50 protein-coding genes and 1 pseudogene (2 of these 51 only partly in view) are annotated in these 57,671 nt (G+C 41.5%); 10 read left to right on the forward strand and 41 right to left on the reverse strand.

The features are described from left to right. The 3 genes in view from neuC to neuB are tightly spaced (at most 20 nt apart) and all read left to right on the forward strand, a layout consistent with a single transcriptional unit that may run on beyond the window. On the forward strand, positions 1-958 hold the 3' portion of the coding sequence (gene neuC, locus IX83_RS06630) for a UDP-N-acetylglucosamine 2-epimerase (protein ID WP_038500570.1). The gene continues 155 nt to the left of window position 1, outside the view; the window shows 958 of its 1,113 coding nt (coding positions 156-1,113); the start codon falls outside the window, past its left edge; the stop codon is at positions 956-958. Between the two features lie 6 nt (positions 959-964). Further along, entirely contained in the window at positions 965-1,669 is a 705-nt protein-coding gene (locus tag IX83_RS06635; RefSeq protein WP_038500573.1) for an acylneuraminate cytidylyltransferase family protein, read from the forward strand. Between the two features lie 20 nt (positions 1,670-1,689). Then, positions 1,690-2,742, forward strand: a complete 1,053-nt coding sequence (gene neuB, locus IX83_RS06640; protein ID WP_316242959.1) for an N-acetylneuraminate synthase — start codon at positions 1,690-1,692, stop codon at positions 2,740-2,742. Between the two features lie 336 nt (positions 2,743-3,078). Here neuB and IX83_RS06645 read toward each other — a convergent pair whose 3' ends face one another. The 5 genes from IX83_RS06645 to IX83_RS06665 form a co-directional block, all read right to left on the reverse strand. Then, positions 3,079-4,089 (reverse strand): adenosine deaminase, encoded by a 1,011-nt coding sequence (locus tag IX83_RS06645; RefSeq protein WP_038500578.1) that lies wholly within the window; start codon positions 4,087-4,089, stop codon positions 3,079-3,081. Between the two features lie 45 nt (positions 4,090-4,134). Next, positions 4,135-6,105: a TRAP transporter permease gene (locus IX83_RS06650; protein ID WP_038500581.1), complete on the reverse strand. Its 1,971-nt coding sequence runs from the start codon at positions 6,103-6,105 to the stop codon at positions 4,135-4,137. Beyond that, positions 6,098-6,538 (reverse strand): DUF1850 domain-containing protein, encoded by a 441-nt coding sequence (locus tag IX83_RS06655; protein WP_051919465.1) that lies wholly within the window; start codon positions 6,536-6,538, stop codon positions 6,098-6,100. Before IX83_RS06655 ends, IX83_RS06650 begins: the two co-directional genes overlap by 8 nt. A gap of 31 nt (positions 6,539-6,569) precedes the next feature. Beyond that, positions 6,570-7,574, reverse strand: a complete 1,005-nt coding sequence (locus IX83_RS06660; RefSeq protein ID WP_038500584.1) for a TAXI family TRAP transporter solute-binding subunit — start codon at positions 7,572-7,574, stop codon at positions 6,570-6,572. An 87-nt stretch (positions 7,575-7,661) separates the two neighbouring features. Then, positions 7,662-8,570, reverse strand: a complete 909-nt coding sequence (locus IX83_RS06665; protein WP_236620604.1) for a cytochrome c oxidase assembly protein — start codon at positions 8,568-8,570, stop codon at positions 7,662-7,664. A gap of 68 nt (positions 8,571-8,638) precedes the next feature. Between IX83_RS06665 and IX83_RS06670 the strand changes: the two genes are divergently transcribed. Then, positions 8,639-9,808: an FAD-dependent monooxygenase gene (locus tag IX83_RS06670; RefSeq protein WP_038500590.1), complete on the forward strand. Its 1,170-nt coding sequence runs from the start codon at positions 8,639-8,641 to the stop codon at positions 9,806-9,808. A gap of 123 nt (positions 9,809-9,931) precedes the next feature. Here IX83_RS06670 and ruvC read toward each other — a convergent pair whose 3' ends face one another. The 10 genes from ruvC to IX83_RS06720 are packed head-to-tail and all read right to left on the reverse strand — an operon-like array spanning position 9,932 to position 18,965. Then, the gene (gene ruvC, locus IX83_RS06675; RefSeq protein WP_038500594.1) at positions 9,932-10,456 is read right to left on the reverse strand and encodes a crossover junction endodeoxyribonuclease RuvC; all 525 of its coding nucleotides are present in this window, start codon (positions 10,454-10,456) and stop codon (positions 9,932-9,934) included. Position 10,457: 1 nt separating this feature from the next. Beyond that, positions 10,458-12,047 (reverse strand): bifunctional phosphoribosylaminoimidazolecarboxamide formyltransferase/IMP cyclohydrolase, encoded by a 1,590-nt coding sequence (gene purH / locus IX83_RS06680; RefSeq protein WP_143244844.1) that lies wholly within the window; start codon positions 12,045-12,047, stop codon positions 10,458-10,460. Beyond that, positions 12,037-12,318 (reverse strand): helix-turn-helix domain-containing protein, encoded by a 282-nt coding sequence (locus IX83_RS06685; protein WP_236620605.1) that lies wholly within the window; start codon positions 12,316-12,318, stop codon positions 12,037-12,039. Before IX83_RS06685 ends, purH begins: the two co-directional genes overlap by 11 nt. After that, complete coding sequence (dusB, locus tag IX83_RS06690; RefSeq protein WP_392387045.1) at positions 12,318-13,295, reverse strand: tRNA dihydrouridine synthase DusB; 978 nt, start codon at positions 13,293-13,295, stop codon at positions 12,318-12,320. Before dusB ends, IX83_RS06685 begins: the two co-directional genes overlap by 1 nt. A gap of 15 nt (positions 13,296-13,310) precedes the next feature. Next, positions 13,311-14,393 (reverse strand): Holliday junction branch migration DNA helicase RuvB, encoded by a 1,083-nt coding sequence (gene ruvB, locus IX83_RS06695; RefSeq protein WP_038500600.1) that lies wholly within the window; start codon positions 14,391-14,393, stop codon positions 13,311-13,313. A 20-nt stretch (positions 14,394-14,413) separates the two neighbouring features. After that, positions 14,414-14,986: a Holliday junction branch migration protein RuvA gene (ruvA, locus tag IX83_RS06700; protein ID WP_038500603.1), complete on the reverse strand. Its 573-nt coding sequence runs from the start codon at positions 14,984-14,986 to the stop codon at positions 14,414-14,416. 33 nt (positions 14,987-15,019) lie between these two features. Next, positions 15,020-16,891 (reverse strand): DNA helicase RecQ, encoded by a 1,872-nt coding sequence (gene recQ / locus IX83_RS06705; RefSeq protein ID WP_038501742.1) that lies wholly within the window; start codon positions 16,889-16,891, stop codon positions 15,020-15,022. Between the two features lie 9 nt (positions 16,892-16,900). Beyond that, positions 16,901-17,686, reverse strand: coding sequence for a thiazole synthase (locus IX83_RS06710; protein ID WP_038500606.1), 786 nt, complete (start codon positions 17,684-17,686; stop codon positions 16,901-16,903). A gap of 4 nt (positions 17,687-17,690) precedes the next feature. Beyond that, positions 17,691-17,906, reverse strand: a complete 216-nt coding sequence (thiS, locus tag IX83_RS06715; protein ID WP_038500608.1) for a sulfur carrier protein ThiS — start codon at positions 17,904-17,906, stop codon at positions 17,691-17,693. 15 nt (positions 17,907-17,921) lie between these two features. After that, a complete protein-coding gene (locus IX83_RS06720; protein ID WP_038500612.1) occupies positions 17,922-18,965 on the reverse strand; it encodes an FAD-dependent oxidoreductase in 1,044 nt (347 codons plus the stop codon). A 47-nt stretch (positions 18,966-19,012) separates the two neighbouring features. Between IX83_RS06720 and mfd the strand changes: the two genes are divergently transcribed. The 4 genes from mfd (at position 19,013) to IX83_RS06740 (ending at position 25,557) form a co-directional block, all read left to right on the forward strand. Then, positions 19,013-22,438, forward strand: a complete 3,426-nt coding sequence (mfd, locus tag IX83_RS06725) for a transcription-repair coupling factor (protein WP_038500615.1) — start codon at positions 19,013-19,015, stop codon at positions 22,436-22,438. A 234-nt stretch (positions 22,439-22,672) separates the two neighbouring features. Further along, positions 22,673-23,884, forward strand: a complete 1,212-nt coding sequence (locus IX83_RS06730; protein ID WP_038500618.1) for a sugar transporter — start codon at positions 22,673-22,675, stop codon at positions 23,882-23,884. A 21-nt stretch (positions 23,885-23,905) separates the two neighbouring features. After that, positions 23,906-24,184: an ACT domain-containing protein gene (locus IX83_RS06735; protein WP_038500621.1), complete on the forward strand. Its 279-nt coding sequence runs from the start codon at positions 23,906-23,908 to the stop codon at positions 24,182-24,184. Between the two features lie 11 nt (positions 24,185-24,195). Then, positions 24,196-25,557 (forward strand): PFL family protein, encoded by a 1,362-nt coding sequence (locus IX83_RS06740; protein ID WP_038500623.1) that lies wholly within the window; start codon positions 24,196-24,198, stop codon positions 25,555-25,557. A gap of 382 nt (positions 25,558-25,939) precedes the next feature. On the opposite strand, the gene IX83_RS06745 is transcribed toward IX83_RS06740, so the two are convergent. Beyond that, on the reverse strand, positions 25,940-27,769 hold the full coding sequence (locus IX83_RS06745) for a MuF-C-terminal domain-containing protein (RefSeq protein WP_148304542.1): 1,830 nt from the start codon (positions 27,767-27,769) through the stop codon (positions 25,940-25,942). A gap of 44 nt (positions 27,770-27,813) precedes the next feature. Beyond that, complete coding sequence (locus IX83_RS06750) at positions 27,814-28,020, reverse strand: hypothetical protein (RefSeq protein WP_038500627.1); 207 nt, start codon at positions 28,018-28,020, stop codon at positions 27,814-27,816. Between the two features lie 657 nt (positions 28,021-28,677). On the opposite strand from IX83_RS06750, the gene IX83_RS06755 reads away from it, so the two are divergent. Further along, the gene (locus IX83_RS06755; RefSeq protein WP_051919470.1) at positions 28,678-29,943 is read left to right on the forward strand and encodes a lysine N(6)-hydroxylase/L-ornithine N(5)-oxygenase family protein; all 1,266 of its coding nucleotides are present in this window, start codon (positions 28,678-28,680) and stop codon (positions 29,941-29,943) included. 1 nt (position 29,944) lies between these two features. Then, a complete protein-coding gene (locus IX83_RS06760; protein WP_038500630.1) occupies positions 29,945-30,799 on the forward strand; it encodes a DMT family transporter in 855 nt (284 codons plus the stop codon). A gap of 81 nt (positions 30,800-30,880) precedes the next feature. Here the strand turns inward: IX83_RS06760 and IX83_RS06765 are convergent, their stop codons facing one another. From IX83_RS06765 to IX83_RS06885, 24 genes and pseudogenes are all read right to left on the reverse strand, one after another. Continuing rightward, the gene (locus tag IX83_RS06765; protein ID WP_201770273.1) at positions 30,881-31,186 is read right to left on the reverse strand and encodes a HigA family addiction module antitoxin; all 306 of its coding nucleotides are present in this window, start codon (positions 31,184-31,186) and stop codon (positions 30,881-30,883) included. A 6-nt stretch (positions 31,187-31,192) separates the two neighbouring features. After that, positions 31,193-31,273 (reverse strand): annotated as a pseudogene (locus IX83_RS09120) (type II toxin-antitoxin system RelE/ParE family toxin); the annotation flags it as partial. 391 nt (positions 31,274-31,664) lie between these two features. Further along, positions 31,665-31,916, reverse strand: a complete 252-nt coding sequence (gene lysC, locus IX83_RS09190) for an Rz1-like lysis system protein LysC (protein ID WP_449237014.1) — start codon at positions 31,914-31,916, stop codon at positions 31,665-31,667. Positions 31,917-32,167: 251 nt separating this feature from the next. Beyond that, positions 32,168-32,665: a TIGR02594 family protein gene (locus IX83_RS06780; protein ID WP_051919473.1), complete on the reverse strand. Its 498-nt coding sequence runs from the start codon at positions 32,663-32,665 to the stop codon at positions 32,168-32,170. Continuing rightward, positions 32,658-32,993, reverse strand: a complete 336-nt coding sequence (locus IX83_RS06785) for a hypothetical protein (protein WP_038500643.1) — start codon at positions 32,991-32,993, stop codon at positions 32,658-32,660. Before IX83_RS06785 ends, IX83_RS06780 begins: the two co-directional genes overlap by 8 nt. After that, entirely contained in the window at positions 32,993-33,424 is a 432-nt protein-coding gene (locus IX83_RS06790; RefSeq protein ID WP_143244833.1) for a hypothetical protein, read from the reverse strand. Before IX83_RS06790 ends, IX83_RS06785 begins: the two co-directional genes overlap by 1 nt. 11 nt (positions 33,425-33,435) lie before the next feature. After that, positions 33,436-33,897 carry a hypothetical protein gene (locus IX83_RS06795; RefSeq protein WP_038500649.1) on the reverse strand — a complete coding sequence of 154 codons (462 nt, stop codon included), beginning with the start codon at positions 33,895-33,897 and terminating at the stop codon, positions 33,436-33,438. Next, positions 33,894-34,451 (reverse strand): hypothetical protein, encoded by a 558-nt coding sequence (locus tag IX83_RS06800; RefSeq protein WP_038500652.1) that lies wholly within the window; start codon positions 34,449-34,451, stop codon positions 33,894-33,896. Before IX83_RS06800 ends, IX83_RS06795 begins: the two co-directional genes overlap by 4 nt. A gap of 3 nt (positions 34,452-34,454) precedes the next feature. Next, a complete protein-coding gene (locus IX83_RS06805; RefSeq protein WP_038500655.1) occupies positions 34,455-36,953 on the reverse strand; it encodes a tail fiber protein in 2,499 nt (832 codons plus the stop codon). Positions 36,954-37,029: 76 nt separating this feature from the next. Then, positions 37,030-44,619, reverse strand: a complete 7,590-nt coding sequence (locus IX83_RS08645; protein ID WP_051919476.1) for a MuF-C-terminal domain-containing protein — start codon at positions 44,617-44,619, stop codon at positions 37,030-37,032. A gap of 14 nt (positions 44,620-44,633) precedes the next feature. Next, positions 44,634-46,784 carry a transglycosylase SLT domain-containing protein gene (locus IX83_RS06815; RefSeq protein WP_038500658.1) on the reverse strand — a complete coding sequence of 717 codons (2,151 nt, stop codon included), beginning with the start codon at positions 46,782-46,784 and terminating at the stop codon, positions 44,634-44,636. A gap of 3 nt (positions 46,785-46,787) precedes the next feature. After that, the gene (locus IX83_RS06820) at positions 46,788-47,429 is read right to left on the reverse strand and encodes a hypothetical protein (protein ID WP_174407400.1); all 642 of its coding nucleotides are present in this window, start codon (positions 47,427-47,429) and stop codon (positions 46,788-46,790) included. Positions 47,430-47,508: 79 nt separating this feature from the next. Continuing rightward, the gene (locus tag IX83_RS09095) at positions 47,509-50,010 is read right to left on the reverse strand and encodes a hypothetical protein (protein ID WP_051919478.1); all 2,502 of its coding nucleotides are present in this window, start codon (positions 50,008-50,010) and stop codon (positions 47,509-47,511) included. Between the two features lie 12 nt (positions 50,011-50,022). Further along, positions 50,023-50,631: a hypothetical protein gene (locus IX83_RS06835; RefSeq protein ID WP_038500661.1), complete on the reverse strand. Its 609-nt coding sequence runs from the start codon at positions 50,629-50,631 to the stop codon at positions 50,023-50,025. A gap of 56 nt (positions 50,632-50,687) precedes the next feature. Next, positions 50,688-50,873, reverse strand: coding sequence for a hypothetical protein (locus IX83_RS06840; RefSeq protein WP_038500664.1), 186 nt, complete (start codon positions 50,871-50,873; stop codon positions 50,688-50,690). Positions 50,874-50,885: 12 nt separating this feature from the next. Further along, positions 50,886-51,266, reverse strand: coding sequence for a Bbp16 family capsid cement protein (locus IX83_RS06845; protein ID WP_038500667.1), 381 nt, complete (start codon positions 51,264-51,266; stop codon positions 50,886-50,888). A gap of 10 nt (positions 51,267-51,276) precedes the next feature. Then, positions 51,277-52,278, reverse strand: a complete 1,002-nt coding sequence (locus IX83_RS06850) for a major capsid protein (protein WP_038500669.1) — start codon at positions 52,276-52,278, stop codon at positions 51,277-51,279. A gap of 15 nt (positions 52,279-52,293) precedes the next feature. Further along, a complete protein-coding gene (locus IX83_RS06855) occupies positions 52,294-52,896 on the reverse strand; it encodes a hypothetical protein (protein ID WP_051919481.1) in 603 nt (200 codons plus the stop codon). Further along, positions 52,868-53,170, reverse strand: coding sequence for a Bbp19 family protein (locus IX83_RS06860; RefSeq protein ID WP_051919483.1), 303 nt, complete (start codon positions 53,168-53,170; stop codon positions 52,868-52,870). Before IX83_RS06860 ends, IX83_RS06855 begins: the two co-directional genes overlap by 29 nt. A gap of 15 nt (positions 53,171-53,185) precedes the next feature. After that, on the reverse strand, positions 53,186-54,853 hold the full coding sequence (locus IX83_RS06865) for a portal protein (RefSeq protein WP_038500672.1): 1,668 nt from the start codon (positions 54,851-54,853) through the stop codon (positions 53,186-53,188). A 3-nt stretch (positions 54,854-54,856) separates the two neighbouring features. Next, positions 54,857-55,210 carry a hypothetical protein gene (locus tag IX83_RS06870; protein WP_038500675.1) on the reverse strand — a complete coding sequence of 118 codons (354 nt, stop codon included), beginning with the start codon at positions 55,208-55,210 and terminating at the stop codon, positions 54,857-54,859. Positions 55,211-55,212: 2 nt separating this feature from the next. Then, complete coding sequence (locus IX83_RS06875) at positions 55,213-55,665, reverse strand: hypothetical protein (RefSeq protein ID WP_038500678.1); 453 nt, start codon at positions 55,663-55,665, stop codon at positions 55,213-55,215. Continuing rightward, positions 55,665-56,111 (reverse strand): GNAT family N-acetyltransferase, encoded by a 447-nt coding sequence (locus IX83_RS06880; protein ID WP_038500681.1) that lies wholly within the window; start codon positions 56,109-56,111, stop codon positions 55,665-55,667. Before IX83_RS06880 ends, IX83_RS06875 begins: the two co-directional genes overlap by 1 nt. Positions 56,112-56,173: 62 nt before the next feature. Then, on the reverse strand, positions 56,174-57,671 hold the 3' portion of the coding sequence (locus IX83_RS06885; RefSeq protein ID WP_201770238.1) for a terminase. 116 nt of this gene lie beyond the right edge of the window; the window shows 1,498 of its 1,614 coding nt (coding positions 117-1,614); its start codon lies off the right edge, out of view; its stop codon occupies positions 56,174-56,176.

Genomic DNA, 57,671 nt, shown 5'->3' on the forward strand with positions numbered 1-57,671 from the left:
AGAACGTTACAAAAACATCTACCTTATTCCTAACCAAACTGACTCGGAACCGATGTCTAGCGTGATAGCCAACACGATAAACATTCTCAACCGTCAAATTGATTTTATCAAACCAGATATGATCATCATTCACGGCGATCGCGTAGAAGCCTTAGCAGGAGCCATCGCTGGTTCACTGAATAATACGCTTGTTTGCCATATTGAAGGGGGCGAATTATCAGGCACTATCGATGATTCCATCAGACATGCCATTAGCAAATTGTCTCAGATACACATGGTGTGCAACGAAAAAGCCAAAGAACGTTTAATAAAAATGGGCGAAAATCCTCAGGCTATTTTCACTATTGGATCTCCCGATATTGACATCATGTTAAACACGCATCTTCCCAGTATCGAGGAAACCAAAAAACATTACGATATTACGTTTAACGATTACGCCATATCGTTATTTCATCCCGTCACAACTGAATACGAAGATCTAGCCAAATATGCAAAACAGTATTTTGCAGCATTAGCACAAAGTGGTAAAAACTATATTGTGGTGTATCCCAACAATGATCTGGGTAGTGATTTTATTATTTCCGAAATCAAATCTTTGTCCACACCAAACTTTAAATGCTTCCCATCTATTCGTTTTGAATATTTTTTAACCTTGCTGAAACACGCAAATTTCATCATTGGCAACTCTAGTGCAGGCGTGAGAGAAGCACCTATTTATCGCGTGCCAGCCATCAATGTAGGAACCCGACAAAATAAGCGTTCACATATGACTGGCATTAAAAACTGCGGTTATAACACCCAAGAAATCATAGATGCGATTCAAACTATTCACGATCTATCTCTTCCCTCTTACACCCATTTTGAATTTGGTACAGGAGATAGTGCGAGCCTATTTAAACAATACATCGAATCACCCGAACTTTGGAGTATTCCTATCCAAAAAACTTTTTATCAATAAATCATTATGACTCAAAAAATTGCCATTATTCTCGCTCGTTCAGGTTCTAAAGGGATTCCCAAGAAGAACCTAACCAAAATCAAAGAACACAGCTTATTAGGATATGCCATCTTATCAGCTTTGGGAAGTGAAGTATTTGATCGTGTTATTGTCTCGACTGATGGACAAGAAATCGCTCAAGAAGCCCAAAAATACGGTGCTGAAGTCATTATGCGTCCTGTTGATCTAGCCAGTGATAACGCTAGTTCTATCAGCGGAGTGGTACATGCCTTAGATAATCTAAATATCGAAAAAGGTACCGTGTGTTTATTACAAGCGACCAGTCCGCTAAGAACAGCTAAACACATCCAAGAGGCCTATAAAATGTGGTCTATTCAGAATCAAGGTTGCGTGGTATCTGCTTGTGAAAGCGAACACCATCCTTATAAATTCCTTATTGAAACCAATAACGAATATTTACCGATTCATGACTTGAGGGATTTAGAAAGTCCACGTCAAAAACTATCTAAGGCCTATCGACCCAATGGGGCCATATACTTTAATCGTATTGAAGAAATCATGGAAAAACAACGCTTCTTTATTTCTCCGATTAACTTATACATCATGAGTGAAGAAGATTCTGTCGATATTGACACCATGAATGACATCCAACGAGCTGAACAGATTTTGGAAAAAAGAATGAGTCATCAAGACTCCAGCGTATCTGTCTAATATTTTTATAAGGATCTATCTTGAACACACCTGAATTTGAAATTGCTGGTAGAAAAATTGGCGCCCATTACGATCCGCTCATTATTTGTGAAATTGGCATTAACCACGAAGGTAGTTTAAAAACTGCCAAAGAGATGGTCGATGCCGCTCATTTAGCAGGTGCAGAAATCATCAAACATCAAACACATGTCTGCGAAGATGAGATGTCTGATGAAGCAAAACAAGTGATTCCAGGCAATGCCGATGTATCCATTTATGAAATTATGGAACGTTGTGCATTAAGTGAAGCAGATGAAATAGCATTGAAAGAATACGTCGAATCCAAAGGCATGATTTTTATCAGCACTCCGTTTTCTCGAGCCGCGGCCTTACGTTTACAACGAATGAACATTCCTGCTTATAAGATTGGATCAGGTGAGTGCAATAACTATCCACTTATCAAACTTATCGCTAGCTTTGGCAAACCCATTATTCTTTCAACTGGGATGAACACCATTGCCAGCATCCAAAAATCGGTCAATATCATCCGTGAAGCAGGCGTACCTTATGCCCTACTTCATTGTACGAACGTTTATCCAACTGCTTACGAAGACGTGCGTTTAGGAGCAATGGTTGAACTTCAAGAAGCCTTTCCTGATGCGGTAATTGGATTATCTGATCACACCTTAAATAATTTTGCTTGTTTAGGTGCAGTAGCGTTAGGTGCATCGATTTTGGAAAGACATTTCACCGATCACAAAACCCGTCCAGGACCCGATATTGTCTGTTCAATGGACCCTTATGAATATCAGGAACTATCAGAAGGCTCAAAAGCACTGAAAAGAATGCGAGGCGGTCACAAAGATAGCGTAGTAAGTAGTGAAAAACCTACGAAAGACTTTGCATTTGCTTCCGTCGTTGCTGACCAAGATATTCATGCAGGTGAATTATTAAGCGAACAAAATATCTGGGTTAAACGCCCTGGTACAGGTGATTTCAGTGCTGATGATTATGAGAAACTTATCGGTAAGAAAGCCTTAACCGACATCAAAAAAGGGGCTCAACTCAAAAAAACGGATATTGAATCTCTTTAACAAACAGGCTATCAGGATGTCTGTACCTTCATTCTGATAGCCATCTATATTTTTATTTTGCGACAACTAATCTAAACCACCAACAGTCAAGAAGCTGTTTAAACCTTAGTTTCGTGACGACTAACTTAAGCTACTCATCATCACAACTGTCAAGACGCATCAGATCTCAGTTTCGTGCCGACTAATTTAAACTAGCGATCATCAATCCTCATCAGTTCTCAGTTTCGTATCGACTAATTTAACCCAGCGATCATCAGGTCTAGAGATACTTTAGTTTCGCGTCACTCAATCCGTAAACAGGCCTATAATGAATAAGGCCAATCATTACATGATTTCTTAGTCATGCTGAGAAACGGCTTCAATTCTTTCGTACCAGTATGTTTTCTCTTCTTGGCTTAAACTCGAGGCTTTAAATGAATTTAAACATAATTGTTTTACATCATCTTTGCTGAGATTTAATGCATGGGTAATCTGATAAAAATTCGCATTCATATACCCACCAAAATAAGCAGGATCATCTGAATTTATCGTAACGCAAACACCTTTGTCTAACATTTTCTTTAAATTGTGATGTTTGAGATGATTGACGACTTTCAAGGCCAAATTACTCAACGGACAAACAGTTAATGGTATTTGTTCGTCCACCAATCTTTGCATTAACACATCGTCTTCTTGAGAACGAACGCCGTGATCAATTCTACTTACATCCAAAGCGTCCAATGCTCCCCAAACGTAGGAAGCTGGCCCCTCTTCGCCCGCATGAGCAACACGCATCAATCCTAATTCTTTGGCTTGTTGAAAGACATCTGAAAATAATTCTGGCGGAAAACCTAATTCTGACGAATCCAAGCCCACCCCTTTAATAAGAGATAAAAAAGGTTTGGCTTGTTCTAAGGTTTTGATCGCATCATCCTGTGGCAAATGACGCAAAAAACACATGATCAATTCACTACTGATACCGTATTGTTTTTTCGCATCTTGACACGCTTTTGACAAACCATTAATCACCACACCAAAACTCACCCCTCGATGTGTATGCGTTTGGGGATCAAAAAATATTTCCGTGTGCACGACATTATCTTCATAACAACGCTGAAAATAAGCCATCGCGAGATCATAGAAATCTTGTTCATGTAATAGAACGCTCGCCCCTGCATAATAAATATCTAGAAACGACTGCAAATTATGAAACTGATAAGCCTGTTTAACTTCTTCCACACTTGCATAGGGAATCGATACCTGATTACGTTGTGCCATTTCAAACATCAATTCAGGTTCGAATGTTCCTTCGATATGAAGATGTAATTCTGCTTTGGGTAAAGCGTCTATATACTGTTCTATTGTCATCGATCGTCGCCATAATAAAAGATGGCGTTATTTTACAGTAAAACATCATGCATTTTTAACTGAGCATGATTTCTTGTAATTTATCAGCAAACATATCGCAACGAGACACATCCCCAACATATCGGTAACGGCTTCGGGTGCAATTAACATGATGCCACCAACGGCTAATAGCACTCTTTCAAACCAAGATAACGCAACGCTAAAATACCCCTCAACCGCACTGGATAAGCTGATCACACCAATCACTGATGTCACGATAACAAAAACGATTTGATGCCAAGCGGGAAGTGAAAAGGCTTTTGCAGTCATCTCAACGCCCGTAATATCAATCATCAACATCTGAGGGTTATATACAAACATGAAAGGAATAATAAAACCTGCCAAGGCCAATTTCAAAGAATAAAAACCTGTTTTCATCGGGTCACCACCAGAAATACCCGCACCCGCAAAGGCAGCTAAAGCAACTGGTGGCGTAATATTAGCAAAGATGCCAAAATAAAAAACAAACATATGAGCGACTAAAATCGGCACATCAAACTGAGCCAAAGCAGGTGCCGCCATCGTTGCCGTAATAATATAAGCAGGAATAGACGGTAAGCCCATCCCCAATACAATTGATGCGACCATCGTTAACAATAAAGTAATGAATAAAGAACCCGCCCCCAAACTAATGATGGACGAAATCAGAACCGTACCAAAACTGGTTAAATTCACCACACCAATCACTATCCCAACCACTGCACAAGCTGCGGTAACTGACAAAGAATTTTTTGCACCACTGATTAATGCTTCTAAAATCGCCTTAGGCCCCATTCGCGTTTCTTTTTTGAACCAACTCACCACAATCGTAAACAAAATGGTGTAACAAGCACAATACCCCACTGGAATAGCATTAGCCAAGCACACTACTAAAAAGATAATGGGTAAGAGCATATGCCCTCTAAGTTTTAAAACCTTTTTCAGTTCAGGCAACTGATCTTTTGAAAGCCCTTTTAGATTGAATCGTCCAGCACGAAAATGCACTTGTGCAATCACGCCCAAGTAGTACAAAAGAGCAGGTAACAAAGCGGCTAATGCAATCGTGCCATAACTGACTCCCGTTGTTTCGGACATGATAAAGGCACTGGCTCCCATAATCGGTGGAAGAATTTGCCCTCCAACTGATGCAGAAGCTTCGACAGCACCTGCAAAATTTTTGTCATAACCAATTTTTTTCATCAATGGAATCGTGAATGCACCTGTACCAACCACATTGGCAACCGCAGCACCATTGATACTCCCCATAAACCCACTTGAAATCACCGCCACTTTCGCAGGTCCACCTTGTTTATTCCCCGCTAAAGCAAGGGCCAAATCATTAAATAATTTCCCCATTCCAGAACGTTCTAAAAACGCACCAAACAAAATAAACAGAAAAACAAACGAAACAGACGCTCCAATGGCCGTTGAAAAGATACCCTCTGTTTTTAAATACAACTGTCCAAAAATATCTCCTAAATCATAAGGTCTGGTCAACAAACTATCAGGCATAAATGACAAGTGGCTGATAAAAGGGTATAACAGGCAAACACCCGCAAATATAGGCAGTATCCAGCCTGTAATACGTCTTGTCGTTTCCAAAACCAACACCACCATGATAATGGCCATCACGATATCCCAATCATTTGGAATCCCGCCTCTGGTCGTCGTAATCGGCAAGTATTCAACAAAAAGATAAACAGAAGTGAGTATCGACAAAATAAAGAAAAGCCCATCAAATATAGAGACACCTTTATGCTTATTCGCACTACGTGAAGGATATAACAAAAAAATCAATGCACACGCCACTGAAACATGGACTGAACGTTGCAGTATAGTGGGCATAGGATAAAAAGTAATGTAAACATGAAAAAGTGAATAAGCCACTGCCAAGGCACCCACCAAGTATTTCAACCATGAAGAACGAATGGTACGAGTGACAGATTCTCTATCGTATTTTTCTAATATTTCTTGAGCTTGATGTTCACTTTTATTCATAACAATTCTCCATGAAAATAGATTGATAATAAGCCGTCTTCATTGGTTTTATCTTTATCTCGGTATAGTCTGGAACGGTGTCCGATATTTTCCATGTGGTATCCATCCATAAAATCGCTCCCTCCATATTTCTTGATACCACCCAATTCATCTCATCAAAAGAACGATCGATTTGATACGCCACATACCCTTTGGGTGCATGAATCACTTTTTCTGCATACGGCGTACCTGCACCGTATGATTGAAAAAAAGTTTTATCTAATTGGATACGTCCATGTTTCAACACATAGTGTTCTTCCCACATTTGTTTTTCAACGGAATGTCGCCATCTCAAGGCAAAATGATCAGAGGGAATCACACAACTTTTGTCATGCCAATCAATCAACACATAGTCTTTTTGCCAAAGTAATGCTCCCAAAAAAACTGGGAGCATCAGTACAACAATTATTTTTTTAGACACAAAATTATTTAGATCGAGACTGATAATATTTCAATGCACCTGGATGCATAGGTGCCACAAAGTTCTTATCTGCATTCTCTACATCAATGCCTTTAACCGCTTGATGAGCATTTTCTAAAACAGCCAAATTATCAAAAAATGTTTTCGTTAATAAGTAAACATCATTTTCCGATAAATCACTTCTGACTACCAACGCGTTTCTAATCGATGCTGTCACTACAGGTTCATCATTGTCATACGTATTGATAGGAATGCTGGTCGTTGAAAAATAGGGAATCGTTTTTGAGATATCGATAACCTTATCAGAAGGAATTTCGATAAGTTGTAAATCAAAACCTTGTTTTAATTCCAACAAAGAAGCATTTGGCAAACCACTGATTAAAAAGGCTACATCGACTTTTCCAGATCTTAATGCATCAGCCGACTCAGCATAGCCCAAGAAATCTGGATGAATATCGTCATACGTGATACCAAAACCATTCAGTAAATTTCGAGTGGCCACTTCTGCACCAGAGTTCAATGCACCCACTGCTACACGTTTTCCTTTAATATCCTCAATTGTTTTAATTCCTGTACCTTTGGAGGTCACTGCTTGAACAACATTAGGATACAAAGCAACAATCTGCGACACCTTATCAATCTTCTTATTAAAGTTTCCTGTGCCATTAACCGCATCATTCAATGCGTCAGACATCACAAATGCCATCTCAACCTTACCCTGATCTATCAAATTCAAGTTTTCAACTGAGGCACCCGTTGTTTGAGTTTTTGAATTCACTTGGTAAGTCTGGCGATAAATTTCAGCCATCGATGTAGCAATAATATTATATGGACCTGAAGCACCGCCTGTGGCAATCGTCACAAACTTTGTATCTAATTTAGGTGCTTCTGTTTTTGATACTGCACTCACCGCAGTAGGTTCTACTGGTCCTTTATTGTCTCCGCACGCTGAAAGACCAAAAATTGCTAAAACAGCCAAAACCGCATATTTTCTGTAATTTTTAGACATATCTTTCCTCCTTATCCATTCTATCTGATAACGTAAGTAGGATATGCGTAGTAATACTAAAAATCAATAAGGGTTTTCCTTAATCGTCTAATCTTCTTTAGCACGATTGGCTCGAGCCAAACGCCCTTTTGACGACAAGCTCAAATAATTCATCAAGGCAACCACCAAACCAAACGTTTCCACCAAGGCTGCTGGCACCCATAAAATAAAAGCACCAAGCCTTTGATCGTCCATGGAAGAGATATTGACCGCTCGTCCACACAATTCAAACAAAGGATATAAGTTAGTCGTGGTTAACACAATCCATATGCCGACAATAAGTTGGGGCAACATGGTAAAGATAGGTGATAGAATTCGTTCTGTTACCGACATCACAGCAGGATGGCCACCCAAGACAAAACGCTGAAAAAATCTGCCTATAGGATGCTTAGCGGTAATTTTCCTTGGAATACTAGGTCGTCTGTCTAAAATTAAATTCCAATACATAAAGCCTGTTAATACTACAGACCAGTTCATCAAACGATAAAGTTGCCAGTCCAACATCGCGTAAAACTGGACTTTTGGAATCAACCAAACCAATACTAAGAACACAAATAAGAATGGCACCAACACCTTATTTGTCATTAATCCTATTAAGCATTTTCCTAACAAGGTATGTTTTAATGACCTAAATCGATAACGTATAGTAAAAGGCATCCCCCTCATCATCACTTGACCGGGATACGATGCCATTATCATCAAAGGCGATAAATGATGCAGGATAACGTGTTGAATACGATGAATATAAAAAACACGTTCAGCATAATAATCAAGCTGTGTGTGCATGGATAGATACAGCAACAACCAACCACTCCAAAACAAGATAGGTCGCCATATGGAAATCGTCATCACACGACTACCACGCCAAAATAACACTGCAGACAGAAGAAATAGCACTAATAAAGTAGGAGAGAACTCCCAAGGAACCAATAAATGTAAAACTTCTTCTATACCCACAGCCAATCTATCCATTCAACTATAATAAAATGAGTCTATTTTAAAACATTTTAACCATAGGTTTTGTTATGAATTCATTTGATATTGCAATTCTCGGAGCGGGTCCCGTTGGTTTGTCATTAGCAAGTGCGTTGGCACAAATGAGTCAAGGGAAATTAAAGATTGCATTATTCCAAGACAAAACACCCGTACTCGATCCAAAGACAGATAAGCGAGTACTGGCCTTAAACTATGGTAGCCAAGTATTTTTAGAAAAGTACCATCTATGGCCCGAACATATTGCCCCGATTGAACATGTTCATGTTTCACAAAAAGGTTATTTAGGCCGTACCATCATTACGCTTCAAGACTTGAAAGTGCCAACATTAGGGGCTTGTGTCAATTACGCAGAACTTTGGTTAACGATGCAACAGGCCTATCTTGATGGCGTAACTATTTTTTCATCAGGCAAAGCATTTGTCCAAAAAATTTCAAATCCTGATTTTGTTGTCGTTTCACAGCAATCACCGATTGCAGCATCTAGCACCTCCCAAGAAATCTATGCTAGATTGGCGATTCAATGCGATGGATCTCAATCACATGATATTGATAAACCTTATCATCAAAGTGCTTTGATTACCGCCGCAACAGTACAGTTCCCTCAAGCAGGATGGGCTTGGGAACGATTTACACAAGAAGGTCCTTTAGCGGTACTACCTCACCCCAGTATTCCAAACGCCCAATCCATCGTTTGGTGTACCACTCCCGAAAAGGCCGAATATCTCAAACAGCTCGATGATCCAACATTTTCTCAAGCATTAACACAACACTTTGGTGAACGTTTAGGAAAATTTTCAGTTTGTGATACAAGAGTCGTTTTTCCATTAGCTCTAAAAGCGAGTCGTACTCTAGTGAATGGACGACATATCGTACTTGGCAATGCAGCCCAAACCATGCACCCCGTTGCAGGACAAGGTTTAAACCTAGGTTTACGAGATGTGGCGTGTTTAACATTAAGTTTAAGAGACTGGATCATTCGTCCACAAGCCAATCCTCAAGCATATTTGAAAGATTTTGAGAAAAGACGTTTTCTAGACAGAAGACTTACTTGGAGCTTAACAGATACCTTGCCCAGAATTACTACCGCAAACTGCTCACTCATCCATCATGCTTGCGGGCTAGGGTTAATGGGAATGGATGCCATCGCTCCATTACGTGCATTACTTGGCAATCATTTACTAAAAGGATATAGAACTTAAAGGGATGATCAGGTGAAAGGCTATCTATCTAATTGGATAAATGCCTCTGTCATCCAATTGATGATTACAAGACTCGATCGCTCGATACTCGTTTTAATTGATTCAATATCCACCGATACAGTATTATTTAAAACGGCCCGCACGAATAGCGGTATATGATTGGCCTTGTAATTTCTCCGACAATGGCTTGGTGTGAGCATGACAAATCGCACAGGCTAAAGCATCCGCCGCATCAGGAGAGGGAGCACTATTTAAATTCAAGAGATACTTCACCATTGTTTGCACTTGTGTCTTATCGGCATGACCTTTTCCCACCACAGATTTTTTAATTTGCAAAGCGGTATATTCGGTCACTTCTAAATCAGAATCTGCCAAAGCACACAAACAAGCCCCTCTCGCCTGCCCTAGTAAAAGTGTTGAATTAGGGTTAGTATTAACAAAAACCTTCTCTATACAGGCTTCATCAGGATGATACCGATCCGCTATCTCTCGAATATTATCTAAGATGACTTTCAAACGTAAGGCCAGCGATAAGTCTGTATCAATGACAATCGTACCACTGGCTACCCATGAAAGTTTCTGGCCTTGAGCATCGATCACACCAAAGCCCGTTTTTCTAAGACCGGGATCAATTCCTAAAATACGCATATTAATGTCTAAAATGACGCATACCCGTCACCACTAACACCACATTATGTTCATTGGCCGCATCGATGACCTCTTGATCACGAATGCTACCTCCTGGATGAATAATGCAGTCTGCCCCTGCTTCAACAATCACATCTAGACCATCTCTAAATGGGAAGAACGCGTCTGAAGCAGCAGCAGTATGTTTCAGACTTAATCCAGCATTCTGGGCTTTAATTGAAGCGATACGTGCCGAATCAATACGACTCATCTGACCCGCACCAACGCCCATCGTCATTCCATTTGACGCAAATACGATCGCATTAGATTTGACAAAACGAGCAACCGTCCAAGCAAATTTCAAATCTTGCATTTGTTGATCAGTAGGTTGACGCTGACTGACTACTTTTAAATCACTTAAATCAAAATCTTTAACATCTGGATCTTGTACTAAACAACCACCGCCCACGCGTTTTAAATCATAAGCATTATAAGAAGTTCCCATAGGCACTTTTAACACTCGAACATTTTTCTTAGCGGCCAGTAATTCCAAGGCTCCCGCTGTAAACGAAGGGGCAATTAACACCTCCATAAACTGCTTACTAACTTCTGCAGCAGTTACCTCATCTACCTCTGTATTAAAGGCGATAATGCCTCCGAATGCCGATGTTGAATCTGTTTTAAATGCTTTTTGGTAGGCTTCTAATGGTGTCGGTGCAATAGCCACACCACAAGGATTGGCATGTTTTACAATCACGCAAGCGGTGCTATCAAATGCACGCACACATTCCCAAGCAGCATCCGCATCAGCGATATTGTTGTAAGACAACTCTTTCCCTTGTAATTGTTGATAGCTACCTAATAAACCAGACCCCACTTGGGCATCTAAATAAAATGCAGCACTTTGATGAGGATTTTCGCCATAGCGTAATGATTGCTGACGAGTCATTTGAATATTCATGACCTTAGGCCATGTTTCACGTTCTGGCACCTCATCAATAGCAGGTTGGCTATTTACAATCGAAGAAAGGTAATTACTAATCGCCCCGTCATAAGCAGCTGTATGTGAATACACTTTCATTGCCAAGCGAAAACGCGTTTCATAACTTGTTTTACCTAACTCATCCCATTCTTTTAACACCGTCTCATAATCTGATGGATCAATAATCACGGTCACGCCATCTACTTCATTACCATGATTCTTAGCAGCCGCTCTTAACATAGCAGGTCCGCCAATATCAATGTTTTCAATGGCATCGGCCAAGCTACAATGTTCACGATTGATCGTTTCGACAAAAGGGTATAAATTCACTACCAATAAATCAATTCGTTCGATGCCATGACGTTCCATTGCTTGTAAATGCTCGGGGTCATCTCGTTTACCTAATAGGCCACCATGAATTTTAGGATGTAATGTTTTCACACGACCATCCAACATCTCAGGAAAGCCCGTATAATCGGCTACTTCCGTTACATCCAAACCCGCTTGCATCAATAGTTTGGCAGTACCACCTGTAGATAGAATACGGACCCCTCTTTGGGCCAAAGATGTAGCAAATTCTACAATGCCTGTTTTATCTGAAACGGAAATAAGTGCAGTTTTATTCATGATTACCTATGAGTTTATGATTAATGAGTTTCTTTTTCAGTGTATTTCGAGTAATGCCGAGTAGCTGAGCCGCTTTCGTTTGATTGTCGTGACACTTGTCCATGACCACTTCTAACATCGCTTTTTCAACACAAGACATCACCATGTCCCATACGCCTTCAATTTTATCTGAACCAGAGTGTCCAAAATAATTTTCTAAACTTGAGCGAACACATTTACTCAGATCCTGATCTGTTTTCATCTCGCTTTTTTTCACACGATCCTGCGTTTCCATCACATTTCCCTATCAAACCATTCTTTGACCAATCGATATTGTTCACTGGCGTTTTCTGACCTATTAACTTTCTGTTTCAGTGATTCGCTATTTTTTAGGGATTGAACATACCATGCAATATGTTTTCGAGCTGTTTTGACCCCTAAGACACTACCGTAGAACGTATAATGCTCCTCCAGATGTTCAAGCAATACAGTGGCTATTTCTTGATTGCTTGGAAAAGACAACTGTTGGCCTGTTTTCAGAAAATAATCAATTTGCTGAAAAATCCAAGGATTACCTTGAGCAGCACGACCTATCATCACGGCAGCGGCTTGAGTGTAGTCCAAGACATATTTTGCTTTTTCAGGGCTATCAATATCACCATTGGCAATCACAGGAATACTTACCTCAGAAACCACTTGGGCTATCGTATCATACTCTGCTTCACCCTCGTATTTGTCAGCTCTCGTGCGACCGTGAACAGCTATTGCAGAAAGCCCTATTTCCTCCGCCATCTTCGCTATTGTAACAACATTTTTATTCGCCCTATCCCAACCTGTACGAATTTTCAATGTTACAGGGACATCATAAGGCTGACACGCCTCAAATACGGCTTGGAGAATATCGGCTACTAATTTTTCATCTTTCATCAATGCCGACCCCGAAGCCACGTGACATACTTTTTTAGCTGGACAGCCCATATTGATGTCGATGATTTGGGCCCCTTTCTGGATATTAAAAACAGCCGATTGGGCCATCATGTCTGGATTTGCCCCAACAATTTGAACGGCTATAGGTGCTTTTTCACCATCATGATTTAGTCGTCTAGCGGTTTTAACCGTTTCCCATAATAATGGATTGCTCGCAGCCATTTCAGAAACCGCATAGCCAGCCCCTAATTTTCGACATAACAAGCGAAAAGGCCTATCCGTCACACCTGCCATCGGTGCGACAAAAATATTATTATCTAACTCATATTGACCGATTTTGATCATGAATTTATCTATCAATTATTCATCAAACAAAGAAGCTGTCACAAAGGCTTTAGACGGTGGTGTCAACCCCAAATGTTGATAAGCTAAAGTGCTGGCAATACGACCACGTGGCGTTCTTTGAATAAAACCATGTTGAATTAAATAAGGTTCAATGACATCCTCTATCGTGTCTCTTTCTTCACCTATTGCGGTGGCCAAGTTATCCACTCCAACCGGCCCACCATCGAAACGATAGACGATCGTTTCTAACAATTTTCTATCCATTAAGTCCAAACCTAAAGGATCGACTTCTAATTTGCTTAATGAGGTCGATACACATTCTTTGGTAATTTTTCCCTCATAATACAAATCAGCGTAATCTCTTACCCTACGTAAGAGTCGGTTAGCAATACGAGGCGTACCTCTGGAGCGTTTTGCCAATTCAATCGCTCCATCTTTATCAATTTCAATATTCAATAAATAAGCACTTCGTTCAATAATTTTTGCCAAATCTTCTGTCGCATAAAACTCTAAACGCAACTTAATACCAAAGCGTCCATGCAAAGGTTTGGTCAACATACCCGCACGTGTCGTTGCTCCCACTAAAGTAAAAGGCTGTAGATCGATTTTGACACTTCTAGCGGCGGGGCCTTCCCCAATCATAATATCGATTTGAAAATCTTCCATCGCCGAATACAGCACTTCTTCAACCACAGGCGATAGGCGATGAATCTCATCAATAAACAAAACATCATGAGCTTCTAAATTCGTCAACAATGCGGCTAAGTCACCTGCTCTTTCTAAAATAGGGCCTGATGTTTGTCGTAAATTTGTCCCCATTTCATTGGCAATAATGCGTGCCAATGTCGTCTTTCCTAGCCCTGGAGGCCCGAATAACAACACATGATCCAAAGATTCTTGACGTTTTTTGGCTGCCTGAATAGCCACCTCCAACTGTTCACAGGCTTTTGCTTGTCCAGCATAATCTTGCAAAGTTTTCGGGCGTAACGCTCTTTCCAGTGACTCTTCATTCGGTGATTGAGCAGTTCCTGAAACCAATCGATTATCGGGTGTTTGAAATTCTGTTGCGACAGAAATACGATCTGACTTGATTGCCATATGCTTGCCTATAAAAGTAATTAGCTTGCCAATTGTTTTAATGCCCAACGAATACTTTCTTCAACCGTATGGTCGTTTGGCATCGATTTCATCGCGGTTTTGGCTTCTTTTTCTGAGTAGCCTAATGCTAATAACGCATTCAGTACATCTGTATGGGTGCTCGGTACAAGGGCTTTATCATTGGCTGGCATAGCACCAAATTTACCTCTTAGCTCAACTAATAAACGTTCAGCCGTTTTCTTACCTATCCCTGGAATTTTTTGTAATTTTGCAACGTCATCCGTATGAATGGCTAGCTGTAACTCATCCACATTCATCCCTGAAAGAATGGATAAAGCTGTTCTTGCACCAATCCCAGAAACCTTTAATAGAAGACGAAACGTAGCACGCTCTTGCTCTGTTTTAAAAGCAAACAATAAGTGAGCATCTTCACGAACAGCCAAGTGTGTGTATAACACCACCTCTTGATTTAATTCAGGCAACTCATAAAATGTACTCATCGGTACATCACAATCATAGCCAACACCATTGACATCCACACAAATTGTGGGAGGATTTTTTTGAATCAAAATACCTTTTAAACGCCCAATCATACCTATTACTCAACCGTATATCATGTTACCGTATTATAACGAAAACTGATGTTCCCTGCTGTCGGTTTCCAATGTGTCTTTTGCCTCTAACAAACGCAAAATATCTTCACCATACTGTTCTATTTTTTGTAATGGCAGGCCCTCAATCCCCACCAATTCGCCTTTATTCTTAGGCATTTTGCGAACAATGTCTAATAAAGTTTTATTGTATAAAATCGCAAAGGCAGGTACATAGTGATTTTTAGCCAACTGTAATCGCCATTGACTTAGGCGATCATAGTAGAATTGTTCTTCTGGTGTCATTATCTGTTGGTGAGCAGAAATCGCGTGCATTCTATTCTTAGAATTATTCACTTTTTGCATAGAGTCTTTTCTTGCCAATAAATGTACTTCGCCTCTTAATACACATCGACTTTTTTCTGTCAGTGAAAATGTGCCAAACGCTTCATCCACTGTTAAATAGCCATCAATCAATAAACGTTTAATAGTATTTTGCCAAGTTTTATCGTCCATTGCATAAGGTAATTTTTTAGCTATCCCAAATACAGATAAAGAGGTTAAATCATATTTTTTTACTGTAGCAGTGAGCTTACCTTCCAACAATTCAATCAGTTTACTGGCTCCTAATCCCATCGATTTTTGGGTTCTCAAACGATACACTGCTGATAGGATCATTTGAGAGGCCATGGTAACCTCTATTTCTGTGGAGGGCGTTAAACAGTTATCGCAATTGCCACAGTTTTTATGTAACGTTTGACCAAAATATGACAATAAATTTTTCCGGCGACACGTAATATCTTCACAAAAATTTAATAATGATTGAGCCAGTTGTTGACTATGTTTTTGATAAAAATCATCACCATTATTTGCATCAACAAAACGTTGTAATCGAATAATATCTTTTACTGAATAGCACATCCAAGCCAATGCTGGTAAGCCATCACGTCCCGCCCTCCCTGTCTCTTGATAATAATGTTCAATGGATTTAGGCAAATCTAAATGAGCGACAAAACGTACATCAGGCTTATCAATTCCCATTCCAAAAGCAATCGTGGCCACAATGATAATATCATCTTCCGTTTGAAAACGTTGATGCGTTATTTTTTTCTCTTCCGAGGAAAGCCCTGCATGGTAGCTTAATGCATTCAATCCTTTTTCTCGCAAATATGCCGCGATGGATTCTGCCTTATGACGACTTAAACAATAAACAATACCACTTTGTCCTAAACATTCCTGATGAATAAATGAAAGCAGTTGTTCCTTTTCTTTGTACTTGTCTTCAATTAAATATTTAATATTAGGTCGATCAACATCTTCAACAAAACAAGCGGCTTGCGATAAACCAAGTCTATCAATGATCTCGTGATAAGTCTGTTGTGTGGCCGTAGCGGTCATGACAATACGAGGAATATTAGGCCAGTTTTGAGTAAATTGAAAAATCCTCAAATACTCAGGACGAAAATCATGTCCCCATTGAGACACGCAATGTGCCTCATCAATAGCGAATAAAGAAATTTTTCCTTGTGATAATAAGGCTACTGTTCTATCTGTATTTAAACGTTCAGGAGCTAAATACAAAAGATCTAATTCATCATTTTGATAAGCGGTTTGAGTCGTTTGAATCTCTTCATCCGTTAAAGACGCATTAAGATAAGCTGCTCGAATGCCCAAACTTTTCAAGTAAGAAACTTGATCGTGCATGAGAGAAATTAAAGGCGAAATCACCACAGCACAACCTGGCATTAAAAGTGCGGGAATCTGATAGCACAATGATTTCCCGCCACCTGTTGGCATCAAGGTAAATACATCTTTTCCCGACAATAAGGTATGAATAATTTCCTCTTGTTTACCTCTAAAATGAGGAAAACCAAATACCTTTTGAAGCACATCTTTAGGCGTTAACAACACAAGTTTCTACAATAAAAAAGGTTGTCCAGTCACTGCTGTGGTAGGTACCGCCATGTCTTGTTTGGCCATAATACCTGCTTCATAAGCCATACGACCTGCTTCAATTGCCATACCAAATGCTTTTGCCATCTTCACAGGATGATGCGATTGAGACACAGCCGAATTTAACAATACCGCATCAAAGCCCATTTCCATAGCTTGTATAGCATCTTTAGGAGAACCGATGCCTGCATCCACTACTAAAGGAATATCGGGCAATCGAGAACGTAGAATTCTCAATGCATTGGGATTAGTGAGACCTTGCCCTGATCCAATAGGAGCTCCCCATGGCATTAAAATCTTACATCCCACATCTAACAAACGTTGACAAGTTACCAAATCATCTGTGCAATATGGAAACACCTCAAAACCTTCTTCCACCAAGGTTTTAGCTGCAATTAACAATTCTTGAGGATCAGGTTGCAAGGTGTAATCATCGCCAATAACTTCCAACTTAATCCATCTTGTTTCAAAAAGTTCTCTGGCCATTAAAGCAAGTGTAATGGCATCTTTAGCTGTCTTACAGCCTGCCGTATTCGGTAATAAGTAAGCACCGCTTTGTTTAATAATTTGGAAAAAAGCATGATCCGCGGTTGACGTTCCAGATGACAACTGTCTTTTCAGACCCAATGTCACCACGCTTGCACCAGAGACATTGATCGCCTCTTGTAATACTGTGGGCGAAGGATAACCTGCAGTGCCCAAGAAAAAACGACTCGATAAAACCACATCACCTATTGTTAATGAAGACATTCTATTAGCCTCCTGTTATCGGTGTAAAAGTAAAAATGGCATCGCCCTCTTTGAGCTGATACGCTGAACGTTTAGAACGCGGAACAAAAACCTCATTGACGGCAGTCGCCAATAACTGGGGATTGTTTTGTCCTGTTTCTTGAAGTAACGATTCAATCAAATGATCCAATGTGATGGCTTCTTCCACCTCTTTGACCTCACCGTTTACTGTAATTTTCATGATTTCACCTTAATATTAAAAACCCATATTCAATGCTTTTTCTACCACGGACGGCCCTATCAGCCAGCCATGACGGAATAATCCATTGATACGCGTTAATCCCTTTTCATGCTCGATCCTTGGAAAGTTATTCGCTAAAGCTGGACGCAAATTTGTCTCTGTGTGAATAATTCTAGCTTCTGCTAATTCAGGTAACACACTATATGCCGCTGCAAGTAACTCTAACGTCGTTCTTACCGAGACGGGACTTCTATCTTCGCTTTCTATTTCGCTTGCCCCAATGACTACTATATCAGGCTTTCTTGGCACGATATAAACACGATATCTTGGATGTAATAAACGAATAGGACGCGTTAAATTTAAGCCCGACAATTGTAACCAATAAGTTTCGCCTCTGACACCACGAACGTTCCTACATGAAATCAAACTAGGATCGTGACAAGGAATATCTCTGGCCCCCACGCCTCGAGTATCAAACACCCAATCAAACTCATGTTTTTCTTGTTCTATATGAATATAATGTGGCGTTAATCGTGTGACCTTTGTGTTCCATTGCCAAATCGCATTCTTTGCAGACACGGCCAAAGCTTCCATTGCCTGAGGGGTGTGAATATGCCCTTCATTTTTCAATAGCCATGCACTGGCGACATTTTTAATATCAGGCTCCATGGATTTCAATTCATCAATCGAGATTTTTTCAGGCATTTGATCCGCTGGACACTTTGCTTCTAACAAAGAAACCAAGCGATTAGCACTGCCCTCATCTCCTCGATGAGCCAATAATAAACTACCGTGATAATTTAATTCAACAGGTGCTTTTAGTTCTGGCACCATTTGTTTCCATAATTCTAGAGAACGCAGTCCATGTTGAAATACTTCATCATCACCTGTTTCTAATTCTGCAACATGACTTAACATACCTGCCGCAGTAAATCCAGCTGCACCGTGTTCTTTATAATGAGAAGCAGGGTCATATACGGTTACATCATGCCCCTGTTTACAAAGATTAAAAGCCAATAATCGACCTAGCAATCCTGCACCAGCAATTCCAACTTTCATATCAATCGAGTATCAAAAATTATTTCCCTACATTATAATATTGCTCCATGAAACTGACCGAAATTAAATCTATTCAGGAACAATTTGCAAAAGGAAAAAAGGCTATCGCCCCTATTGGCTATGGTTCCAGCGATTCTTTATTATTATCTGAACTTGCTCTTTCTGGACAAAAACTTGTTGTCTTCTGTGCCGATCCTCAACAAGCCAAACGTTTACTTGAAGAAATTTCTTTATTTCATTCATCCCTAAAAGTTCGTCATTTTCCAGATTGGGAAACCTTACCTTACGATACTTTTTCGCCTCATAGTGATCTGGTGTCTGAACGATTAAAAACGTTACAGTCCTTATTAAAGGATGACATTGACGTACTAACCATCCCTGTTTCCACAGCTCTTTATTTTCTGTGTCCTAAACAATATGTACAGGCTCACAGTTTTCAGTTCAAACAAGGGGATAAGATTTCAATCGAACATTTTAAGGAAAACCTTATCAATGCTAATTATGCCCATGTTTCACAAGTCACCGCCGCAGGTGAGTTTTCTGTACGAGGCAGTTTAATTGATCTATTTCCAATGGGTGCTGATACCGCGTTTCGCATCGATCTATTTGATGATGAAATTGATAGCATTCGAAGTTTTGATATTGATACTCAGCTTAGCATTGAACCCGTTGATCATATTGATTTACTTCCTGGACGCGAATTTCCTCTTGATGATAGTTCATGTCAACGGTTTCGCTCAAAATTTCGAGAATTAGTTGAAGGCGATCCTACGAAATACGACGTTTACAAAGATATTGGTAACGGCATTGCCAGTGCTGGGATTGAATATTTTTTACCTCTTTTTTATGATCAAGTCGCCACCATCTTTGATTATCTACCTCAAGATACGATTTGTTGTCTGCATGGTGACATACAAAAAAGCATTCACGATTTTTTTGATACCACACTTAAAACCTATCAGTTTCTCAAAAATTCTCAAGAACGTGCGGTAATCAGTCCAGAACACTTGTTTATAAAAGAAGATGATTTTTTCAATCGACTCAAATCATTTTCACAACTCAAGTTCAGCACCGAAAAAGAAAGCAAAGATTTTTCTGCGATTGAGGATGTTTCCGTCATCAGTCGTTCCTCGGATCCGTTTTTTAAACTCAAAAATTTATTGTCATCAACCGATCAAAGAACCTTATTATGTGTGGACTCACTTGGTCGAAGAGAAACGCTGGAACACATTCTTCGCGAACAAAACTTAACGCCCAAGACCTGTGACAGCATAGAAGATTTTTTAACACGAACAGAGATCACTTTTGGCATTTGCTTTGCTCAGTTATATGACGGTTTTCATATCAAAAAAACAGGTATTCATTTTTTAACAGAAAACGACCTATATCCTCACACCAAGTCTCGAACTCATCGCAAACAAAGTAAATCGAGCAATATCGACCTCATGATTCGAGATTTAGCCGAATTGCACGAAGGAGACCCTGTTGTACATGTTAATTATGGTATCGGAAAATATCTTGGTTTAACCCGTATTGACGATGGTGATGGACAAATTGAAATGCTGCATTTGGAATATGCCAATCAAACTTCTTTATATGTTCCAGTCACTCATTTACATGTTATTTCTCGATATACGGGTATCGATCCAGATAATGTACCTTTGCACAAACTCGGCACGGATCAGTGGGACAGGGCCAAGAAAAAAGCTGCAAAACAAGCACATGATGTAGCCGCTGAACTATTAAATTTATATGCAAGACGACAGCTGAGGGAAGGCACCGTTTTTTCATTACCTTTAAGCGACTATCATGAGTTTGCACAAGGATTTGGATTTGAAGAAACACCTGATCAAGCCGATGCTATTGAAGCAGTCATTCACGATATGACCTCTGGTCGAGCCATGGATAGATTGGTCTGTGGCGACGTGGGGTTTGGTAAAACTGAAGTGGCTTTACGTGCTGCCTTTATTTGTGCCGCCAATGGCAAACAAGTCGCTATTTTATGTCCTACCACCCTATTAGCTGAACAACATGCCAAAACTTTCCGAGATCGTTTTTCTGAATGGCCCATCACGGTAGCGGAATTATCGCGTTTTCGCACAGGAAAAGAAACCAAACAAGTCATTGAAGGCTTATCAAAAGGCACTGTTGATATTGTTGTCGGTACACATAAACTCATTTCTAAAGATGTCCGCTTTAAAAATTTAGGACTCGTGATTATCGATGAAGAACATCGTTTTGGCGTGAAACAAAAAGAAACATTACGTTCTTTGCGAGCTGAAGTGGATGTTTTAACCTTAACAGCTACGCCTATTCCTCGCACTTTAGGCATGTCGTTAGAGGGATTAAGAGATTTTTCAGTTATTGCTACCGCCCCTCAAAAACGTTTAGCCATCAAAACATTTGTTCGCAAAGAAGATGGTAGCACCATTCGTGAAGCGGTCTTACGCGAGTTACGTCGCGGTGGACAAGTATATTTCTTACACAATGAAGTAGATACCATCGAAAATAGAAAAAAGAAATTAGAAGAACTCATTCCTGAAGCAAACATCGCGGTGGCACATGGTCAAATGAATGAACGAGAACTAGAATCCATCATGAAAGGGTTTTATCAACATCGTTACAATGTGTTACTTTGCACCACGATTATTGAAACAGGAATTGATGTTCCTAATGCCAATACCATCATTATTCACCGAGCTGATAAATTAGGATTGGCCCAACTACACCAATTACGTGGCCGTGTAGGTCGTTCTCATCATCAAGCCTACGCTTATTTATTAACACCCGGAAATGATGCCATCACTAAAAATGCAAAATTACGTTTAGAAGCGATTCAGAATTTGCAAGAATTAGGTTCAGGATTTTATCTGGCGATGAATGATATGGAAATACGAGGAACGGGAGAAATATTAGGTGAATCGCAATCAGGCAATATTCAGGATGTCGGCTATTCTCTTTATACTGAGATGCTCAACAAAGCGATTACATCATTGAAGAATGGCTACGAACCTGATTTAGAGAATCCATTTAATTATTTATGTGAAGTCAATCTTCACACCTCGACTTTATTACCCGATGATTATTGTCCTGATGTTCACACACGTTTAACATTTTATAAACGTTTGGCCCATGCCCAAAATGAAGAAACACTCATTGGAATTCGAGAAGAAATTACCGATCGTTTTGGTGTACTTCCAGAGGCTACACGTGCACTTATCGAAAGTCATCGAATCCGCTTAATGGCTGAACCACTAGGGATTACAAAAGTGGATATAGGTGATGATGTGGCTATCATTCATTTCGGACCTCGTACAAAAATCGATCCGAAAAAATTAATCTTACTCATCCAGTCGCAGCGTCAGATCAAAATGATGGGTTCCGATAAAATCCGCATTCAATTAAAACCCGAATGGGAGCTAAAACAGAAAATTCAATTTATTTTGCAAGAAATTATCCAAGCCTTACAATAAGCTTTCACAACGGTTTCACGCAAACATACCAACTTGATGAGGCTGATTTAACAATTTTTTATTCACGTTTTATCATCCCCTATCACTCATCTTTATTCACCCTACCATCATTTTTTATGCGGCCCTCTATTATCTAAACAAAAGCTCATTATTTAACTTACCCAATTCAGTTATCGATAACTCAATAAACCCTTATAATATAGGCTTTTTTCAATCCTCGTTATTTTGACCCATATGTTATCCACAAAAAACATGACTAAAATGGCTTATTTTCGTGTTGTGTTATTTGCCATTGCGGCGTTTGTCGCCAATACAACCGAATTTATTCCCGTTGCACTTTTATCCGATATAGGAAAAAGCTTTGAAATTCCTGTCTCTAAAGTAGGCATTATGATTACCGTCTATGCGTGGGTAGTCACGATTATGTCCCTACCATTTATGATTATTTTTTCAAAAACAGAACGACGCAAATTGCTGATGGTTGTATTCACTGTTTTTATTTTGGGGCATATCTTATCAGCTTTATCTTGGAACTTTGAAGTGCTCATTATTTCTCGAATATGTATTGCTTTATCTCATGCTGTATTTTGGTCCATTACCGCTTCTTTAGTGATGAGAGTGGCTCCAAAAGGTAAGAAACAACAAGCCTTAGCATGGTTAACTTTGGGTACTGCGATGGCCTTAATTCTTGGACTACCATTAGGACGGATTATTGGTCAGTTATTAGGTTGGCGAGTCACTTTTGGATTAATCGGATTGCTAGCTTTCATCATCATGGTGCTCATGTATAAATTTTTACCAAATTTGAAAGCCAAAAATACAGGATCATTAAGCAGTGTTCCGATAGTTTTAAAACGTCCTTTGATTTTGGGTATTTTTGCTTTGACGGCGACCGCTATCGTCGCTCATTTCACCGCTTACAGCTATATCGAACCTTTTATGATACAAATCTCACATATGTCTAATGATATGGCGACATTAGTATTATTAATTTTTGGTATTTCAGGTATCGTTGCAAGCTGGATTTTCGGGCGTTTCAACCCTAAATACCCCAATATATTAATGCGTACGGCCCTTATTACTTTGATGATCTCGCTTCTTTGTCTTGCCCCATTAAGCCAACATCACATCTTTATGTACGCCTTAATTTTCTTATGGGGTGTTAGCATTTCTTGTTTGGGCTTATGTATGATGCTCAGAATTTTATTATATGCCCCCGATGCGACTGATATTGCCACAGCCATGTATTCTGGTATGTTTAACCTAGGAATTGGTGGTGGAGCACTTTTAGGTGGTATAGTAATGGATAGGATTGGGCTAATCAATATTGGATGGGTAGGAGCTTTATTAACCTTTATCGGTTTAATAATTCATTTAACCGTACATTATCGATACCAACATACTGCCCCACAGCCTAATCATAGAAATGTCGAAATATTACATTAATTCACACAGTGAGGATACGAGATGAGTAAAAAAAATTCTGTTATTACAGTCATCGGCAAAGACCGCATTGGCATTGTATATGACATTGCCAAAATTCTAACTGAATACCAGTTTAATATTGTGAATATCAGCCAGCAACTTATGGATGACTACTTTACGATGATTATTCTAGTGGATACATCTAAGTGTCAAAAAACTCGTCAAGAAATGCTTGATATTTTCGCTCAAGAGTCAAAAAAACTCGCATTGGACATTCGTATGCAGAATGAAGATTTATTCAATGCTATGCACCGTATCTAAGGAGTGTCATTGTGAGTAACTTTGAATATTCTGAAATATTAGAAACAGTGAGAATGGTCACTGATCAGAACTTTGATGTTCGCACCATAACTATCGGCATCGATCTACATGATTGTATTCACCCTGATATTGATGTTTTGAATAAAAACATTTACGAAAAAATTACCACTATTGGTAAGGATTTAGTACCTGTTGCTCAATATATTTCAGCAAAATATGGTGTACCTATTGTCAACCAGCGTATTTCCGTTACACCTATCGCCCAAATCGCCGCTGCAACAAACGCTGAGAGTTATGTTTCGATTGCAGAAACACTCGATCGTGCTGCCAAAGCCATTGGTGTTTCTTTTATCGGTGGATTTTCTGCTTTGGTACAAAAAGGCATGTCAAAAGCAGATGAGATTTTGATTCGCTCTATCCCAGAAGCCATGAAAAAAACGGATATTGTCTGTAGTTCAGTCAATATTGGTAGTACACGTGCTGGCATCAATATGGATGCCGTTAAGCTATGCGGAGAAATGATCAAGAAAACAGCAGAGATCACACCTGAAGGTTTTGGTTGTGCCAAGATCGTCGTATTCTGTAATGCTGTAGAAGATAATCCTTTTATGGCAGGAGCGTTTCATGGTTCAGGTGAAGCAGGTGCTGTGATTAATGTTGGCGTTTCAGGACCCGGTGTCGTACAAGAAGCTTTAAAACAATGTGGAGAAAGCAAAAACCTGACCGAAATCGCTGAGATTGTGAAAAAAACCGCGTTTAAGATTACTCGTGTCGGAGAGTTGATCGGTCACGAAGCGGCCAAACGCTTAAACATTCCTTTTGGTATTTTGGACCTATCACTGGCCCCTACCCCCGCAGTAGGCGATTCAGTCGCACGTATTCTTGAACTCATGGGACTAAGTGTATGCGGTACTCATGGCACAACCGCTGCTTTGGCACTATTAAATGATGCAGTCAAAAAAGGTGGCATGATGGCATCTTCATCAGTGGGCGGGCTTAGCGGTGCTTTTATCCCTGTATCAGAGGACGAAGGCATGATTGCTGCCGCTGAATCTGGTTTATTAACATTAGATAAGCTAGAAGCCATGACTGCAGTATGCTCAGTGGGATTAGATATGATTGCTGTACCAGGTTCTACCAGTGCTGCCACCATTTCTGGCATTATTGCTGATGAAGCTGCCATCGGTATGATCAATAGCAAAACCACTGCTGTTCGTATTATTCCCGTACCAGGTAAAGATGTCGGCGATAGCGTGGAGTTTGGTGGTTTATTAGGTTATGCACCGATTATGCCCGTAAAAAATGGCAGTTGTGAAGTCTTTGTCAACCGCGGTGGGCGTATTCCTGCACCTGTGCAGTCTATGAAAAACTAGCTGTTGGAAAGAATCGTTGTCCTGTCGCAATGAGTTTTGCGTAATATATTGATTTACAACCGATTCTGTTTTAATATTATCAGTAACAAGGTTCTCATGACCTGAAGCGAGGCCAGGGCGCAATTGAAGCGCGAGCCGTTTCAGTAATTGAGAACCTTTTTCTTTGCTGTGCGACTTCATTACTACCTTGTTATGAATCTCTAAATAAGCATGCCCTATCTCGTGAGCCAGTGTTGAGAAGTCCGCTTTTTGAAATAGATGGATAGTGTTAGACTCTGGGTTAAACGCACCTCGGGGCGACTCGTTGTCCTGACGCAACGAGTTTTGCGTAATATATTGATTTAAATCCGATTCTGTTTTAACATTATCAGTAACAAGGTTCTCATGACCTGAAGCGAGGCCAGAGCGCAATTGGAGCGCGAGCCGTTTCAGTAATTGAGAGCCTTTTTCTTTGCTGTGCGACCATCATTACTACCTTGTTATGAGTCTCTAAATAAGCATGCCCCATCTCATGAGCCAGTGTTGAGAAGTCTGCTTTTTGAAATAGATGGATAGTGTTAGACTCTGGGTTAAACGCACCTCGGGGAGAATCGTTGTCCTGACGCAACGAGTTTTGTGTAATATATTGATTTAAATCTGATTCTGTTTTAACATTATCAGTAACAAGGTTCTCATGACCTGAAGCGAGGCCAGGGCGCAATTGGAGCGCGAGCCGTTTCAGTAACTGAGGACCTTTTTCTTTATGCCAATACAGCAGGTCATTTTCTAATCCTTTTTTCAGCCCCACAAAATTCTTACCATAAGCACTGGCAATCTTCACAACTTCAAAGCCACCATGAACCTCTTTAATATGCAAGGCTACAACAACAGGAAGTGATGTTCCTTTCACATTTTCTGTTAACTCAGTTAAGACAACATAACCACTTTCCTCAGTATGAGATTTCATCACCGCTACAGGATTATTAATCTCTCTTGGCAACTGTTTTATCGTTTCGGGGGTCACATTATGTTTGCCTTTCATGACCTTATGAAGCACCCTACCTGTAATTTCAACATTAACATCGGGCAATCCTAACATTTTCAAAACCGTAGGTGTCGTTCCTACTTTAATATATCCAGATCCACTTTTACCATCAGCAACCTTATCCACCGCCTTAGCAAAATCTGAATTGGTACGCTCATCAAGCTGGTAATAGATATTAGGATTATCTTTACTAAAAGTACCTACGTTACCAACAGCAGATTTAATCTGATTAGACCCACTAACAACGAAATGCTGACTACCGTCGGCTTGATTAATAATGCTTCCTGTCGCTCCTAGAACTTCACTAACGGCTTGTAACGTTTGCTCAGCATCCATTCCGTTGATGTTTATCATCTCATTAATAACATCAACATCGTTACTATTTTCCTCTAACAAATATTCCAAGGCGGTTCTCATTGCGGCCGCTTCACCGGAATAAGCTACATCATCGTAGTTACTCAAAAAACCGACCTCTGTTTCGTCACCGTTGAGCTCATCGATACGCTTAATAATTTTTTTAATGGCAGTCGGTTTGAGGGTGACTTTATCATTCGAGAATACGGTGGGCACATTAAGAAATACAGAAAACACATGTCCATTTTCGCTGGTGTATAAATTGGCAAAGTTCGGGTCTGATGTAAAGTAATGTCCTCGTCCATCAGCCGTCCCATTTTTTCCCATAAAGTCCATGGTGAATGTATCAAACGGAGCATGACCAGTACCGTGATACACAACCAAAGGTTCGCCCGTTCTTGGATTGACCACCTTTGATGTTTTCTTATTTGGTTTTTCCCAATTGCCAAACCAAGCTTTAAACTCAGGTGTTCTAACCTGCACCCATTGTTCATAGGTCAATTCTGTTTTTCCTTGACTTTTAGCTTGCTCATAGGCCTGCTTACCACCGTATTTATTGGCTGTTTCTGTAAAGGATGTACTCTCAACAGTATTAATATCGCCTTGATAATATTGACTTTCACTGTTATTTGGGCTACTATCTTCAGTAATGTGGGATATGCCTTCTTTCGTTTCGGACGTTAGGTTTAACAGGGGCACAGCGTGTTGTAACACTTTGTGGGCATTGGCCGTTGAAGGATACTTCCACATTGTTACCGTTCTTAAATCCCTTTTGTTCTTGCTTACCTCCGAAACAAGTACAACTGTCCCATCATCTACCTTCTTTGCAAACATTAAACTTTGATTCCCTAATCGAAAAACTTAGCTTGTCAATAGAACTATCCACCACCGTATTTATTGGCTGTTTCCGTAAACGATGTATGCTCAACAGGATTAATATCGCCTTGATAATATTGATTTTCATCATTTTTTAGGCTAGTATTAGTCTCGTGGGAAGATGCCACTGTCGTTTCGGACGTTCGGGCTAGGGACACAGCATGCTTCAGTGCCTTGTGGACATTAGTCGCTGGAGGATATTTCCACATGCTAACGCCATGTACATCATGGCGTTTTTTACTGTTATCAGCTGTATAAATATTACACCACCACCAAAAATATCTATCAGATATTTACAGATAAGTATGTCACTATCGTATTATGTATTTGATTAAATGATATGCAGCTAATATCACATTCACCACATTGACGATCATCATTAATTAAATTATCATCAACCCCGTGGAATATGCCCTTGTTCGTTTTGAACGTTTGGTTGGAGGTGACTGCTATTTCAATAGCTCGTTACTCATCAATCGATAAGGGATACTTCCACCTAATCATGTCACGTATATTATGACGTTTTTTATTACTACCTAGAATGTAGGCTCTCTCAATAATTCAATCAAAACCCTCAAGAAGCCCAATCAAAGTCATAATGATTCTTTATCGAAGCATAGCGCAACCTGACAACACATCTGGTTTAGAACCAAAGGATTGTAAATTCGAATCTTACTGTCCCGAGTACTTAAATATATCTCATCAGTTTCTGACAAACATTCCCCATTTAGTATATGGTACTCTTCCACAAAGTCTGCCTATTTTTTGCCAACCTTTCAAAATTTCTCTAGATCAAATAAATTGATATTATTTTATATAATAAGGTTTTATTTTATAATGAAAATTTTATATTTAGGATATATTTTATGTTATTTGATCTCGTCGGAATAGGATGTGGGCCATTCAATCTTAGCGTGGCAGCACTCGCAGCATCTACAGAGATAAAAAGTTGTTTTTTTGATAAACAAACTTCTTATTCTTGGCACCAAGGAATGCAATTACCTTTTGCCACTATTCAAAATAGCAGTATTAGAGATTTAGTTTCTTTAGCACTACCCACAAGCCCCTATTCTTTTCACAATTTCCTCCATCAAACAGGTCGATTAGAAGCACACACTATAGCTAATTTTGACGCTATTATGCGATGGGAGTTTAGCCAATATCTAGCTTGGATTATAGAAAAACTACCTTCTGTAAAATTAAGCCATACAGTTAAAAAAGTTATTCCAATACCCGAAGGATTTGCCGTCAGTGGAACAGATCCATCAAACTCTTCATTCACAGTAAAAACAAAAAACATTACATTAGCATTGGGAGTACGCCCATTTATTCCTTCTTTTGTACAAAAAATATTAAGTAAACAAGTCTTTCATAATAGTCAATATACATTTTATAAATCCCCTTTTTTTAAAAATGTTGTAGTTATTGGCGGTGGACAAAGTGGATTAGAAGTCGTTATCGATTTACTATCACAACATTCAAATATTGAGTCCATTACATTGATTCATCAAGAAGCATTTATAAATCAGATAGAAGATTCACAGTTTGCAGAAGACACCATTTATACCAGTAGTGCAATACAAAGTTTTTTAACATTACCAGACACAACAAAAAAAGAATTTGTGCACAAACACCGTTTAACTAGCGACGGAGCATCTCCATCAACAATTCAACACCTATATCAATTACTATACACAAATAAGTTTTTGGAAAATAACAAAGTTAATTTTCAACTTTTACCAAATACCTCTGTTTATGACATAAAACAATATCAAGACAATAATTACTTAGTGCATTTAAAAGAACTATCAACCAACAATCACAAAGAGTTAAAAGCCGACACCATTATCTTGGCAACTGGCTATGAACAATATTATCCTTCTCAACTACTAGACACTAACATTACAACAGCAATAGAATTCAACGGTCCAACTCCTAAAACAAACGAATCTTATCAAGTATCTTACGAAGGTAAAGGAAAAATATTTATCCTTAACAATAGCAAATATTCACATGGATTAGCTGATCCGAATTTATCTCTTAATGCCATAAGAGCTCAAAAGATAATAAATGCGATTATGGAAAAAGAAGTAATTTCTGTTGTACCACAAACTACTTTTACTAAGGGTTAATATGTTGTATCTATTAATTGCAGCGTTTTTCTGGGGAACTTCATTTATTGCAGGAAAATTCGCTTATACAATGGCAGATCCTGCTTTGGTCGTATTATTTCGTTTAATCATTGCTGGTTCAATCATGTTGCCCATCTCTCTTCGTTACTGGCAACAAAAAACCAATATTGATACATCCATTATCTGGAAAATTGCCCTACTCGGCTTTTTAACCTACCCTATCACTTTCTTACTCCAATTTTTAGGACTCAGCCTAACATCAGCTAGCAGTGCTGCAACCGTTATCGGTCTAGAACCTTTGATGGTGGCGATAGTCGGTGCTATCTTTTTCAAAGAAAAAATTACACCTAGCATTTTGTTTTTGAGTACATTAGCGTTTATCGGTGTAACGCTGGTAGTCAGCAACGATCAGGCAGGCACCATCTCCGTTACAGGATGTGCTCTTGTGCTTCTATCAACAGTGGTAGTTGCCTTTTGGTTACGACTTTCCCAACAAATACTTAAACAAGTGGACTCAAAAATATACACAGCCCTGTCTATCCAATTAGGCACAATCATTGGTTTACCGCTTATCTTATTGTTAGTAAAAGATTGGAATATTACCTACTCTGCCAACGGCGTTATGGCCATACTCTATTTAGGTGTTGGATGTAGCTTGATAGCGGGCTGGTGCTGGAACAAAGGTCTTAACACCACTTCAGCAAATATTAGCGGCATTTTCCTTGCTCTTGAACCCGTATTTGGCGTGTTACTTGCGGTTTCTTTGCTTAACGAAAACCTAAGCTATATCGCAATAATCGGCGTGATTTGCGTCATCGTAGCTGCTGGTATTTCTATGTTTTTACAAAAAAAATAGTTAGTGAGCTCTTGCTAATCTTTGAACAAGGGAGTTTCAAGACTCCCCTATCCCTGTTACACACAGGCTTTTGATTCTATCCTACTCTCTATCTGTGGTAAAGCATGGCGCAATATCAAATGTTATTTTTTGAGAAGCTTCCCATAGTTCATAATCAGCTTGTTGGTGCAACCAGCTTTCGGGACTAGGACTGTCCTCTCCTAACCAAGCATGCAAACGCAACGCCATATCAGCACTAATTACTGTCTTACCATTTAGCAAACGAGATAAGGTAACACGATTTACCCCAAGCTGTTTAGCTGCTTGCGTTACCGTTAAACCTAATGCTGGCAAAATATCTTCCCGAATAACTTCCGCAGGATGTGGTGGGTTGTGCATCATCATAATCAACTCCTAATGGTAATCCTGATAATCAACAATTTCAGCATGACCATTTTCAAGTTTAAAAGTAACTCGCCAATTGCCATTGACCTTAACACTCCAATAATAACTGCTTTATGCTTTTCTGAATACTTAGCATACTTCTTAAAATCCCGTATTTTTATAGCATGCCTTTTTCGTACCCTCATTTTTTTATCATCGAAAGTAGTGCATAGAAATACTTAAAAGCAGAAAAACCAGAAAAATATAATAAAATCAAGGGATTTATGAAACAGTAGATGTGTAGAGAAATGTATAGAAAATAGGTCTTGGTGCCCAGGGCCGGAAGATTAAAACCTAGACTTTATGCGGTTTATAGGGGTTTCACGTCAACTTTACGTCAATTATATATGTTTGTCAGTGTATCATCATGATTACACTTTAACCTAAGTCATAAATTGTAACATTGTCCCGTTTGATACGGAAAAACGCCTATCCATAAAACCTACCTCTGATACAAATCTACCATGCTGTCGTGTTTGGCAGAACACTGGGTGTATTGCCCGAGCAGTTCAATATACGCAGTGGCTAACGCGTCCCATGAATTATTTTTTAACGGTTGCACTGTTGGGCATGGTGCGACTACCTCGTAGGGTAGCGTTGGCTTTTGTAATGGCTTGTTGAAGTGACTGCACCCGCTCAGCAGGGATAGTAGCACAATGACTATCAAGAGGGTTTTTAATACTGATTTTCTCATAGTTGCTTACACTCTCTTTGTTATGTTGGTTCAGTTCCGTTAATCTAGCACTTAATTCTGAAGTGACCTGATGAATCTTCAGCACTTCCTTTTGATATCGATCGAGGCTCTCAAGTACTGCCTTATCTTTTTGATGAGCAGTACCATTAAAGTAGCCTCCCATGTACGAGACTACCGCCACAATGGCATACACCACCGTGGCGTTATTCTTCACAAAGTTAAATAGCGTCAAAGCATTCTTCCACCACATATCACACCTCACTCATGGAACGTTCAGCATGGCGAATCGGCAGTGTGGCAAACATCGGAAAGTTTTTGCTTTCATGTTTAGGGAAAACATACGCCACCACTCGGTCTTTGGAAAAGGCACTGACCTTGACTTGATCGTTTTGATTCCCGCCCAAGATAAGTAGATTGCCTTTCTTATCCTCGCCGACAACAAAGCCAACGTGTCCACCACCTTGTCGCTTTAACACCGCAATACAACCATAAACAGGTTGGCTTAAAGGCAGACCAATCTCTTGGTAAGCCAAAGCACGATACCAGTGTTTGGGATACACCATGCCTGAAGCTTTTAAGCAGTAAGCTACGAATACCCCACACCATGGTGTTTCATCGTCCGTCCACCAGCCACCCAGTTCTTTTAACCACGATATGATTGTCGGATTGTGTTGAGTGCCTTTTATTTCTTTGACCCCCAAATATTTAACTGCCTCATCTAACCAAGGCAGATGCTTTGTTTCAATCATGTTCTTTCTCTCCTAATATGCCAAATCTTCTTAAAACACCATCTGCAATTTTCTTAGCCAATGACGGCGACAAGGCTTGAAATGCGTCCAGCAGTGATACTCCAATCGTCCCTACAATTAACCCAAGCAGAATAGACAACTTGGCACTATCGTTGGCGAAGTAATCAGACACTGCAAACGACATCAACGCTCCAATGACAATGTCGGTGACTTTCTCTATTTTGTGTTTCGTTGCATCTTTAAAAGCGATTCGACATGAAGCCAGTAGTCCGCCAACTGATGCCATAAACCCTGTTGATTGGAGTAACTGCATAAAAAGTTCATTCATTACTCCCCCTTTTTAATCAGGTAATCTTTTTTATTTCTGCGACCCTCTTCAAAATTCATCGTGCCACATAGCCAGCTTAGCAATGATAAGCAAGGATAGATGGTCATCTGCGGAGTCAGTGGTGGGTAATCGTGCCAGACATGAAAACTAAGTAAAGCCCACAGCAAACTTGTCCACAGCATTAATGCACCATTTAGCACTTTGGCTCGAGCCGTATTAGAGTGAAAGAACGCCAGAGTCCCCACAATTACGATCGCAAGCACAGCGATAATAGCCGATGAAGGGATTTGACGACTGGGGTTAAAAGCGGGAATGATGTAGGGTTTGTAGTCATGGATTAAAGCAAACATCCAGCCACAAAGCAATACCACATTAATTGTTGACAGCACACGAGTACCCGTCTCAAACACCCAGTCACGAAAGCAAGTCATCTTTTTAATCATCACTGTGCCACCTCTTTGTTTTTAAATATCACGGCCAAATCGTTGGGGGAAAATCGCCAGCTTTCAGAAAGTCCTAGACATTCGCCTACCCATTCTGAACAGAAGTATTTATTGCTGTCCTGACGGCTTTTTAAAATGACACCTAAAGCTCCCCAGAAGTCATAAGGGTATTTTTTTGTCTTATCAAAAAACCTCAATACCTCTGATGGTGCGATATTGACAGGGATTAAATCCCACTTACCATCGCCTAGATTAATAACGGTTCGTCTAACGCCTTTGTCACGAACGGAGGAGCTAAAGCACTCATACCGCCCCTCGTTATCGACCGCTAGCTCACAGTGTGAATAGATGCCTTTGGTCACCTTGCGGGTCAGCCAATCAAAGAAACGGCAATAGTACGCGTATAAGCTTTTGCCATTGCGATGTCCTTTGTATAACGCTAAATAAACCTGTGTACTCATGTTTGTACCTCTGCAAGTTCATTCATCTTATTGACAATGTCATCTTTAATCGCAGTGGCTTCCTCTACGCTTGTGGCTCGTTGAAGCTCATATTTACGCATTCTCAACCCCGCAAGTTTTTCTAAACTGCTCCATAAGGTTTGTGCTTGTTTAAGGATTAACAAAGTAGCTGTCTTGTTATCTAAATGAGCCGCCTCGGCAAAGCTCGTAATATATACACTAGGCTCACCCTCAAAGCCTGCTTCTTGATAAGCTTTAGCCGCTTCCTCACGTAGTCGGTACTCCTCCATAAAACGAGTCCACTTGTCTTGAATGGTGTAGGCTGTATTGTCGATCTCTTCGGTAAACTGAGGCACAACGTCTTGCACCGTTACTTCAGGTTCTGGTTCAGGCTGTTTTTCTCTCACCATCCATACACCGTCAACCTCAACTGCTTCAAGATTGCTGTAATCTTGACCTTCTTCAGTCTCGTGCGTTACCCAGTTGTCCAAGTCGGTGGGTACTGGGAAAATTTGAATAAGGTCTTTGTTTGTTTTTGATAAATAAATAATCATGGACTAACTCCCCCAATAATGAATACTGACACGTTTAAATACAAGCGGGGTTTTCGAGGCAAAAATAACAGAATTCGTACCCGCTGATAGACAAGACAGATGATTTCTTTCTCCTCGTGCTGTTGCAGGTTTAGAGACAAGACGACTAAACGCATCCAACGAGGATGTATTAAGATCGCAAATATCTGTTTGACAGTACCAGCTTCCAGTTTCTTCTCTACCCTCAATTGGTGGAGGCAAGAAAAACGATACTCGCCTTACAAAATTGTCATTGTCTGTAATTGCTATTCCGCTCGATGTTGTAAAATCAATCGTAACAATACGCCCATGCGGGTTTTTTGATAAATTCAACTCAAGCGACATAAGCTCATTTCCAAAAAGAGTTTTATTACCAGGAGGATTAAAAGCTCTTTTAGACACCGTCGCCGACCCCTCCCACACCACTTCGGATTTCATGCCTAATTGTTTGTTCACCCAGCTTTGATAGGCAACTGCTTCACGTTCGGCTTCTACTTTTGGAAACGCTACGTTTTTAGTTTTTTCGCCGGGTTTAACATACTTAAAATTAAATCGAGGCTCTACGTCAGAAGCTGGGTTAAATTCTAATATCCAATGATCGTCTCTATCCCTTTGTCTAAACTGGCAGGCTCCCCAGCTATTCGCTCCTCTTGTTACTGCAAGATGCGAGCCTTCTAACCAGCTTTCGCTGATTAACTTGCCTTTAACACGAATCTCATTGTCAACAATTAAATTTTCTTGAACGGTCAAATTACCAACCGTTCCGCCCTGCTTATCTAGTTTATTAATTAGCTGTTGAGCTAACGCCCCTGCGTTTAGTTCACCTTCGTTAACAATTTCTCCGTAGGCTTTAATGCCCCATACGAAAGGAGCGTTTTCACTCCATGCTGTCAGATTCGGTAACATGTCAGTACCTAATGCATCGACTAAATCAGGATATTCACTACTAGTTACAAAAGAACCATCGCAAGGTAGATAGCCTTCTGGGAGAGAAATGTTTTTAAGGAAGGTTTGAATGCTACCGACCGGCACCCCTACTTTTTTCGTTTCATCATAAACCTTCTTAACTGCTAAGGAAGTAGCTGCAGTATCTTCTGCTTCAAGGTCCACCTCATTAGATAAAAGAACAATACCAGCTTGATCTGTACTTGCTTGTTCAAGCTGGCGGTCATAAGCTTCTTTTGCGATTCTGTAGACTGCGTTAACAGCTCGTGAAGAAGCCACACACCCAGGTGTGCTTTCTTCAACTTCGTCAGAAATACTATATTTGTAAACAAAATACAAATCAGGATTACTCATTTTCTCAGGCACATCTTCGATATTACGCCAAGGAATTCGAATGCGTGAGGGGTCGATAGCTTGATCGGTGACCGCTGTACGGACACTTTGATCGATAGCCTCCATTAACACTCCAGAAGCTTGTGCACCTGACGATTTAATATGCTCATCTACCGCTTCTCGAACAATAGTAGCGATATTACCGTCTTGCTTAAATCCTCTTTGGTTGAGGTATTTTCCTGCTTCTTCTCCCACCACTTGACTCAGCGGTGTTTCCTCAGACACCCCAAACGCTTTTAATACTTTTTTAGCGGCCTCAATAGAGACTTGATGTAGATTCTCAGTCGCCTTAAATCCTCTATCCGTTAAGTATTTCTGGGCAAAACCATATACGACATCTGATAACGTTTGGGAAGCAGACACCCCAAAGGTCTCTAACTGTTCTCTAACCTCATCCGTAATAAGGTTGGCAAAGATTTCATTTTCCCCAAAGCCCCTTTTCTTTAAGTGTGCCACGGCAAACTTATTCACTAAGTCAGCCAAGGTACTATCTTTAGTGACACCGTATCGTCCTAGTTGTAGTTGCACCTCATCACTAACTTCATCGCTAAGCAATCTATCAGGTGCAAATCCACGTTCTTTTAAATACTGTAGCGTATCTTCTCTTGAAGCTTTTGTAATAGAAGCTCGCCATTGTTCAGTGATAAACTCTGGGTCAAAATTCACCAGCCCTTGACTTTCATCATCCCACCCAATTAGTTGTTTAGGTTTGCCGATAGGCAAGGTGGTGTTCACATCATTGTTAGACGATACCGCGATTTTAATACCCCGTTTTCCAGCTTCTAATAATTGCTGAATCAAAATCACCACATGGTCAAAGGCATCATTAATCACGTCAGGATAAAAGCCTCCGCGGTTAGTCAGTTCAAGCGTCTGGTTATAAGCTCGATTGCTAATAATGGTAAGCTTCTCTTTTTTCTTTAACGGTGCTTTTAAAGCAATCGTTCCACCAGGTGTATTGTCCTGTTCAGCATTTAAAAGCACAGTGTAATCGCGGTCTAACACTAAGTCTTTGTCTTGGTCATCTTGTGTTTTGACCACGTGTAAATCGGTTTTATCGAAACATTTAAAGCTAAATGCAAATTGGGTTTGCGAGTCATTCCCTAAGTAAGGGCCTGCCCGCCTAGTAGAAGTTGATACGGCCATTTAAGACTACTCCACACATTAATTTCTATACATGCAGAATAGCCTTAAATTTTTAACGTATGCACACCCCCTACTCTTACTTGCCTTTATAGCCAAAGAAAATAGCCAATGGGTTACTTGTATCGCCTTCCATCAAAGCGTCTACCCCTTTGATCGTACGGTTGATTTGCACAGAAGGTAAGCCCTTAGCGTTACCTGCTAAATCTACTAACGACCTTACTAAACCCTCGTCCAACTCGCCTTGTCTTATTTGAGTGGCAACGTTTTCTAATGTTTTAAGTGAGCGTAACCCTGCAGGACCTGAGTAGCTAATAGCGGATTGTCCAAAAAGGGCGTTCCATGCACTTTGTGCTTCTCTAATATAAGCAAATTGACTGATTAACTGCCCTGTCAATTCATTAGACACCGCTAACCACAAAGAATCCTCATCGTCATCATCACTCGGTGTCACCGCACTTTTGAGCATAACCGTTAAAATCGCAGGTGCCAAATAAAGCCATGAGAAGTCTTTAACCTTAGCCAATACCGCTTGCTTACTCTTCGCACTTGAGTATGCCAAGTTTAATTGCGTGTTAAAGAATGAATAAAACACAGTAAACAGTTTCTCAGTAGGGCTACCGCGTTCAATGGCAGACAAGTCTTTTGTCTCACCGCCACCTTGCGAGTCGATAACTGCTTGGTCTGATAAAGCAATCGCTGTTTTCTCATCGACCCCCTGAGCAATCGCCTTTTCATAAGCGGCGTTCCAAGTAATCGTATCCACCATTCCTTGCGTCAGCATCATCAAGCTATAGGCATACTTACGGTTAAATTCATCAAGCTTACTGCGTTTTCTAATGACGTTATTCAACTCATTTAACTCTCGCATATAAGTTTTACTGCGGTTGGCCATGAACACTGATTTTTCACGTACCGCTTGCGTCATCTTAACAGGATTGGCCATATAAGATTTAGTGCTTCGCACCACCCATTTACCGCCGACACGAACCACCGATTGGGTCAAACCAATGGGCTGTTGAATAGCCGACCAGAACGAGAATCCTAGTGATGCGACACTGACGTTCTTGCGAACAAAACTAGACGCAGCGTCCCATGCCGAACCCGACTTGTGATCGCCCTCAGCAATCGCAGACACCCACCCTTTAATATTAGCAAGAACAACGGCACCGTACTTATCACGAATGGCTTTATCGATTTGGGCATCTCTTAATAATCTATTCGTATCAATTAACCACTCGTGCCACGCAAGGTCATGGACAACATCATTTAGCCCAGAGTACACAACAGACATCTGAAGCAGTAGCGGTCTATTTTCAACCACATCCACGCGAGACTTAATAAAGTTACGACGTGTGGTACTGGCCGTATAAGCCGCTTGCATTGCACGCTTGCCATCTTCTGCAGAAAAATGACTGTCGGCAGATTGAGATTGAGCAGGGTCATATTTGATCGGGAAATACCCCCCACGATATGTACCGTATGGTGTCACAACCGAACGAGTCTCAATCCAGTCAGGCTCTTTACCATTGAGTCTTTTTTCTTTAGCGGCAATCTCTGGACGTAACGACTCAAACGTATCCCAAATACCTTGAATAGCGTCCCAATCTTCTTTACTCAAGTGCGACAACACGGCTTGTAGCTGAGCCTCGTTCCACTTCTCGCCAGACATTAAACGTTGCAGGTTTCCGTCATTCCCAACGTTCAACCCCACCATAAAAATCTGCTCTTTAGTCAATGACTCGTTAATCTCTTTAATATGGATTTTTTTACCAAACCCACCTGCTTTACTAATAGGCTCAAGTAAATCGTACAGCCTTTTCGTTAGCTCAGCTGTTTTAGTGGTTTTCCAAGTTTGTCTTTCATTGGCCGTGCGAATAAACAAATTCCACAACGGGCCTCCATCACGACCACCATCCATGATTCGCATTTGAATAGCCGTCTTGATGTGGGCTTGTCCAAACTTCCGAACTTTCTCAAACCATGTCGCCCATACGCCACTTGGTGAGCGATTGTTAACGTTTTTAGTGCCTGCATGTTCATAGATACTGCTGACCACTTCATCACGACGTTCTTCAAAAGTGCGACGACTCTTTTCCAGTAACAACTGTCGCTTTAACTTGCCTTGGTGTTCTATCTGTTTAATGGCATCTACAAACGCATTAAACTCTTCTACCGTCATGTTCTTGTAACTTGTCTTTTGAGCCGCATCAAGTGTGACCGCATCGATATCTGGATCTAGCCTTTGAGCCCTTTGTTCTTCCACCCATTTCGCAAGTTGTTGACTTCGGTCAATGTCAGCAAGCGTGCGAGAACTTCTTAAATCCATCTTATTTAAAAGATAATCAATTTGGTCAAGATGTTCTCGGTCAATCTTCTTGCGAATACTATCCTTATCAAACTTACGCAAGTATTTCAGGTCTTTATAAATCTGCTCTTTGGTATCGTAGACCTGACGCGTTAATACGCTATTTAGCAACTGATTACGCTTAAACATCGCCGCTTTATCCGTATTGCCTTTTTTCAATTCCTGCATGGCCAGCTTGCCTGCCCTTGTTTCAGCACTCGCATACTGACCCGGTGTCAAATCACGAATACGTTGTTTGTTAAGTATATTTGTGGCAATGGATTTAGCCGCCTTCATTAAAAGACTAGACTTGCTATTCACGCCTTTTGTAGCTCGTTCAAAAGCTCCTAGCTCCATAGCGACCATTTTCTGACGTAACTCATTATGCACCGCTTGGTCTGCTAATGCTTCAATACCTGATTCGGTCGCAAACTCACTATGGCGTTCTAACATCAATTGGTCTACCGTTGCCTCAATCGCTTCTTGTGGACTCATCGCAGTAGCTAACTCCTGAATGAGTTGGTCACTAGATTCATACGACAGTAATTCTGCCACCATATCTGCGGTCATACCATCATTCGTCATCATGCGATGTTTATCTAACTTCTGATAAATCACGCTATCTTTACCATACTTCTGAGCTATCTCTTGTCGGTTAAATCGGGCAGAAGGATGGTCGCCATTGCGTTTACCCGTCAAGAATGTCCACGCCACGTACAGCGGTTGTTGCATGATTTGTGGGGTAACTTCTTTGGCAATTTCCGCTCTTAATCCTTTTGCCTGAGCTTGAAGATTCTTTAACGCTCTACCTCTCGCATTACCTAACCACTTCATGGTACGAACGGATTTATTACCCAATTCTTCCTTAGCCTGTTCGCTTGCTTGTTGATTTAACGATTGATAGTGTGCAAACTCCTCTTGTGTCATACCTGCTTGTTCTGCCGTTTCAAAAAGCGGTATCATCTGACGAGCTTGCTCCATCATCTCAATCTGCGATTCCGTTGCAATCATGCGATCAAATACACCGCGAATTTCGTCGTTAAGCTCAACATTCAGCGACTTAATGTTTTTGTAAATAGACTTTAACCATGCACTAAAGCGAGCAAACACACCGCTCATTTCGACACTAGGCGAATTGCCTTCAAATAAATACGCTTCATAGCCTCTTGCAAACTGCTCATGATATTCACGTTTTTGCTCAATACTCATGCTATTCCACGTTTGAATGTCTTTAACACCAAACCATTTCAGCGTGGTATTAAAGTCATCTACCATAGATTGCTCTTGCTCTGTTAATGAACCCTCAGGTCGGCTAATTAACTCATTCACAATCTTGTTATTCATCTCTAAATAAGCATGCCCCATCTCATGAGCCAGTGTTGAGAAGTCCGCTTTTTGGAATAGATGAATAGTGTTAGACTCTGGGTTAAACGCACCTCGGGGAGAATCGTTGTCCTGACGCAACGAGTTTTGTGTAATATATTGATTTAAATCTGATTCTGTTTTAACATTATCAGTAACAAGGTTCTCGGAATCTAGTTTTTCTAGATTCAGGTACGGTGCGGGCAATTGAAGCCCAAGGGTATCTGCCAGCCGAGAACCTTTTTCTTTGTTCAAATACAATAAATCCTCATTTAACCCTGTCTGAATCTGTGACTTACTTCTCCCATAAACACTAGCAATATTAATTAATTCAAAACCACTTTTTGTTTGTTTTAAATGCAATGCGGCAATAACAGGTTTATCAACCCCATTTTCTTGCTCCAACAACTCAGTCAAAACCACATAGCTATTTTCTTTGGTATGAGACTTCATTACCGCTACTGGATTATTGATTTCTTTGGGTAGGCGTTTCAACACCTCGGGTGAAACATTGTGCTTACCGCCCATTACTTTATGTAATACTTGATGCGTAATAATGACCTTGGTATCAGGCAATCCTAGCATTTTAAGGACGGCAGGAGTTTTCCCCACTTTAACAGCACCTTGACTTTTTGGGTCTGTAAAAGCTTTATCCACCGCCTTGGCAAAATCTGAATTGATACGCTCATCAAGCTGGTAATAGATATTAGGATTATCTTTACTAAAAGTACCTACGTTACCTACAGCAGATTTAATCTGATTAGATCCACTAACAACGAAATGCTGACTACCGTCGGCTTGATTAATAATACTTCCTGTCGCTCCTAGAACTTCACTAACGGCTTGTAACGTTTGCTCAGCACTCATTCCGTTGATGTTTATCATCTCATTAATAACATCAACATCGTTACTATTTTCCTCTAACAAATATTCCAAGGCAGTTCTCATTGCGGCCGCTTCACCGGAATAGGCTACATCATCGTAGTTACTCAAAAAGCCGACCTCTGTTTCGTCACCGTTAAGTTCATCGATACGCTTAATAATTTTTTTAATGGCAGTCGGTTTGAGTGTGACTTTATCATTCGAAAATACGGTGGGCACATTAAGAAATACAGAAAACACATGCCCATTTTCGCTGGTGTATAAATTGGCAAAGTTCGGGTCTGATGTAAAGTAATGTCCTCGTCCATCAGCCGTCCCATTTTTCCCCATAAAGTCCATGGTGAATGTGTCAAACGGAGCATGACCGGTACCGTGATACACAACCAAAGGCTCGCCCGTTCTTGGATTGACCACCTTTGATGTTTTCTTATTTGGTTTTTCCCAATTGCCAAACCAAGCTTTAAACTCAGGTGTTCTAACCTGCACCCATTGTTCATAAGTCAATTCGGTTTTTCCTTGACTTTTAGCTTGCTCATAGGCCTGCTTACCACCGTATTTATTGGCTGTTTCTGTAAAGGATGTACTCTCAACAGTATTAATATCGCCTTGATAATATTGACTTTCACTGTTATTTGAGCTAACATCTTCAGTAATGTGGGATATGCCTTCTTTCGTTTCGGACGTTAGGTTTAACAGGGGCACAGCGTGTTGTAACACTTTGTGGGCATTGGCCGTTGAAGGATACTTCCACATTGTTACCGTTCTTAAATCTTGCTTTTTCTTGCTAGAATCCGCAATATATACAAGCACCCCATCATCCACTTTCTTTGAAAAAGCTATCCGCTTTGTGTGGGTTCCGGGAATATCACTAAATTGAATATCGTCAAAATCACGTACAATTTCAGGAATGATAGCAATATCTTTTTCTGTTATAGCAACTTGTCCTCTGGATTGTTCTGATTCAGAATCACCATGTTTCTTTTTAATATGTTTAACTGCAGAACGATCAATAGATACAGAATATCCTTTTAAACTAGGGATTAAATCGCCTAGCTTTCCTCCTTCATCTGTCCAAAACACAGCATTAGATGAGCTATTGCCTTGCCATAAAGATGCCACTGCACTACGGTCGTTACGATCAACATGCACCCATCCTTGTGGTGGACTATTCTTTAACGCCTGCTCATATCCTGCAGTATTAACCACACCTGCTTGAATCTGCACAGGGTGTCGTTCAAACAATTCCTCAGGTGTAATACCTAAACGTTCAGCAGTTGCCTTATACATCGAAACTATAGGGGCTACTTGTGCCTTAGCCACGTCAGGTGTATACACCCCAGTAGCGGTAATTTGGTCGGTAAGTTTAGCCTCTAGACGTTGGGCGGATTCATTCACTAGACGAACGCGTTCTTGATTGTCCGCCTCTATCGCTCGGTCAATAGACGCTTTTAACTCTTCCTCAGCTTTAGGCAAATACTCCTTAGCCTCTTTCACCGTCATGCCATCGGGGTCAATCTTAATATGCTCAGCTAACTGTTCAGCGTTCTCATGCGTAGCCACATGAGTGACGTAATCCGTAATCGGAATCTTCACATCTTGACCCGTGCTAATCGCTAAATTCAATTTCTCTGCAAACTCAGGATTTTCTTTAACCAAATCTTGAGCAATGCCAGACTGTTGCAATAGCTCGCCACTGATATAGACCTCTTGAACATCTGTGTCACCAAAGAGACTCGCTACATAGTCTTTAAAGGCTTCAGGGTCACGCGTTCTTAATTTTGAGTCAACTGCTACTTTGGACATCTCATGAATCGCATTGGCCATCACGATGGTCTTATTAGCAGATTGATGCTTTTGTTCATTCTTATGAATAACACGACCAATCACATGTCCTGCACCACCCATCACACCAGTGGCCACTACGGTAGAGACTAGCGTGTTATACGCAGCTTCGGGTCGTTCAGCCAAGTATTCACTAAATGGCTTTTCTGGATTCAGCGTTGCCCATTCGTTCAAGTCCTGAAAGATAGTGGCCACCTGTTCACTAGGGATTTCAGAGGACAGCTGATTGATGATGGATTTATAAAATGGCGAGCCTACTTGGATATTTTTAAAAAAGACTTTAGCAGGAATCCTCTCAGTGGCAATCTCAATACCCCCTTGGCCTAGCCCATAAATCAGTGCTTGGTTTGCACTAAGCCCTCTATCACGTGCATCAAGATAGGAGCTTGAAGCTACCCCCGCTCCCATTAAAGCAGTGGCGGTATTAGCCATTGCCGTTGTACTAGCACTTGCTCCCAGAGTGGCCCCGCCCGTCAGGAATCCAACGGTCAAAGAAGGAACCATATAACCGACCGATTCAAAAGCAGAATATATAGCACTTTGAGGGGTGGGTAGGATTTGTTCTATACCTGCTCTCATCGTGGCGTGCATCTTTCTGAATCCTGCTTCGTTTCTTAAAAACGGATTATCGCCAAACAGAAATCTAATGGGAGTATCAAAGTTTTCACCCACCCAACCGTTGAGCAAGGCGGCTCCACCTACTAATAAGTCCTGTCCAGACTTGGCTGCTCCTTTTACTGTAGCCTTTCCTGCGTTAGTGACACCTTCAGTGATAGAAGCCATCGCGGATAAATTCTCTACATCGTCATGAGCGATATCCACCATATCAGGGATGTTTAAAAAGTCTCTAACTTTTTTAGAACGCTCTACATAAGAGGTATCCGTACTTAACATCTTAGCCTGCTCATAGTTCTCACGAACATACCAAATAGGCTTATTCAATGCCTTGGCTATTTTCCTATACTCGGCTTCTTGTTCAGCATTTTGAAGCGTTGCAATTTGCATTTTAATTTTTGCTTGAAGCTCTTTTTCTCGCTCTCGTTCATTAGCGATTCTTTCTTGCTCAGCCTCCCATTTATCAAGCTCCCTCATGCTATTCATGACGCCTTCCCAATAGGCTTTGTCCTCTTCTTGTTTTTTCTTTGTGGCAGAAATAAGTTCTGCGGTGGTAGCCCCAAGTTCAGTTGCCTGTTTGTCTACATCAACCTCATATTGCTCGTTTAAAGCCTTTTCCATTTACTAATCCTCTCTTACTGTTCTAGCTCAAAGCCCATGTTTAGATAAGCATTAATAACGTCCTCGTCGGAGTACGCTATTCCTTTGTCCTTAAAGTGTTTTTCGATAACCTTACGGTGACGTTCAGGAATATCCCCAACAGAATCAAATTCTGTAATTCTTTTTTTACTTAGCCGGCCCCCTGTGTGTCGGAACACAAACTGCTGACCAAACACGTTATTGATGACGCTAATAATTTCTCGTTCGCTGAGTTGTTTGTTCTGACGAATTTGTTCTGCCATCACACGTTCGTTCACAATCCTAGTAATTCGAGCAACCGTTTCGAGGTCGCTATTTTTTGGACTACTCGAAGTGTTAATGCCTAAAGATTGCAGTCGATTGGTGAGTGTCGCTTGAATAGCCGAGTGGTCAAGCTTATCGGGTGATCGAGATGGGCCCTCACCTTCTTTTCTGCGTTTAGCAAAATACTTCCAATCACTGTCAGCAAGCTTTGCTTTTAAGCCCAGAAACTCTGACTCAGACACCGACTTCAAATACGCATCATCCGTTAACTTCAGATACGTTTCAGCATCCGATTCTGTCACGCCTTTATTAAGGGCGTCAGAATAGCGGATGATTTCATCTCGTCTGCCCGGTGGAATGAGATTGACCACCTCGGCAGGTAAGTTAGCAAAACTGCCATACTCTTCTACCGATTGATAAACCGCCTTCATCCGCTTTTCTTCTTCGTCTTTTCTTTCTTGTTGATAGACTCGGTACTGCTTTTGTACTAAGTTGTCAACAATAGCCTGACGTTTAGGGTATCGTGTTGAACCTGCAAGGTCGTGGGCAACCGCTTTAAACTCCTCTAAGCTAGGCATCTCACCAAGTTCATATGTGCGTTTCTTTTGCTTATTTACATTTTTTAAAATCGAAGCCACATAGTTTTGTGTTTCTTTTGGCGTATAGCTCAACCAGTTTTCAGGCTCGCCTGCTTGGGTTGCTCGAGCAATCGCACCCCGCACACCCTTACCACTTTTCTCGCTACCCGGTCCCGCATTGTAAGCAGCTAAAGCCATTACCACATCGCCTTTAAACGTCGTCAACTGCTCCTTAAGGAACAATTGGCCAAGGTGAGCGTTATACTCCGCATCATTTTCAAAACGTTCTTTATCCCATTTAATGCCATACTTTTTAGCAGTGGCTTCCCCCGTAGCTTCCATTACTTGGGCAATACCTACCGCTCCCGCTTTACTTCTTAACGGATTGCCTTGATCATCAAACTGTTTTCCTGCTGACTCTTGCATTATTAAAGCAGACCATACTTGTTCAAAGCCATTAGGGTTGATGCGAGTTTTAAACGTATCAAAAGCTTGCCCAACAGCATAATTAGAAGCCTCAATATCAATACCTTGTTCAATCTTCTCTCGCATATCCAGTAAGTCTGTTGCACTCATCTGATCGGCATAGCGGTTTAGGTAATTACTGGCAAAGGCTAAATCTCCTTCGTTTAAGGCTGAACTTAATACCACCTTGTGGGCTTTAGTCATTAACTCTCTATTTTGAGCATTCACCCATTCGGCAGATTTACCTTGCAGTTGTGCTTGCCAAACCACCTGACGTTCAATCGTCTCTAACGCTTGAGCTCTTGCTTGTGGGTCGTAATACGATAAGGCTAGCTCTCGCATAGCGGTTGCTTGTTTACCTTCTACAATTGACTGTGAGTAGGTATTAAACTCGCTACTTTCGTGAGCCATAATACGCCCCTCAAACGCCACTCGTTGCTTTTGGGCATAGTCTAAAAACAAAGCCTTTTGACGTTCATTGCCCAGAGTGTTAGCTAATCGCTCAACTTCTGCTTGATAGTCATCGCTATACTCTTGTGACAAAGATTTCTCGCTTTGGCGATATAAGGCATCTGCTCCTCTGATATTGTTAAAGCCCACGTCCTTATCGTACGTGCGGGTCAATTCATATTCTTTTAAGGCGGTCGTGACTTCATCAACCCTTACTTGGTCGGCAACATTTCGCCACTTTAGGCTCATCTCCATTAAATCTTTGCCCACCGCCCTAGCTTGATCGGACGCTTGAGTGTCTGTGCTAACAAAGCGTGAAGCTCTTAACTCAGGCGTAGAAACGGTATTGGGAGTGACTTGATAATTATCATAGGTAGGAATCTTTGGCATAGCTTAATCCTTAGATAGGTCTGACAATTTAATGTAAGTGCCAATCGGGTCGTCACTAGCGTTAGCTTTGCTTAAATTAATTTGTTCTTGTTTTTTCGCTTCTTTTTGCTTACCTAAATAGTCTTCCGAAATCTTGGTAGCTGAACCCAAAATCGATTGACCGGCTAACATCCAAGGATTGATACGTTTAGCACTGGCTCGCAGGTTCCCCGCTTCTGTCCTTAGACTTGAGGCTTGAGCTTTATAGTTAAGGGCTTGCATACGATGACCCCACGCACTTCGCAATGCGTTAGCCTTAATCGTATTCATATCCACTTCTTTCATTAGGTCAGTGCTGGCTTGAATTTCTGCGGCAGAACCGTAGCCAATGTCCACACCGTTTGCGGCTAACCTTGTTCGCTGAGCACTTTTTAAGTGACCCGCCTGTAGCGTTAATTGAGCCACTTCGTGCTGACCTTTGGCCAAAGTGGATTGAGCGGTAAGCTCTGCGTTTCGAGCATTAAGTTCTTGAATTTTTGCTTGAGCTTCTGCGACCGCAGCTTGACCTTGAAGATTATATTTATTGGTCTTTGCGCCAAAATACGCACCGGCTCCATCAGATAACATACCTGCAATGGAACCGTACATACTTGCATCCATTCCCATTTTAAGCACCTACAATATGATTAACTTATTATTACTGTAGGCGATTAAATGAAAGCTATGCACACCCCCTGTTATTGATTTATCCCCCTGCAGTCACTTCTGCCGTCAGTGAAATAATCGTCAATGGCAGTGGGTCTGTTTGCCTTACGAAAACTTGACCACCATCCGTCCAACTGGGCGTAGTCAATACATCGACCTCCCCTGTTTTCAGCTTGGTTGCAGAACCCAACGGCTCATTGCGTCGCTGTTTATATTCTCTGAGATTATCTTCATCAGGACCCACCCAAATACCAGAGGATTGATAAACACGTAGCCAAGCCCGATTAATATTCTTAACACGTCCTTGTCCATAGGCATTATCTAGCTGAACTGCAATAGGTAAAGTCTGCATGTCCGACACAATCGGTAAACCAACATGAATAACAGAACCCGCAACGTTCAATGCAATTTTCCCATCCTTAACCACACACTGCGGGTGAACTGACCCATCTACTAACACGTTTAGTTTCTTACCTTCAAGATGATCCAGTCCTGTCAACTCTTTAATAGGCACACCAGAATACGAAAGGCCCGAATCGACAAAGAATGCGTTTTCTTGATTACCAAATAAAAAAGCAGACATTCGTTCGATATATCGTACCGTTTTTCCGTTGATGTTTCGTTTAACCACAGTGTACAGAACATCCTCATTATCTTCTGTCACGGCCGTACATGACTCAAACATGCCATCTGTATCATGCCAATGCCAAGCTCCTACCTGCTGTTCGGGCACGTAAGTTAAGCCTAAAAGCTTTCCGTTAGATGAGACAAACCAAACAATTGGCTGTGGGGCTTGCGTAAAGGCCATATCCTTAATGTCTAAGCCATCAAATAAATGGGGAGCACGCAGACTTAAATCGCCAGAGATAATCCCTTGAGCTTGAGCGTTGTAGCCCAGCTCTCTAACATGCCCACCTCGTGAAGTCACATAAATAATCGAGTTGGTGGCGATAATAGGTTGAACGTTATTTGCTCCTACATAGGATTGAGGACTCACGCTAATGGACTTAGGTGTAATGGCATCAGAGTTCACAGAAGTCACCGTCCATTCAGCTGAGCTGGTTAATAGAATTAAATGCGTTAAAGGAATAATGTGACGAATGGTATTAGCCTCTCGTGCCGCTACTCTGAACGCAATACGGTCATCATCTCTCACAGGGAGAGAATACGACATATTGGACTCGGTAGCACTTTTGGTCATCCAAATATTCTGCGGTTTATTAATCGTACCCGCAAAACATCGTCTTTGTTCAAAGTAAGACACAGCACCCGGATATTCTCCTGGGCCATTAAACACATCATCATAAAGTGGTGGTGTGGTGCTTAAATCTGCATCGATGTTATCATCTTCAAACGATAAGGTATCCGATTGACCGACATAACCATAAACACCACTTTGAAGCTTATACACATGGTAGCGTACCGCCCCTTCCACCTTTTCCCAAGAGATTCTATTTTTTACACCTGTAACATACAAGTTAGACTGCACAGTAGCGGGTTTAGAGGCTTTGCTTTCTGCTTGGTTCGCGTCAACAGAAGTCACCACATACGAGTACGTATAGTCCGTATTTTTTACTTTTTGATTGCCCTCTGCTTTGATGGTGAACGTGGGCTTTGTTACGTTTCCGCTGGGCGAAGGAAGGTCGGGATAGGATACATGCTTATTTCCGAAAGGTTGCCTTTGGGAAGGTGCATCATACCTAATCACAGGTTCTACCAACTTCAGTCCTTGAACATTATTATCCGTAATGCTATTAAGTGTAGCACTTCCTACAAGGGCGTAGCTCTCGATATATGGACCTGCTATTCCGATTCTTGCTCCAAAACGATTCCATTTAAGCACTCGATACAAATCATAAGTAGCCCCATCAGGATTAGTGTCCGTAATGTTAATTACATTATAGGCTCCGGGCATATCTAAATTAGTCTTAACAGAAACGCGATCGGATATAGCCACTCCTTTACTCGTTCTCTTGACTAAAAAATATTCATACGTTTTACTGGTATCTCTTTCGTCTTTTTTCTCTTCTCCCCCTCCTGTTCCTACCCTCACGTTCTCCGGTGGCGCCAACAAGCTATTAAATTTAATATCAACCAATTCCCAGTTAGTCGCCCCTTTTCGTCTTAGCTCCTTAGGTGGATAGTTAGGGTGTACCAATGTCAACACGTCAGCAGATTGTACAAAATGCACATCAAACAAGTCTTCTTCTTGATAGGGGTTGGTAATTTCATAAGGCTGTCCATCTTTAAGTAGTGTCGCCCCATGCGTATGAAATCTAAAATATTCCGCCCCAAACTCAATCACCATGGTTTGAGTAGTTGAAAAGGTAAACGGAATGAGTCGCACCTTTTTGCTAGAATCTTTCACCTCTCGCACAAAAGCAAAGCCCGGGCGATTAGTAATGGGGCCATGAGGTTTGGGAATGAAGTTGCGACAAACAGCCAACCCCGTTACGTACTTTACATCATCGATACGACCAAACAATTCAGGTGTCACTTCTCCACCGGCAAAAGATCGTTGAAAGATTTTAAAATTAGCCATCTCCAATCCCTCTTACATTCTTGCTTGAATCCAATCTGGACAGTGTTCTAGCCCAATGCGTTGTTGGTTACTGTCTGACACCACCGCCTTACTCATCGCGATATTAAAGGCGTTCACACAACTTTGAGAAATCTTAATACCTTCTGTGCCTTTGATAATGGGTCCTGCTAAATGAGACGCCAGCAACCATCCTAATGCATCCACAAACAAAGGGCTATAACGCGTGGTATCTGTGATTCGTTCAATAAAATGAATCTTGACCTCTTCGTGGCAGGCATCGCAGTAGATTATTCTTTCGCCTTGCTCGTTAGTCTCCTGACGGTAATGCAAGACCTGTCCGTTAAGCCCTTTTACCGCAATAACCTTAATCGTGTTAGCTGGCACCACAAATACCGCTTGTTCTAAATCATCATCTGAATCTTGAACCAGTCTAGCTAGGGTGGTCTCTCGCGTAGCAAAATGCCAGTTATGCAGTTCCAGCATGGTGTCTCTTGCCATCGGATAATAGCGTTGACAGTGCTCTGCCTGCATGGAACCTTCTGGCGGGTTAATGCTAGAGACCGTTGCGTTATCGCCAATTCGAGAAAGGGCTAAATTACAAATATCAACTTCGGAAGCCATAATATTCCTTTGAAAAAAGAGGGGGCGATTATGGCCCCCTTAAACGCACCAAGTACTTACTTTTTGCGGGAATTACTTTTTACTTTAGGTTCAGTTAGCTCTTCACTAGGTGGCTCAAACTGCGTACGTTCAACGGGCACAAACCAACCGGCCTCATCAAAACTATCCACCATGAAGGTAGTGTCCTTTTTACGCAATACGCCACCATAAAAGCCGTCCTGTAACGCAAGCACTTCAATCATCACTTTCTCCTTTTAGGTAGCAGGATAAGCTGTATGACTAGCTGGTTGAGCAAGTGACAAGTACGAAGTAACCTGACATACCGCACCGTACTTCAATCGTAGATAACGATTGTTCTGGTTAGGTACGCCAAAGCTATACGCATTACCTGCTTTAGCACCTGCAGGAATCACGATAGAGCCCAACGTATCGTAAGTGCCGTTTTCCGTCTTACTTGATTCAAGAGCCACCGTAATCGCAGAAGAAGCATTAGACACTAACTGCACTACCGCATACAAAGGTGTACCGACACCGATGTTGCGATCAGAACCCAAGTCAATGGTGTTAGTCGATACACCATTTGCCGTAGCGTTTTGCTTATCAGAAAAAACCAAACGTGAATCAATAATAGCCATATTAACCTCCTTACACAACTCGTGCTTCTGTGCTTAATACCGCATCACACGCATGAACAGGGATACCATCAAAAGTCAGCACAGGTTTACCTGCCACGGTTTCCCAAGTTAAATTACTTGCAATACGCTCTTGAATACCCAAACGTAAATGCGTACGTAGTTCGCGGTTTAGGTAAATTGCAGGACGACCAAGGTTAAGTTGAGGAATACGCTCCGTTGCTTGGATGAGATAGTTAATCAACTTCTTAGCGGACTCCACACCGTTAGCCGCTTTTAACGCTTGCATATCGATGTTGGCAATACGCACTAAGTAACGCCAATCGCGAACGCACAAACCTGCGTCCCAGCGATAATGCGTGCGATATGCCTGCATACGACCGCCTTTACCATCTGCATTCTCTACAGTAACCTCACCTAAATCCTTAACAGAAAGACCTGCTTTAGAACCTTTGGGATAGATACCGTGTACCGTATTGGGCCCCCAAACAACCAAGTAGATACTAGAGTTGTTGTTACCTGTGCCACCTGCGTCGATAATATTGTCAGCATTACCAGCAGACTTACTATCAATGCGGGGAGCAAAGCCCGTAAACGCGGCAGGTTCTGAACTTTCATTGCCATAGAAGATGGTGCTGGCCATCTCTTGGTTCATACCTTCGATGAACGCACGGTCTTCGCTTAAACGAAACGCAGCTGTATTGCCGTTTAAGTCTGCTAACGCTTTATCCACTTCAGCATAGGCTTCTAACATACCTGTGCTGTCTGTGATTTGAACAGTAGTTGAACGTGCAGGTTGAACACCGCCATACAGCTTACGCCATGTCGGAGCGGGCAATCCCGTGCGAACAGTGGTTTTATGACCTGTTGGCAAGTTACCTTCCACAAACGTCATGTCTTGCAAGATAGGGTTAGTCTCGTTTAGCAGTTCAACGATTTGGTCAATCGAACCACCGGGGTCAAGTCGCTTGGCCACATCGGCTAGCGTAGGGTTTTGAGTTGATAAAACAGCCATAGTTTCTCCTTAAAGTTAATTCATTTGAGAGTTATCGTAAAAAGCAATTCGCTTTGCTTGATTGGTCGAAGTACCGCCTTGAACCATTTTGTCTTCTGCTAAACGGCGACCAGCACGCACACAAAAGCGGATAACTTCTGGGTGATTGCCAATACCCGAGGCGTTTAATAACTCCTTAAACTCAGGCGTACCAAACGCGTCAATCGCTCGTTTTGCATAAGAAAGATTTTCCTGTAAGTATTCTCCGCCAAACTCTTTATCCGCTTTAGACTGGTTAGCCCAGTCTTGATGCACTTGTGCAATTTGTTCTTGCTGGCGAGCATGTAACATCGGGGCCATGCGGTCTAATACAAGTTGTGCCTTATCTTGGGATAAGCCTAGTTCTTTTGCCACACCTGAAAAATGCTCAAGCACCTCGGGAGCCACTTCGTTTCCTTCAACAGGTTTAAACTCGTACTTCTCTGGTACTTGTTCTTGAGCAGGCTTTTGCTCTTCAGTTTGAGATTGAGTTGGCTGACCAGCATCCGCTTTTTGTTCTTGGCTAGTTGGCGACTCGACTTGTTCTTGACTATCAGCAGTGTCTGCTGTTTCAGTACCCAGTAATGTGTCTTCTTCCATCTTTTACTCCGTTTTCTCGTGTCATCGCAAAATACGATTCTTGACAATGTTCCATAACCAAATTCAGTAAACGCAACCCCTCGTTACGTTGTCCTTCTAAAAACGACATGTGCAATGGGTTCTCGTTAAACGACAGTCGAAACACCCCCATTCGCTCTAGAAGTCGCCAAACAATTCGACGGCCTTGTAAATGCGACATCAGCCATTCGATATCCTCTTGCTCTTTTAAGACTTCTAGCTCGTCATGTTGATAATTTACGTCTTTATTTTCCACCTATGCACACCCCCTCTACGTATAGCCTGTTAAGCCACTTAACACACCGCTTAGCCCTTCTTGACCTTCGCCTTTAACAGAACTTAACGTCTTGGCCATATCTGCCCCTTGTTGCATGGCTTGCATTTGCTGAGCTTGCTGTTGGGCTTGTGCTCTTTGTTCGCGAATCAAAGCTACCTTGTCACTTGGGACGATTAGTTCCGGGTCAACCCCTAACATATCTGAATACATATCTGCCCACTTATCCGCATCAAGCTTATCTAGCACCTCAGGTTTCATACTCGCGATCGCACCCAAGTTACTCACGAAACGGTCAATGCTGTTAGTAGCCACCGCTCGTTGTGCTTGAGCCAACATGCTGACAAACTCAACATTAAGGTTCATACCCTGCAACTCTTCTGGTGGCGGTGGCACGATGTCGGCCTCCACCATACGGGCAAACGTGATGTCAATTAGCGGATGTAGAATTTCATTGTGTAACCGCTCTAGCACTGGACCCAACATCAATAGCTTTTCCTCATGGCGTTCTGCCACTTCAGTAGCGGTCATTTGTCGTCTGTCGCTATTGGCAATCATCAAAAATAAATCCGCGTAAAAGCTTGCTTCAATGCGACTTCGCACATCACGAATATCATCAAGTAAATAACTCAAATTAATTTGAGCTTCAAAAGCGGTACGCACGCCACCTGTAGCACTGGCTGAATCCACAAAGGTAATGCCTCCGGGCAATAGATTAATGCCTGAGTTTTTAAAATTAGTAGGAGCTTGCAGTGGCGGCTTTGTCTGATAATCAATCCCTTGAGCCTTACGCATTTGCTCGTGTTGCAGTTGTTTAATATCACCCAACGCTTCCATCGCAGGGCTCATACCATACACGTCACCTGACTCTTTGAGCCATCGTGGGCATAAGGCAGGGAATTGCTCAAAACCTGATTCCCTTAAATATTTGTATTCATCCTCTTGCCCTTGCTCAAAGTAGATCGACTTAAAGGGCATGTTTTTATTGTCTTTTTTGCTCGTATTCCTATCGCTTCTGGGTTCAATCGCGTGAACAACCGTCACCCACTGGTCTAACGAACCTCTATCGTATAAATTCTTAACACGAGTGCTACATGCCTCAAGCCCAAATTCCGAGACGACTTGAGCAACCGTCATATCGAACTCACGATAAAGCGTGTTGACTTTTCCTCGATAGTCTGTAGCCAAAGCATACTCCCCGATCGACAAGGGATAATGATGCACCACTGAATCAAAGTCAAATAAGGCGATGGTACATGCCGTGCCAAACGCTCCTAGTTGCTCATAACAAGAATGCAAAGCCAGATACGTGTTACTCTTGGCAAACACCATCTGCATTAAACGTGTAACATCAGATAGCCAAAGCTTAACGTTAGCTGACTCATCTAATGTTGCGTCAGAAGTTGTTAATCGAAACCATGGGCGGGCAGGGCTTGTCATTCCCGCCATAAGTCCCGCAGACAATACTCGCAGTGCTCGCGTCCCAGTACTATCGTGGATAAGGTTATGCTTTTTACTACCATCATTTCGTCTGTCTTTCCCAAAACGACCAGAACGTGGCAGTAAGTGTGACGCGATATCCTGCCAGTGCGAGTCCCAGCTAGCACGCTCATTCTTTAGCTGTTGCCAACGTTGTTCAATAAGCTTGCGAGGACTTTGTACCATGAATTACCCACCCAAAGTATTGTTTGAGCCAAGCAAAGACTGCTTGCCTAATTGCAACTGGTCTTGTCCTACGCCTTGTACACCTGTTAGCATGGTGCCACTTAAGCCTTGAGCTCCTGCCTGTTGTGCAGAGCTTAACATCGCTCCGGCATTGGGTGCCTTACGATTGGCTCGGTTAAATTCCATCTCTTGCTGACGTTGTGCTTTAGCAGCCGCATCAGCCTGCTGACGAGCTTGCTGTTGTTGCTGAATAGACGCACGTTTAGCCGCTTTAGCTTGCTGTCGACCGTTTGAGTAGGCAATCCCTGCAGAGGCGACTGCAGCTACAGCCATCGCTCCCATAATAACTCCTGACATAACTATTCTCCTGTAATGACAATGGTGTTTAAATCTGATGAGCGTGAAGCAAGTAGATGAGCTTGGTCAGTAAACTCCTCTTCTGCCTCCTGCACGCTTTTAGCTTGTGTTGGGAAGATCATGGTTAAGTACGTATCCTCGTGTGCCATAAACATCTGCTTACGATGCTTGCTTGCTGGCAGAACCTGATATCCATTTACAAAAATCTCCTTATCGCCCACATACACCGTGGTGGTGCCTTGAACGATTAACAAAGTGCTTCTTTTAATCAACACCCCAGTGATAATGGCTCCAGCTGGAATCTTGATGGTTCTTGCATACATGCCCGCATGAATCACGTGGTGCGTAGGAATCTCAATTTGCTCAAGCTCCATTAACTTTTCTTCAACCTGATGAACTTTTTCGATTTGTTCATCGGTCATACTGGGTACGACTATCGTGCTAGGAAGATTCATCAAAGCTCCTTAAAGTAAAAGGTGTTCGTTGCTTTAAACCCATGACGAGGAAGTACTTTTTCTAAAGCACCTCCTATCGGGGCACTTGCAAAGACACCTACCGCCCCACACGCTTTGGCCAACTCTTGAGCTTGCTTCAAAAGGCGTAAGCCCACTCCACCTTTTCTAGCAGATGGACTCACAAAAAACGCATCCGTTGCGACAATAAGTTGACTGTGGTGAAGCGTCTTGCTAAAGACTAGTATTAACCCACCCACTAATCTATTGTCTCCAAAAGCCCCTAACACACGTGTTAAACCTGACTTTTCTAAATGCCGATACGCTTCTTTGTTGACAGGACCATATAAAGGAGCTCGCCCACCATCTTGAGTGTATTGCTCCACTACTTCTTCAAAATCTGGATGATTAAATAGCTCATCCATCGTCAACTCTCGTATCGTTACCATAAAAAATCCTCTTTCTTGATTGCATATTAATGGGTAAAAATACACCTATGCACACCCCCTCTTTAGTAAGGCTGTGCATAGGGGTCGTAGTCTTGATTGGTTTTGGCGTAAGGGTTGTATTGACTGCTGGTTCGGCTTAACGTTTGCAAGACTTTAAGCTTAGCCGTATCCATCAACGCGAGGATGTAGGCACTACCATAGTCTGGCGATCGTCCGATTCGTTTAATAATCTCGTCTCGGCTTTCAACCTGAATCACATTGCCTTGCATTTTCCACTTGGGTGCACATAAATCAGCCAGTAATTTACTGTCTGGAGGCAATGCTATTCCTGTATTGTTAGCTGGATCTAACGCCTCTCGCATTTTCCACCAGAGCTGTGAGCGTAAATTTTTAAATCGCAACCTACCCGATTCATCAGTCTGGGTGGCGGACTCTGCAACGTTTACGCCAACCACTTGTATGCCCATCTCTTGAATAAAGTCGTATGGACTTGCTCCTACACCAATAACGTCTAGATGAATCACCGCATCGTCTCGTCTTGATGCGATAATCAATCCTGCAGTCTGAGGTCCGTTTGGGGTTTGTGTGCCCGGGTAAGCAATCGGCTCATCAAACCACATCCCATGTCGTCTAGCGATAACCGTGCTGTCTTTGCCACCACGAGCAATGTCTACGCCCATTGAGTCCATAGGTGGCAGTCGACTAGGTTTGTGCCAACGAGATTGTGCTAGTTCCACCCAGTGCGTTGGGATAACCTGATACACATCATCTTCAATCCCCGCCGAGAAGTCGCCATTTAACATCTGTGAGCGTAAAGGTTCTGGTAATGCCTGCAAAGTTGTCAAATAGCCCGTGTTCAGCAAATAAGGGTTATCCGTGATTCGTGACGGAATAAACGTTCTACTCATGGGTCTGATGATTTGCGTAGCATCGTACTGGCCTCTGTCAAAACCATAAACGGGCTCACCGTCAATCAGTACAAACTCATCCGACCTATCTAGCCAAAGGTCTCTGCCGTTAGGATGTGCATCGTCCGCAGGCAAACTCGCCGCATAACGAATCTCGCCTGACTGTGCGGGATTGGGGAATTTTTTATCCAACCAAGGTGCAAAGAAGTCGATAATCCACCTACCCTCAGCAGTTGTCGGTGGGTTAAAGGTGAGCAGTGCTTGACACTTCTGTCCAGGCGTGGTTGTCCTTAGCCACCCCAGCAAAAAGCGTACTTGATGAGCCAAAAAGTTAGTCGCCTCATCAAAAACCAATAAGTCGTGCGGACGACCTTGATACTTACTTTCGTCACCGGGATTAGGCGTTGCTCCTAGTTCAATCTGTAGCCCCGGAATCGAAGGCGGTCGCCATACTCCTTTAGTAGAATTAAAGCCTTCAGTATTACCTAACAATTCCTCTAGGCGATCGGTTACGCCTGTCAACTCTGTACCTACTCGGCGAAGTATCATTACCTTTTGATGTTGCGTTAAAGCTTTACCACACGCCAAATCCGTTTTACCGCCTCCTGCTGCACCACCGTAGCCAATGATTTGAGCTTCTGAATCATACGCC

This window comes from Basilea psittacipulmonis DSM 24701, from assembly GCF_000743945.1.
GTDB lineage: Bacteria > Pseudomonadota > Gammaproteobacteria > Burkholderiales > Burkholderiaceae_B > Basilea > Basilea psittacipulmonis.

Excerpts from the sequence above, each read along its gene's own strand:
- IX83_RS06735 (WP_038500621.1), top strand. The coding sequence starts at position 23,906 with ATGAGTAAAAAAAATTCTGTTATTACAGTCATCGGCAAAGACCGCATT.
- lysC (WP_449237014.1), bottom strand. The coding sequence starts at position 31,916 with ATGAGAAAATCAGTATTAAAAACCCTCTTGATAGTCATTGTGCTACTA.
- mfd (WP_038500615.1), top strand. The coding sequence starts at position 19,013 with ATGAAACTGACCGAAATTAAATCTATTCAGGAACAATTTGCAAAAGGA.
- IX83_RS06670 (WP_038500590.1), top strand. The coding sequence starts at position 8,639 with ATGAATTCATTTGATATTGCAATTCTCGGAGCGGGTCCCGTTGGTTTG.
- IX83_RS06800 (WP_038500652.1), bottom strand. The coding sequence starts at position 34,451 with ATGATTATTTATTTATCAAAAACAAACAAAGACCTTATTCAAATTTTC.
- IX83_RS06655 (WP_051919465.1), bottom strand. The coding sequence starts at position 6,538 with ATGCTCCCAGTTTTTTTGGGAGCATTACTTTGGCAAAAAGACTATGTG.
- ruvA (WP_038500603.1), bottom strand. The coding sequence starts at position 14,986 with ATGATTGGGCGTTTAAAAGGTATTTTGATTCAAAAAAATCCTCCCACA.
- IX83_RS06635 (WP_038500573.1), top strand. The coding sequence starts at position 965 with ATGACTCAAAAAATTGCCATTATTCTCGCTCGTTCAGGTTCTAAAGGG.
- IX83_RS06855 (WP_051919481.1), bottom strand. The coding sequence starts at position 52,896 with ATGGAAGAAGACACATTACTGGGTACTGAAACAGCAGACACTGCTGAT.
- IX83_RS06875 (WP_038500678.1), bottom strand. The coding sequence starts at position 55,665 with ATGAATCTTCCTAGCACGATAGTCGTACCCAGTATGACCGATGAACAA.
- IX83_RS06785 (WP_038500643.1), bottom strand. The coding sequence starts at position 32,993 with ATGAATGAACTTTTTATGCAGTTACTCCAATCAACAGGGTTTATGGCA.
- IX83_RS06880 (WP_038500681.1), bottom strand. The coding sequence starts at position 56,111 with ATGGTAACGATACGAGAGTTGACGATGGATGAGCTATTTAATCATCCA.
- IX83_RS06730 (WP_038500618.1), top strand. The coding sequence starts at position 22,673 with ATGTTATCCACAAAAAACATGACTAAAATGGCTTATTTTCGTGTTGTG.
- IX83_RS06835 (WP_038500661.1), bottom strand. The coding sequence starts at position 50,631 with ATGGCTTCCGAAGTTGATATTTGTAATTTAGCCCTTTCTCGAATTGGC.
- IX83_RS06840 (WP_038500664.1), bottom strand. The coding sequence starts at position 50,873 with ATGATTGAAGTGCTTGCGTTACAGGACGGCTTTTATGGTGGCGTATTG.
- ruvC (WP_038500594.1), bottom strand. The coding sequence starts at position 10,456 with ATGCGTATTTTAGGAATTGATCCCGGTCTTAGAAAAACGGGCTTTGGT.
- IX83_RS06760 (WP_038500630.1), top strand. The coding sequence starts at position 29,945 with ATGTTGTATCTATTAATTGCAGCGTTTTTCTGGGGAACTTCATTTATT.
- IX83_RS06795 (WP_038500649.1), bottom strand. The coding sequence starts at position 33,897 with ATGAGTACACAGGTTTATTTAGCGTTATACAAAGGACATCGCAATGGC.
- IX83_RS06790 (WP_143244833.1), bottom strand. The coding sequence starts at position 33,424 with ATGACTTGCTTTCGTGACTGGGTGTTTGAGACGGGTACTCGTGTGCTG.
- IX83_RS06850 (WP_038500669.1), bottom strand. The coding sequence starts at position 52,278 with ATGGCTGTTTTATCAACTCAAAACCCTACGCTAGCCGATGTGGCCAAG.
- IX83_RS06660 (WP_038500584.1), bottom strand. The coding sequence starts at position 7,574 with ATGTCTAAAAATTACAGAAAATATGCGGTTTTGGCTGTTTTAGCAATT.
- IX83_RS06650 (WP_038500581.1), bottom strand. The coding sequence starts at position 6,105 with ATGAATAAAAGTGAACATCAAGCTCAAGAAATATTAGAAAAATACGAT.
- dusB (WP_392387045.1), bottom strand. The coding sequence starts at position 13,295 with ATGATCAAAATCGGTCAATATGAGTTAGATAATAATATTTTTGTCGCA.
- IX83_RS06870 (WP_038500675.1), bottom strand. The coding sequence starts at position 55,210 with ATGTCAGGAGTTATTATGGGAGCGATGGCTGTAGCTGCAGTCGCCTCT.
- IX83_RS06750 (WP_038500627.1), bottom strand. The coding sequence starts at position 28,020 with ATGTGGAAATATCCTCCAGCGACTAATGTCCACAAGGCACTGAAGCAT.
- IX83_RS06820 (WP_174407400.1), bottom strand. The coding sequence starts at position 47,429 with ATGGGAATGGATGCAAGTATGTACGGTTCCATTGCAGGTATGTTATCT.
- ruvB (WP_038500600.1), bottom strand. The coding sequence starts at position 14,393 with ATGGCAATCAAGTCAGATCGTATTTCTGTCGCAACAGAATTTCAAACA.
- IX83_RS09095 (WP_051919478.1), bottom strand. The coding sequence starts at position 50,010 with ATGGCTAATTTTAAAATCTTTCAACGATCTTTTGCCGGTGGAGAAGTG.
- IX83_RS06865 (WP_038500672.1), bottom strand. The coding sequence starts at position 54,853 with ATGGTACAAAGTCCTCGCAAGCTTATTGAACAACGTTGGCAACAGCTA.
- IX83_RS06755 (WP_051919470.1), top strand. The coding sequence starts at position 28,678 with ATGTTATTTGATCTCGTCGGAATAGGATGTGGGCCATTCAATCTTAGC.
- IX83_RS06805 (WP_038500655.1), bottom strand. The coding sequence starts at position 36,953 with ATGGCCGTATCAACTTCTACTAGGCGGGCAGGCCCTTACTTAGGGAAT.
- IX83_RS06780 (WP_051919473.1), bottom strand. The coding sequence starts at position 32,665 with ATGATTGAAACAAAGCATCTGCCTTGGTTAGATGAGGCAGTTAAATAT.
- IX83_RS06645 (WP_038500578.1), bottom strand. The coding sequence starts at position 4,089 with ATGACAATAGAACAGTATATAGACGCTTTACCCAAAGCAGAATTACAT.
- IX83_RS06815 (WP_038500658.1), bottom strand. The coding sequence starts at position 46,784 with ATGCCAAAGATTCCTACCTATGATAATTATCAAGTCACTCCCAATACC.
- IX83_RS06720 (WP_038500612.1), bottom strand. The coding sequence starts at position 18,965 with ATGAAAGTTGGAATTGCTGGTGCAGGATTGCTAGGTCGATTATTGGCT.
- IX83_RS06685 (WP_236620605.1), bottom strand. The coding sequence starts at position 12,318 with ATGGAAACGCAGGATCGTGTGAAAAAAAGCGAGATGAAAACAGATCAG.
- IX83_RS08645 (WP_051919476.1), bottom strand. The coding sequence starts at position 44,619 with ATGGAAAAGGCTTTAAACGAGCAATATGAGGTTGATGTAGACAAACAG.
- IX83_RS06845 (WP_038500667.1), bottom strand. The coding sequence starts at position 51,266 with ATGGCTATTATTGATTCACGTTTGGTTTTTTCTGATAAGCAAAACGCT.
- thiS (WP_038500608.1), bottom strand. The coding sequence starts at position 17,906 with ATGAAAATTACAGTAAACGGTGAGGTCAAAGAGGTGGAAGAAGCCATC.
- IX83_RS06710 (WP_038500606.1), bottom strand. The coding sequence starts at position 17,686 with ATGTCTTCATTAACAATAGGTGATGTGGTTTTATCGAGTCGTTTTTTC.
- IX83_RS06745 (WP_148304542.1), bottom strand. The coding sequence starts at position 27,769 with ATGTTTGCAAAGAAGGTAGATGATGGGACAGTTGTACTTGTTTCGGAG.